A 57,671-nucleotide genomic window follows, 5' to 3' on the forward strand; every position below is an offset into this window, starting at 1 on the left:
GCCGAAAGTTCTTCGGGCGCAATGCGACTCAGTTCGGATTCGGGGAATCGCGCGTCGAGGGCGTCGACGACGTCGCGCCACCGCTCTTCGAGCAGCGCCAGGGTGTCCAGTGCCAGCGCGTCAAGGAAGCCGCCGCCGGTCTCGGCGTCGTCGGCAAGCACGCGAATCGCATCGCCCTGGCCGGTCGGTGGCACCGGGACACCCAGCACGTCACCCAGCGAATGGGCCTGGTCGGTGGACACCACCAGCACGCGCTGACCATCGCCGGCGTCGCGAACGGCGGTCGCACACGCCAGGGTGGATTTTCCTACCCCACCCTTACCTACGAACAGACTGATCCGGGCCGGGGCAGGCGCCGCGGAATCACTCAGCCCTCGACTCGTTTCTTCAGATCCTTCAATGCGCCATCGATCAGCCGCCGTTCGGCCTTGCGCTTGAGCATCCCGATCATGGGGACGGCCAGGTCGACCGCCAGCTCGTAGGTGACCTCGGTCCCAGATCCCTTGGGCGCCAGGATGTAGGTGCCTTCCAGGGACTTCAGCAGCGAGCTCGATTCCAGGGTCCAGCTCAGCGACTTGCGGTCGGCGGGCCACTGGTAATTCATGATCAAGGTGTCTTTGAAGATGGTCGCGTCCATCAACATGCGCGCCTTTTTGGGGTAGCCCTCGTCGTCGGCCTCGAGGACTTCGACTTCCTTGTACTCGTTGATCCAGTCCGGATAGGACTCGATGTCGGCGATCGCCCGCATCACCTCGGCGGGATCGGCATCGATATAGATCGTCTGAGTCGTCTTGTCCGCCACTTGGCTGCATCCCTTTCCCGGTTCAACTCCGGTCAGTTGTGGGAGCGCCCCCGTCTCCCTGCAGGAACGCTACTCTTTTGCACCGCTCCTGACGCCTATCTTGACCCGGTTAAATTACCGGAGAAACGCCGACCGGACGTGCGGCTTCCAAGGTCGTTTTCACCTCGAAGGCCATTTTCTTGCCCGCCACCCGCCGGCGGTGTGTCAGCTTGGGCAGGTTGAGCTTGGCCAGCTCCGATCCGGACACTCCGGTCGGTTCCGCGTGCAGGAAATAGTGCAGCACCACGCCGTCCATCGACGGTTCCAGCCAGATTTCCATGGTGCCGGTCAGCGCCCCGGCGACCGTCCACCTCATGCCCTTCTCGGCGCGATCCTCGGTCACCGTCAGCCGGAGATCGGGCCACCACCGGCGCCACTTGGCCTGATCGGCGATCGCGGCCCCGACCAGCGCGCCGTCGGCGGCGATATATGTTTCGTCGGCGATCTGGATGCTGTTCATTGCCTCAGCTTCACATATCGGACCTTTCGGCCATCCAGGCGAGGCCCGGACCGGGGGTCTCCATGCTGCGGGAATGACCGGATTAGGCTGGTGACAGCAACCGCGGCGAGAAGCGCCACCCTAGGTCAAGCGAGGTAACTCCAAGTGCGTCAGTACAGTGTCCCCGCCCGCTTTACCGTCGACGAGCACGACAATGTCGCGGCGGTCGTGTACCAGCACGAACGCGACGACCCGGACTACGTGATCTACAAGCGGCGGGTCGACGGCGCTTGGACCGACGTGACGTGCGCCCAGGCGGCCGAGCAGATCCGGTCCGCCGCCCTGGGTTTGATCGGCCTGGGGGTTGAGGCGGGCGATCGGGTCTCGATTTTCTCGGCGACCTGCTACGAATGGGCGATCCTGGACCTGGCGATCCTGTCGATCGGCGCGGTTACCGTCCCGATCTACGAGACGTCATCGGCTGAGCAGGTGCGCTGGGTGCTGCAGGACTCGGAGGCGGTGGTCGCCTTCGCGGAAACCGACGCGCATGCCGCGATGGTCACCGAGTTGACCGGCGAGCTGCCCGCCCTGCGCCGGGTGCTGCACATCAACGGCTCCGGGCCCAAGGCGTTGGACCAGTTGGCGGAAGCCGCTGCATCGGTCGACGCGGCCGAGCTCACCGCGCGCCAAGAAGCACTGCGCGCCGAGCACGCGGCGACGCTGATCTACACCTCGGGCACCACGGGCCGGCCCAAAGGCTGCCAGCTGACCCACTCGAACCTGCTACACGAGATCCGCGGCGTGCAGGAATGCCTGCCGACGCTGTTGCGCAAGGGCGAGCGACTGCTGGTCTTTTTGCCGCTGGCGCACGTGCTGGCCCGTGCGCTGACCCTGTCGGCGTTCACCAGCCAAGTCACCGTGGGCTTCACCAGTGACATCAAAAACCTGCTGCCGCTGTTCGCGGAATTCAAGCCCACTGTGGTGGTTTCGGTTCCGCGTGTGTTCGAAAAGGTGTACAACACCGCCGAGCAGAATGCGTCTAATGACGGCAAAGGGCCGATCTTCAAGGCGGCCGCGGACACCGCGGTGGCGTGGAGCCGGGCCCACGACGACGGGAAACCGGGTTTGGTGCTGCGCGCCAAGCACGCGGTGTTCGACCGGCTGGTCTACCACAAGCTGCGCACAGCGCTCGGCGGCGAATGTCATGCCGCGGTGTCTGGTGGCGCGCCGCTCGGCGCTCGGCTCGGCCACTTCTACCGCGGTGTCGGATTGACGATCTACGAGGGCTACGGCCTGACCGAGACCAGCGCGGCCATCACCGTCAACCAGATCAACGGCCTCAAGATCGGGACCGTCGGCAAGCTGGTGCCGGGCAACAGCCTCAAGATCGCAGAGGACAAAGAGCTGTTGGTGCGGGGCGGGGTGGTGTTCGGCGGTTACTGGCGTAACGAGCAGGCCACCGAAGACGCGTTCACCGATGGGTGGTTCCGCACCGGCGACCTCGGCTCGATCGACGAGGACGGCTTCCTGACCATCACCGGACGCAAAAAGGAACTGATCGTCACCGCGGGCGGCAAGAACGTGGCGCCGGCGGTGCTCGAGGACCAGCTGCGGTCGCATCCGCTGATCAGCCAGGCGATGGTGGTCGGCGACAACAAGCCGTTCATCGGCGCATTGATCACCATCGACCCGGAGTCGTTCGGCGGGTGGAAGCAGCGCAACAGCAAAGCCGAGGGCGCCTCGGTCGGTGACCTGGCCACCGACCCCGACCTGGTCGCCGAGGTGGACACCGCCGTCAAGAAGGCCAATCAGCAGGTGTCCAACGCCGAGTCGATCCGCAAGTTCCGCATCCTGCCGGTCGACTTCACCGAGGACACCGGTGAGTTGACCCCGACGATGAAGGTCAAGCGCAACGTGGTCGCGGAGAAGTTCGCCTCCGAGATCGAGGCGATCTACGAAAAGGACTAGCGAGCCGGGGCCCCCTCGCGACCCCTCGCGAATTCCTCGCGAACCCCTCGCGAGCAGACGCAAACGCCCCACTCTGCCCGGCGTGTCGGGGGCTTTAGCGTCTACTCGGCACGCTTAGCCGAGCAAATCCGCGAGCCGGGCGGCCAGCGTGTCCCAGCGCCAGTCCTTGCGCACCCAGTCGCGGCCCGCGGCGCCCATCGCGGCCGCCCGGTCCCGGTCGGCCAGCAGCCCGCTGACCGCATCGGCGATCTGGTCCACCGAGTTCCCGTCGACCACCAGGCCGGTCTTGTCGTGCTGCACCGCTTCCGGCGCCCCTCCCGAGCGGCCGGCTACCACCGGAACCCCCGCCGCGGACGCTTCCAGGAAGACGATGCCCAGGCCCTCGACGTCCAACCCGGCGCCACGGGTGCGACACGGCATCGCGAACACGTCGCCCATCGCATGGTGGGCGGGCAACTCATCGCCCGGAACGCCGCCGGTGAACGTCACCTGATCGGCCACCCCTGCCTCGCGCGCCAACTTGCGCAAGCTGTCCAGGTAGGGGCCTCCCCCGACGATCACCAGGGCGGCCCCGTCGACCCGCTGCCGGATCGTGGGCAGCGCCTTGATCAGCATGTCCTGGCCCTTGCGCGGCACCAGCCGGGATACACACACCACGGTCGGCCGCTCACCCAACCCGTAGCGCTCGCGCAACTCCGCGCGCGCGGCGGGGTCGGGGCGGAACCGGTCGCTGTCCACCCCAGGTGGCAGGTACTCCATAGCGGCGGCAGGCCCGAACGCCGGTGCGAAGCGCGATCGGGTGTACCGGCTGACGAAGGTCACGACGTCGGTGTCGTCACCGATGCGCCGCAACACCGAACGCGCCACCGGAAGCATCGACCAGCCCACCTCGTGGCCGTGGGTGCTGGCCAACACCCGGCGCGCCCCGGCCTGCCGGGCCCGCGTCGCCAGCAGGGCCAGCGGTGCCGCCGCGCCGAACCACACCGTGTCGATGTCGTGGTCGGCGATCAACCGGCGCATCCGGCCGTCCACGGCCGGGACGGGCAGCATCAGCGTGGTGGGATGGCGCACCACCCGGTAACCCGCGTCGGCGGCCGCTTCGTCAAAAGCCTCCGCGCCCTTCCATTTCGGCGCGTACACCGTCACGGTGTGCTTGCCGGCCTTGACCACCCGGCCGACGAATTCGCCGAGGTACGACTGGATGCCGCCGCGCCGCGGCGGAAAGTCGTTGGTTACCAGCAGGACCCGGCTCACGTCGACACGTTAGCGTGGGCGGCGCCGACGAGCGTGCCCGGAATGCCGGCCGGCGCGGCGTGTCGCTGTACCTGAGCGCACGTTCGCGGGCACATCAGCATCAGCCCGACCCGGCGACCCACTCCTGCCAGCGCGCCAGCAGGGCGGTCGCATCGAGCCCCAGCACCCGCTCGGCGGCGGTGGGTACATCGGGGTGCCCCGGCCCGCACGCCGCCAGATAGAGTTCGCGCAGCTTGGCTGGTCCATAGCTGTCTGCGACGAAGCGGGTGAACCACCAGGTGCGATCGTAGGCGCGGGTGCGCGACGGTCCCGGAGTGTCCAGCTCCTGGTCCGACGGCAACGACGCCGCCGCGGACGCCGCGTCAGCGGGCAGCGGCGCGGGCGGGCGGGCAACGTAGTCGGCCACGCCCTCGGTCAGCCACCGCGGCGCGTCCAGCGCGGTGTCCGCGCGGGCCGCGTAGTGAAAAAGCTCGTGCGCCAACACAATTCGCAGTGCACCCACACTCGTCCCGGCCGCACCGGGTGCGAACACGATGCGCTGGCCGGTCACCGACCTGCTGGCCGGGTCGACGTGCTCGGCCACCGTCACCGCGGCGATGTCGGCCCACTGCGCCGCGGGCCCGCCGCCGGCGGCGACTCGGAACTGCTCGTCCGTTCCGGTGGCCAACACGGAGATTTCGCGTGGCCAGTCCCGGCCCCAGAACCCCACGACCGCGTCCACGGCGCCGCCCATTTCGGAAGCCACCCGCGCCAATAGCTGCTCAGAGCCGCCGCTGCTGGTCAGCCGGACGACGCGATCGCCCACCGGAGTCAGCGTCTCGACGCTGGTGGTAGGAGGGGGCGCCGGTTGAACCGGCAGGACGGCCGCGGTCACCAGCTCGATCAGCAACACACAGCCCAGCAGCAGCGTCAGCCGACGGCGCGGCGGCACCGCGCCGGGGCCGTCAGTAGCGGCGGGCGTCGTAGATCGGACCGGACGACTCCATCGGCACCACTCGAACCGGCTGGCCATAGGTGGAGGAGTGGACCATCATGCCGTCGCCCACATAGATGCCGGTGTGCGAGGCGTCGGAATAGAACGTCAGCACGTCACCGGGCTGCAGGTCCGACAGGGCCACCGGCTGGCCGCCGTGCGCCAGCGCCTGGCTGGAGTGCGGCAGCGAGATGCCGGCCTGCTGGAACGCCCACATCACCAGGCCCGAGCAGTCGAAGCCGCCGGGTGCGGCACCGCCCCACACATACGGCGAGCCGATCTGGGTGAGCGCGGCCTGCACGACTACGGCGCGGTCGCCGGTCGCACCTTCACCGGGCCCGGTGTAGGGCACCGACACTCCGCCGGGTGCGGGCGCCTGACCGGGGGCCGGCGCACCGTCCGGACCGGGCGGCAGGGCCTCGGGTGCCGGCGCTCCCGGAGCTCCGTCCGGAATGCGCTCCGGAACCGGACCCGGATTGGCCATGGCGGTGCGCTGTTCGGGGGTCAACGCCATGTACTGCGACTTGACCACGGCGATCTGCACCTGCAGTTGGCTCTGCTTGTGCTGCAGGTTGGCCCGTACGGCGGCGGCCTGCTCGGCGGCCGACTTGGCCTCGGCGGCCGACCGGGCGGATGCCTGCTCGGCCTTTACGGCGTCCTCGCCGGCGGCCTTGAAACTGGCCATCTGAGAAGACATTTGACGCGCCATCACGCGCTGCACGGCGAGCCCGTCGATCAGCAGCTGCGGTGACTCGGCGGTCAGGATCGCGTCCAGCCCGTCGGTGCGCCCGCCCATGTACGTCGCGGCGGCAACCTTGTTCACCGCCGTCTGGAACGTGGCGAGGCGCTCTTTCGCGGTGGCCAGGGCGGCCTGGGCGTCAGCGAGTTTGCGCTCGGCGGCCTGTTGCGCGGCCAGCTTCTCGTTCAAGTCCAGTTGCGCGCTGTGCATGGCCTCGGTGGTCTGCTCGGCCTGCCGAGACAGTTCGTTCAGTTTGGCCAGCGCGTCCTCGGCAGGATCGGCCAGCACAGTGGCGGCCGAAACCCCCGCGAGAACAACGAAGCTGGCTAACGAACCGATGGCGGACCGCTTGACTACACGCGCGATCGAATGCCTATCGAGCCTCAAGATTTGCTTCCTTAAACTGCCATCGACGTAAATCCGTCGAGCTGGTTTAGGTCTCAAACAGGTTACGAAACGATATCGACGTTTGTCCAAAGGGGGGAGTTAAGAAATTGGGAAGATTTATGTCATTTCTATGTGAAAGGTCTGCAGCGCCGTCGACGACCCTACACGACTTCTAGGCCACGCCCGACGCACGGCCGCGCCGCACCGGAACCAATCGCAATCGCGGCGCCATTCCCACCTCGGCCAACGCCTCCAGCGCGACTTGCTCGTCGTACGAAAGGGTTTCGGGCACGCCTAGTAACACGCTGACCACGCAGTCCTGGCAACCCGGCCCGCGCACCGCGCAATCGTCGCAGTCGATCACCACCGGCTCCCCCGCTGCCTCGCCCGCTCTTTCAGCCCCGCTGCTGTGCCCCATTGCGTCGGTCCTTCCCTTAATCATCAACTCCCGAGTTCCTACTCATCCGCACGGTAACGGTGGGCACCGACAACCGTGCCCGGCGTGGGAACAGACCGCTGTCGGTACGGATGCTTAACGTCACAGCCATGGGCGCGACCGGTGGGACTCAACTGAGTTTCGCCGACGTCGCCGACGCTGCCGGATCCCCCGGCTGGCAGGCGCCCGACGAGCTGTCGTTGCGGGAGACCACCTTCGTGGTCGTCGACCTGGAGACCACCGGTGGACGCGCCCAGGGCACCGAAGCGGCCACCCCGGACGCGATCACCGAGATCGGCGCCGTCAAGGTGTGCGGCGGCGCCGTCCTGGGCGAATTCGCCACTCTGGTCGACCCACAGCGCAGCATCCCGCCGCAAATCGTTCAGCTGACCGGGATCACGACGGCGATGGTCCGCGACGCCCCGACCATCGACGCCGTGCTGCCGATGTTCCTGGAATTCGCCGGTGACGCCGTGCTGGTCGCGCACAATGCCGGATTCGACATCGGCTTCCTGCGCGCGGCCGCCGAGCGGTGCCAGATCGCCTGGCCACGGCCCAGGGTGTTGTGCACGGTTCGATTGGCCAGGCGGATCCTGAGCCGGGAGGAAGCCCCCAGCGTGCGGCTGGCCGAGTTGGCGCGATTGTTCGCCGTGGCGACCCGACCCACCCACCGCGCCCTGGACGACGCCCGCGCCACGGTCGAGGTGCTGCACGCGCTGATCGAACGGGTCGGCAACCAGGGCATCCACACCTATGCGGACCTGCGGTCCTATCTGCCCAATGTGACTCCGGCCCAGCGCCGCAAGCGGGTGCTGGCCGAGGGCCTGCCACACCGCCCCGGGGTCTATCTGTTCCGCGGCCCGTCCGATGAGGTGCTCTACGTCGGCACCGCGGTCGACCTGCGGCGCCGGGTGAGTCAGTACTTCAACGGCACCGATCCGCGCACCCGGATGAAAGAGATGGTCGTGCTCGCCGAGACGGTCGATCACGTCGAATGCGCGCACGCTCTGGAAGCCGGGGTGCGCGAGTTACGGTTGCTGGCCGGGCACGCTCCGCCGTACAACCGCCGGTCGAAATTCCCGCACCGCTGGTGGTGGGTGGTGCTTACCGACGAGGCGTTTCCGCGGTTCTCGGTGGTCCGCAAACCGCGGCACGACCGGACGGTCGGCCCGTTTCGGTCCCGCGCCGACGCCGCCGATACCGCCGCACTGCTCGCCCGGTTCACCGGAGTGCGCACCTGCACCAAGCGGCTGGCACGATCGGCGCGGCACGGTCCGGCCTGCCCGGAACTCGAGGTTTCACCCTGCCCCGGCGCCCGCGACGCGACGCCACAGCAGTATGCGGCGGCGACGCGGCGGGCGTCGGCGTTGATCGACGGGGTGGACAACTTGGCGCTGGCGGCGGCCGTCGAGCAGGTCGCCGCCCTGGCCGAACGCCGGCATTACGAGAGCGCGGCGCGGCTGCGCGACCACGTCGCCACTGCCGTCGAAGCGCTCTGGCGCGGGCAGCGCCTGCGGGCACTGACGGCGCTTCCCGAGCTGGTCGCGGCCGCGCCCGACGGGCAGGGCGGCTACCACCTGGCGGTCATCCGCCACGGGCAGCTCGCAGCCGCGGGCACCGCCCGGCGCGGGGTGCCGCCGATGCCCGTGATCGACGCCATCCAGGCCGGCGCGCAGGCGATCCTGCCGGCCCCGGCTCCACTCGGCGGGGCGATGGTCGAGGAGACCGCGCTGATCGCGCGCTGGCTCGCGGCGCCGGGGGTGCGCATCGTGCGGGTGACCGGCGCGTGCGACACCCAGGACCAGGGCTGGGCCAGCCCGATCGGGTCGGCCGGCGCGTGGGCGGCGTGGGCGGCCACCGCACGATCGGCACGACTGGCCGGCCGCCAGGCCTCAGACTTCGTGACTGAACCGCACCCAACGCGCGAGGAGCTGTTCGGCCGCCCCGCTGTCGATCGCGTCGCCGGCCCGGCGCAGCCCGTCCTCCCACGCCGGCAGCCATTCAGCGCGGCTGGATAAGCCGGCGTGTGCCACCAGCGCGCCCGCGGCGTTGAGCACCACCGCGTCGCGCACCGGCCCCTTGGCGCCGGCCAGCACGGCCCGGACCTCGGCGGCGTTGGCCTCGGCGTCGCCGCCCCGCAGTTCCTCGATCTCCGCACGCGCGAAGCCGAATCCCGCGGGGTCGAACTTCAGCTTGTCCACGGTGCCGGCCTGCACCCGCCAGATGGTGCTGGTCGTGGTGGTGGTCAATTCGTCCAGGCCGTCGTCACCGTGCACCACCAGCACGCTAGAGCGGCGGGCAGCAAACACCCCGGCCATCACCTCGGCGAGGTCGGCGAACGCGCAACCGATCAGTCCTGCCCGCGGCTTGGCTGGATTGGTAAGCGGCCCAAGCAGATTGAACACGGTAGGAACCCCGATTTGACGTCGTATCGCCGCGGCGTGCCGATACGACGGGTGGAACTGCGGCGCGAAGCAAAACCCGATGCCCAGCTCGGCGAGGCTGCGCACGACCTGCTCGGGCCCCAGATCGATGCGCACCCCGAGGGCCTCCAGCGTGTCGGCGCCGCCGGACAACGACGACGCCGCCCGATTGCCGTGCTTGACCACCGGCACCCCGGCCGCGGCCACCACGATCGAGGCCATGGTGGACAGATTGACCGTGTTGACCCCGTCGCCGCCGGTGCCGACCACGTCCACCGCGTCCTGGTCGACGGGTACCGGGACGGCATGGTCGAGCATCACGGCGGCCAGGGCGCTCACTTCGTCGGAGGTCGGGCCCTTCATCTTCAGCGCCACAGCGAACGCGGCGATCTGGGCGGGCTCCGCGTCGCCGGTCATGATCTGGTCCATCGCCCAGGCGGCCTGAGCGCGCGTCAGGTGCTGCCGGTCGGTCAGCCGCCCGAGCACCTGCGGCCAGGACGACCCGGACGACACAGCCTCAGACGACGCAGCCACGCCGCCGATGGTCCCACGAGAGACAGCGGCTCCCAAGCGGTGTCCCAGGCCGGTCTCAGACACGCAACGAACGAATTCCTGCCCCGGGTAGAGTTCGACAACTACAAAGCGTCATACTTGCGGATGTGACGAGTGCTGTAGGGACCTCGGGTACTGCGATTACGTCGCGCGTGCATTCGCTGAATCGCCCCAACATGGTCAGTGTTGGCACCATTGTGTGGCTTTCCAGCGAACTCATGTTCTTTGCTGGCCTGTTCGCGTTCTATTTCACGGCGCGATCGCAGGCCGGCGGGAACTGGCCGCCGCCGCCGACGGAGCTGAATCTGTATCAGGCCGTGCCGGTGACGGTGGTGTTGATCGCCTCGTCGTTCACCTGCCAGATGGGCGTGTTCGCGGCCGAGCGCGGCGACGTGTTCGGGCTGCGCCGCTGGTATGTGATCACGTTCCTGATGGGGCTGTTCTTCATCCTGGGTCAGGCCTACGAGTACTTCCACCTGGTCACCCACGGCACCACCATCCCCGGCAGCGCCTATGGGAGCGTGTTCTACCTGGCGACCGGCTTCCACGGGTTGCACGTCACCGGTGGTCTGATCGCATTCATCTTCCTGCTGGCACGCACGACGATGAGCAAGTTCACTCCCGCCCAGGCCACCGCCAGCATCGTCGTCTCGTACTACTGGCACTTCGTGGACATCGTGTGGATCGCGCTCTTCACCGTGATTTATTTCATCCGATGAGCCCGCGGCTCCGAATACAGAAATGAAAAGGAGTGCTCGGTTGAAGAAAATGGGGTCCACCCGATCAGACGCGGGCCGCGGTGCCCGGTCTCGGCGGCGGCTGCACCGCCGGTTGTCCGGCGGACTTTTGCTGCTGATCGCCCTGACCATCGCGGGCGGGTTGGCGGCCGTACTCACGCCGACCCCGCAGGTAGCCGTCGCCGACGAGTCCGGCTCGGCGCTGCTGCGCAACGGCAAGCAGCTCTTCGACACCTCGTGCGTGTCCTGCCACGGCGCCAACCTGCAGGGTGTGCCCGACCACGGGCCCAGCCTGATCGGCGTCGGAGAGGCGGCGGTGTACTTCCAGGTCTCGACCGGCCGGATGCCGGCGATGCGCGGGGAGGCCCAGGCCCCCCGCAAGGACCCGATCTTCGACGAGGCGCAGATCGACGCGATCGGCGCCTACGTGCAGGCCAATGGCGGCGGCCCGACCGTGGTGCGCGAGCCCGACGGCAGCATCGCGACCCGCTCGCTGCGGGGCACCGACCTGGGCCGCGGTGGCGACCTGTTCCGGCTCAACTGCGCGTCCTGCCACAACTTCACCGGCAAGGGCGGCGCGCTGTCGTCCGGCAAGTACGCCCCGGACCTCGGCCCCGCCAACGAACAGCAGATCCTCACCGCGATGCTGACCGGCCCGCAGAACATGCCGAAGTTCTCCGACCGGCAGCTGTCGTTCGAGTCGAAGAAGGACATCATCGCCTACGTGCGGACCGCCGCTGAGGAGCGTTCGCCCGGCGGTTACGGGCTGGGTGGATTCGGACCCGCGCCCGAGGGCATGGCGGCTTGGATCATCGGCATGGTCGCGGCCATCGGGCTGGCACTGTGGATTGGGGCACGGACATGAGTGGCGGATCTGACGTGACGGGCGGCGCCGGCAACCAGGGCAGCTCCGACACCGACACCAGCACCCACATGGGCGCCACGGAGCCGGACGACGCGGCGCTGTCCCGGATGTCCCGGCAGGAACTGCTGGACCTGGGCAGCAAGATCGACGGCGTCCAGATCGCCTACAAGGAATCGCGCTGGCCCGTCGAAGGCACCAAGGCGGAGAAGCGCGCCGAACGTTCGGTGGCGCGTTGGCTGCTGCTGGGCGGCCTGTTCGGGCTCGCGCTGCTGCTGGTCTTCCTGTTCTGGCCCTGGGAGTACAAGGCCAGGGAGGCCAGCGGCAGCCTGTGGTACTCGCTGGCCACGCCGCTGTACGGCCTGACGTTCGGGGCCTCCATCCTGTGCATCGCCATCGGCGCGGTGCTGTTCCAGAAGCGCTTCATCCCCGAAGAGATCACGATCCAGGACCGCCACGACGGCGCCTCGCGGGAGATCGACCGCAAGACGGTGGTAGCGAACCTGGCCGACGCCTACGAGGGCTCGACCGTGGGCCGTCGCAAGCTGATCGGCCTGTCCTTCGGAATCGGTTTGGGCGCTTTCGGTTTGGGCACGCTGGTCGCGTTCGCCGGCGGTTTGATCAAGAACCCGTGGAAGCCCGTCGTGAACACCGCCGAGGGCAAGAAGGCGGTGCTGTGGACGTCGGGGTGGACCCCGCGGGTCAAGGGCGAGACGATCTACCTGGCGCGTGCCACCGGCGCCCACGACGGGCCGCCGTTCACCAAGATCCGGCCCGAGGACATCGACGCCGGCGGTATGGAGACGGTGTTCCCGTGGCGGGAGTCCGACGGCGACGGCACCACCATGGAGTCCCACGAACGGCTTTCGGCGATCTCGATGGGCATCCGCAACCCTGTCATGCTGATCCGCATCAAGCCCAGCGACGTGGACCGGGTCGTCAAGCGCAAGGGTCAAGAAAGCTTCAACTTCGGCGAGTTCTTCGCCTACACGAAGGTCTGCTCGCACCTGGGCTGCCCGGCCTCGCTCTACGAGCAGCAGTCCTACCGGATTCTGTGCCCGTGTCACCAGTCGCAGTTCGACGCCCTGCATTTCGCCAAGCCGATCTTCGGTCCGGCGGCGCGTGCGTTGGCGCAACTGCCGATCACAATCGACTCCGAGGGGTATCTCGTCGCCAACGGTGACTTCATCGAGCCCGTCGGACCGGCATTCTGGGAGCGCACGACATCATGAGTCCTAAATTGAAACCCCCGAAAATCGGTGACGTCCTCGCCGGCCAGGGCGAGGCTGTAGACAGCCGCTACCACCCGTCGGCAGCGGTGCGCCGCCAGCTCAACAAGGTGTTCCCCACCCACTGGTCGTTCCTGCTCGGCGAGATCGCGCTGTACAGCTTCATCGTGTTGCTGATCACCGGCGTGTACCTGACGCTGTTCTTCGACCCGTCGATGGCCGAGGTCACCTACAACGGCGTCTACCAACCGCTGCGCGGCGTGGAGATGTCCCGGGCTTACGAGTCGGCGCTGAACATCTCCTTCGAAGTCCGGGGCGGGTTGTTCGTCCGGCAGATCCACCACTGGGCCGCTCTGATTTTCGCCGCGGCGATCATGGTGCACCTGGCGCGCATCTTCTTCACCGGGGCTTTCCGGCGGCCGCGCGAGGCGAACTGGGTGATCGGTTCGCTGCTGCTGATCCTGGCTATGTTCGAGGGTTACTTCGGTTACTCGCTGCCCGATGACCTGCTGTCCGGCATCGGGCTGCGCGCCGCGCTGTCCTCGATCACGTTGGGCATGCCGGTGATCGGCACCTGGCTGCACTGGGCGCTGTTCGGCGGCGACTTCCCCGGCACCATCCTGATCCCGCGGCTCTACGCGCTGCACATCCTGCTGCTGCCCGGCATCATCCTGGCGCTGATCGGTGTGCACATGGCGCTGGTGTGGTTCCAGAAGCACACCCAGTTCCCCGGCCCGGGCCGCACCGAGCACAACGTGGTCGGCGTGCGAGTGATGCCGGTATTCGCGGTCAAGTCGGGGGCCTTCTTCGCGGCCATCGTCGGCGTGCTGGGCCTGATGGGCGGTCTGTTGACGATCAACCCGATCTGGAACCTGGGGCCCTACAAGCCATCTCAGGTTTCGGCCGGTTCGCAGCCGGACTTCTACATGATGTGGACGGAGGGCCTCGCCCGCATCTGGCCGCCATGGGAGTTCTACTTCTGGCACCACACCATCCCGGCCTCGGTCTGGGTCGCGCTCATCATGGGCCTGGTCTTCGTGCTGCTGATCGTCTACCCCTTCCTGGAGAAGCGGTTCACCGGTGACTACGCGCACCACAACCTGCTGGTGCGCCCGCGGGACGCCCCGGTGCGCACCGCGGTCGGCTCGATGGCGATCGCGTTCTACATGGTGCTGACGCTGGCGGCGATGAACGACATCATCGCGCTGAAGTTCCACATCTCGCTCAACGCGACGACGTGGATCGGGCGTATCGGCATGGTGGTGCTGCCGCCGCTGGTGTACTTCATCGCCTACCGCTGGGCGGTCGGGCTGCAGCGCAGCGACCGCGGAGTGCTCGAGCACGGTGTGGAGACCGGCATCATCAAGCGGTTGCCGCACGGCGCCTACATCGAGCTGCACCAGCCGCTGGGACCGGTGGACGACCACGGCCACCCGATCCCGCTGGAGTACCAGGGTGCGCCGCTGCCCAAGCGGATGAACAAGCTGGGCTCGGCCGGCACGCCGGGTAGCGGCAGTCTCATGTTCGCCGACCCAGCCTCGGAGGACGCCGCCCTGCGGGAGGCGAGCCACCGGGCCGAGCATCGGGCGCTCACGGTGCTGCGGGAGCACCAGGAGACCATCGCGGGCTCAAACGGGCACGGCTCCAACGGGCACGGCTCCAACGGGCACGGCGCGCCGACCGGCGAGCACGACGCTCCCCCGGGCGCCAGCAAGCGGTAACCGGCACTAAGAGACGGAGCGGACGGGTGGCCCAGCGGCTGCCCGTCCGCTCCGTTCTTGTCTGGGCCCGGCTTTGGTTGGTGCGTCTATGTGCGTCTAGGTGTGTCTAGTCGCGTCTAGTCGCGGCGCAGCTGCCGGACGTAGAGAAACTCGATCGCGGGCAGTCCCAATGCAATAGCCCCGGCGAAGCCGTAGCTGACCCACGCCCCGGCCTCGTGCCCGGCGGCCAGCAGATAGGTGCCGACCGCGACGGCGGTCAGCGAAGCCCCGATCGCAGTCGTCAGGGCGAGTGTGCCGCGTAACCAGATACGATCCACCGCTTCGCCGGACCACTCATTCAGTGCCCCATAGGCTTTGACCGGCTCCCGGCGCGCCGGCTCGGCGAGGCCCCGCGCCCCAGCACGCGCGGCCGGTCGCGTGGACGGCCGAACCGCGCCGCCCTGCAGCGCACGGGAGCGCACCACCGGCTCGGACTGCGTCGCGCGCCGGGCGCGCAGCAGGACCGGGATGGCGCCCGCGATGATCAGGGCGGAGACGATGATGACGGCGTACAGCACCCAGGTGGTGTGCGGGGTCCGTGCCGCCTTATGGAAGCCGCGGCCGAGGTCCGCCAGGGTGACGGCGGCCGCCACGCTCACGCCGACCAGGATCAACCAGACCGCGGCGCAGGCCCCGATCATGATGCGGTCGATGAGGTCCGGGTTGACGACGGGATCGGGTCCGCGGCGATAGGACGAGTACCGGCCGACCATCAGCAGCTCGTCTGCGGGGAGTCGGTGCTGTTGGACGACAGCACCGTCCCGTCGCTGGTGATGATCGAGCAGTTGAGCCTGCTCACCCGGAACAGGCTCGACGCCTCCACCGAGCCCACGTCGGACGTGGAGATCGGCGTGACGGTCATCGTCCACGGGATGTAGACGTTGTGCTGGGTGCGGCGGCGGCCCGAGGCATCCACGTAGGTCACTGAGATGATGTCGCCCGGCGCCTTGGTGCCGGTCACCGAGTAGGTGACCTGCCGGGGGCCGGCCAGTGTCGTGGTGGGCGGCGGCGGTGGCGCCGGCGGTGCGGCTACGGCCGGGCTGCTCGCCGGCGGGGCCACGGTGGTCGACGGCGGTGCCGGCGGGGGCGGCGGTGGAGGCGTCACGGTAACTGTCTGGGTCTCCGTTGCGGTGGGGGGAGGTTCGGACGGTGCTTCAGAGGGGCGTGGCGGCTCGGACGTCGGCGGTGGCACCTCCGACGTCGGGGGCGGCGGCTTGGTGGTGGTGATCTGGTCCTGGACCGGCGGCACCGAGGACGTCGTCGTCGCGGGGTTGGCGAGCTGACTGGTACCGGTGCGTGTCACCAGCAGCGACACCGACACCACCAACGCGATCGCCGCCACGATCGCCGCGACCCCGACCACCCAGGGCCAGCGCGGCGACCGGTCCTCGTCGCGGTCGAAATCGTCATAGCTGTCGTAGTCGTAGAGCGCCAGATCGGCCGGCATGTACGGACTGCTGGTGAAGAACTCCGACTCCGGCGCCGAATAGGCCCGCGAATACGCGTCGGTCTCCGAGCCGTGATCGGGATCGTCCAGCGGCTGCAAATCGCCCGCGTCGTCGAGATCCTCGCCGTCGGCCAGCAGCTCCAGGTCGGCCGGCTCATCGGCAGGGTCGGGCCGGTCAGGTTCTCGTCCCGGCGGATTCGGCCCGCTCATGTCTGCCTACCCTGTCCAACTGCCTCACAAGCGCGCGGCGACCCGCGGCTGCATCCGTGCGCGCGCACTCGGTGAATTCTCATGGTGCCCCGGAAACCCTACCGAACCCACCCGGACAGCGGCCCTTCGGCAAACTGGCCACCGAAAAACTGATGCCCAGATTGTGACCTTTGAACTCCGATCAGTGTTTCTCGGGCCCGACGTAGTACTCGAAAACCAGTCCGGCCGCCGACGCCAGGATGAACACGACGCCCGCGACGATCAGCCACGGCAGCCAAAGCGCGATCCCGACCGCCGCCACTGAACCGGACAGCGCCACCATGATCGGCCACCAGCTGTGCGGGCTGAAGAAACCCAGTTCCCCTGCGCCGTCGCTGATCTCGGCGCCTTCGTAGTCCTCGGGCCGGGTGTCGAGGCGGCGGGCCACGAACCGGAAGAAGGTCGCGACGATCAGCGCCAGGCCGGTGGTCAGAACCAGACCGGTTTCACCGGCCCACTCGGTGCCGCCGGTGGCGAACAGCGCCGTCAGCACGCCATACAGCACGGCACACAGCGCGAAGAACGCGGCGATGAACTCGAACAGCCTGGCTTCGATATGCATGGGTGTCCTAACCTCTTGGGCTCGGGGCCAATTCGCCGCGGCGGGTGTCGAAGGGTTCGGTGGTGGTCGCCAGCGGCGCCTGGTTGATCGCCTGCAGCGCCTCGGCGTTCGTCTTGCCGGCGATCCGCTGCTGCAGGAACGCCACGAAGTCGTTGGGCTCAACCACCCGCACCTCGAAGTTCATCATCGAGTGGTAGGTGCCGCAGAATTCCGCGCAGTGCCCGACGAACGCTCCGGTCCGGGTGATTTCGGACACCTGGAAGACGTTGATCGAGTTGTTCTCCTTCGGGTGCGGCATCACGTCGCGTTTGAACAGGAACTCCGGCACCCACCAGGTGTGGACCACGTCGGCCGAGGCGATCTGGAATTCGATCCGCTTGCCCTTGGGCAGCACCAGCACCGGAATCTCGGTGGGAGTGCCCAGGATCTCGACCTTGTCGTAGTTGAGGTAGCTGCGGTCTTCGATGTTGATGCCATGTACGGGGCCGACGCGCTCTTCACCGTGCTCGTCCTTGCCCTCCGGCTTGGACACCATTGCCTGCTTACGAGCTTGGTCGGCGCCCTCGAAGTTGAACGTGCGGTCTTTGAACGCCACCCGCTGGTAGCCGAACTTCCAGTTCCACTGGAAAGCGGTGATGTCGACCACCACCTCCGGGTCCTTCTCCAGGTGCTGCAGCTTCTCCTGCACGACCACCGTGAAGTAGAACAGCACCGAGATGATCAGGAAGGGAACAACGGTCAGCACCAGTTCGAGCGGCATGTTGTAGCCGAACTGCCGGGGAAAATCGACGTCGCTCTTCTTTTTCCGGTGGAACGCCGACGTCCAGAAGATCAGGCCGTAGACAATCGCGCCGACGGCCAGGGCCGCGATCACCGAGCCGATCCACAGTTGCCGGTTGGCGTGGGCCTGCGGCGTGATTCCCTCCGGCCAGCCGAAGCCCAGCACGTCCTGCCAGCCGCATCCGCTGAGGGTGACCGCCAACACGCCCAGCGTCGCCGCCAGCGCCACCTGGCGAAGACGGCGGGACCGGCCCCGCACCCCCGTCGAGTGCTGCCCAGACCTGCTCTGCGACAAGCTTTGCGAACGATCCTGCCCGCGAGGTGTCACGTTGGCGCCTCCTGTACCGCAAGCTGTGCCGACTGGCCTCGGGCCAACTCGGGTCTAACTCGGTTTAACTCGGATTCGAATACTACGCAGCGTAGACCACGCCGCATACCCGGGCGACTGCCTGGTCACCAGACCCGCCGGGAGCGTCAAGAGCACGCCCCGCCCGAGTGCGGCATACTGGGGCGCCGTGTGTGGACTGCTGGCCTATTTGAGCGCTTCGGCCGCCCCTGAGGGCCCGGCCGGGGCCGAGGCGGCGGCGGCCCACGCCGCGCACGCCGACGGCGCGATCGCCCGCGCGTCGCACCTGATGCGCCATCGGGGACCCGACGAACCGGGCACCTGGGCCGATCCGGACGCCGACGGCTCGGTGGTGTTCGGGTTCAATCGGCTCTGCATCATCGACATCGCGCACTCGCACCAGCCGCTGCGCTGGGGACCGCCGGAGGCGCCCGACCGGTACGTGCTGGTCTTCAACGGCGAGATCTACAACTACCTGGAACTAAGGGACGAACTGCGCGACGAGCACGGCGCTACGTTCGCCACCGACGGCGACGGCGAGGCCATCGTCGCCGGCTACCACTACTGGGGCGCCGACGTGCTCAAGCGGCTGCGCGGCATGTTCGCGTTCGCGCTGTGGGACACCGTCACGCGCGAACTGTTCTGCGCCCGCGACCCGTTCGGCATCAAGCCGCTGTTCATGGCCACCGGCACCGGCGGCACCGCGGTGGCCAGCGAGAAGAAGTGCCTGCTGGACCTGGCGGATCTGGTCGGATTCGACGCCAGCGGCTCGGGGATCGACGAGCGCGCGGTGCAGCATTACACCGTCCTGCAGTACGTCCCGGAGCCCGAGACACTGCACCGCGGCGTGCGTCGCCTCGAATCCGGCTGCTACGCCCGCATCCGGGCGGGCGCCGACCCGGTGGTGACCCGCTACTTCGTGCCCCGCTTCACGGCGGTGCCGTTCACTCCCGACACCGAGCAGGCCCGCTACGACGAGATCACCGCGGTGCTGGAGGACTCGGTCGCCAAGCACATGCGCGCCGACGTCACCGTCGGCTCGTTCCTGTCCGGCGGCATCGACTCCACGGCCATCGCCGCGCTGGCCATTCGGCACAACCCGAAGCTGATCACCTTCACCACCGGCTTCGAGCGCGAAGGTTTCTCCGAGCTGGATGTGGCGGTGGCCTCGGCCGAGGCGATCGGCGCCCGCCATATCGCCAAGGTGGTCAGCGCCGACGAGTTCGTGACCGCGTTGCCCGAGATCGTCTGGTATCTCGACGAGCCGGTCGCCGACCCGGCCCTGGTGCCGCTGTTCTTCGTGGCGCGGGAAGCCCGCAAGCACGTCAAGGTGGTGTTGTCGGGTGAGGGTGCCGACGAGTTGTTCGGCGGTTACACCATCTACCGGGAACCGCTGTCGCTGAAGCCCTTCGACTACCTGCCCCGGCCGCTGCGACGGTCGATGGGCAGGGTGTCCAGGCCGCTGCCGGAAGGCATGCGCGGCAAAAGCCTGCTGCACCGGGGATCGCTGACGCTCGAAGAGCGCTACTACGGCAACGCTCGCAGCTTCTCCGACGCCCAGCTGCGCGACGTGCTGCCCGCGTTCCGGGAGGACTGGACGCACACCGATGTGACGGCGCAGGTGTACGCCGAGTCGGCCGGCTGGGATCCGGTGGCCCGCATGCAGCACATCGACCTGTTCACCTGGCTGCGCGGCGACATCCTGGTCAAGGCCGACAAGATGACGATGGCCAACTCGCTGGAACTGCGGGTGCCGTTCCTGGACCCGGAGGTGTTCGCGGTGGCGTCGCGGCTGCCGTACCAGGCCAAGATCACCCGGACCACCACCAAGTACGCGCTGCGGCGGGCGCTCGAGCCGATCGTGCCGGCCCACGTGCTCAACCGCCCCAAGCTGGGCTTCCCGGTGCCGATCCGGCATTGGTTGCGCGCCGGTGAGCTACAGGAATGGGCCTATGAGATGGTCGGGTCCTCGGCGGCCGGTCACCTGGTCGACCTGGCCGCCGTACGCCGCATGCTCGACGAGCACCGGGTCGGCACCAGCGATCACAGTCGTCGGCTGTGGACGGTGTTGATTTTCATGCTCTGGCACGCGATCTTCATCGAGCACAGCGTGGTGCCGCAGATCAGCGAGCCGGTGTACCCGGTCGAGTTGTAGTGCCGAAAAGACGTGAAAGCCCCCGCACGCTCCGCGTGTCGGGGGCTTTCACGTCTGCTCGCGGGGGTTACGCGAGCACCGCGGCGATCTCGGCGGCCGCCTCGTCCCCATACGCCCCGGCCAGCCGGGACTTCGCGACCGAACTGTCCCACTCCCACTGCTGAGTGCCGGTCGACTCCAGCACCAGCACGGCCACCAGAGAGCCCAGCTGGGCGGAACGCTCCAGGCTCAGGCCGGCGCTGCGCCCGGTCAGGAACCCGGCCCGGAACGCGTCGCCGACACCGGTGGGGTCGGTCTGACTGTTCTCCGGCACCACCCCGACGTGCACCGTGGCCCCGTCGCGCTCGACGATGTCCACGCCCTTGGCGCCCAGAGTGGTCACCCGCAGCTCGATCTGACTCATCACGTCGGCCTCCGACCAGCCGGTCTTGGACAGCAGCAGATCCCACTCGTAGTCGTTGGTGAACAGGATGGCCGCCCCGTCGATGAGCTGCTTGATCTCGTCACCGGAGAGCCGGGCCAGCTGTTGGGAAGGGTCGGCGGCGAACGGGAGCCCCAGCTTGCGGCACTCCTCGGTGTGCACCACCATCGCGGCCGGGTCGTTGGCACCGATGATCACCAGCTCGGGTGTGCCGATGTTCTTGACCACGTCGGCCAGCGAGATGTCGCGCGCCTCCGACATGGCGCCGGGGTAGAACGACGCGATCTGAGCCATCTCCGTGTCGGTGGTGCACACGAAGCGCGCCGTGTGGGCGGTCTTGGAGATCAGCACGTTGTCGGTGTTCACCCCGTGCTTCTGCAGCCATGCTGCGTAGTCGGCGAAGTCGTCGCCGGCAGCGGCCACCAGAGCGGCGTCACCGCCGAGCACACCGATGGCGTAGGCAATGTTTCCGGCCACTCCCCCTCGATGCACGACAAGATCGTCGACCAGGAAGCTCAACGACACCTTGTGCAGGTGCTCCGGCAGCAGCTGCTCAGAGAACTTGCCCGGGAAACGCATCAAATGGTCGGTTGCGATAGAACCTGTCACCGCGATCGTCACTAAATTTCCGCCCTTCGTCTGCTACGGCCGTAAAGCCTCTCATGAATGTCGGCCAGGCCGCTTGTAGCCGTTGCGCTAGCCTGCCTAGAGAACTCACCTGGTTGCCGCAGCCCCGATGCTCGGTCGGCAACCGCTCGTCGCTCATCCCCCAGCCTAGGAGAACAACGATGGCCGGTCCGCACCCGCCGAACCCCGCTGTCGGCGCCGAGGGACCTCAGCAGGGGCAGCCGTACCCGCAGACCGGCCCGAACCAGCCCGAGACGGTCGACTTCCCGCACCATCTGGGCGGGCCCGAACCGGCCAACTACCCCGGTCCGGGCGGTCCGGGCGGTCCCGCCGGCCCGGGCGGTCCGGGCGGCCCGGGGGGTCCGGGCGGTCCGGGCGGGCCGGTCCCCTACCCCAAAAAGCGCACCAAGCGGCTGCTGATCACAACCCTGCTGGCCATCGCGCTGGTGAGCGCGCTGACGACCGCGATTGTCTACGGTGTGCGCACCAACGGGGCCAACACGGGCAGCACCTTCTCCGAGAGCGCGGCCAAGACGGCGATCCAGAACTACCTCAACGCCCTGGCGCATCGCGACATCGACACCGTCGTCCGCAACACCCTGTGCGGCATCTACGACGGGGTCAAGGACAAGCGCTCCGACCAGGCCCTGGCCAAACTCAGCAGCGACGCGTTCCGCAAGCAGTTCAGCGAGGTCGAGGTCACCACGATCGACAAGATCGTCTATCTCTCGCAGTACCAGGCGCAGGTGCTGTTCAGCATGAACGCCAAGCCCGCGGCGGGCGGGCCGCCGCGAAGTCAGGTGCAGGGCATCGCCCAGCTGCTTTTCCAGCGCGGCCAGATCATGGTGTGCTCGTACGTTTTGCGCACCGCCGGCCAATACTGAGCCGAATCTGACCGGCTATCTGGTCAGTTGAACGAGTCTCCGCAGGCGCAGGACCCGGTGGCGTTGGGGTTGTCGATGGTGAAGCCCTGCTTCTCAATGGTGTCGACGAAGTCGATGGATGCGCCCTCGACGTACGGCGCGCTCATCCGGTCCACAGTCAGCGCGACGCCGCCGAATTCCACGGTGAGGTCGCCGTCCAGCGTCCGGTCGTCGAAAAACAGGTTGTAACGCAGCCCCGCGCAGCCGCCGGGCTGGACCGCGATCCGCAGCGCCAGATCGTCGCGTCCCTCCTGATCCAGCAGTGCCTTCGCCTTGGTGGCCGCGGCGTCGGTCAGGATCACGCCGTGGGTCTTGGCGGTCGACTCGTTCTGCACCGTCATTGCTTCTCCTACATGCCTCATTGTCCGGGTGGGCCCGCCCAGCACTTCGTCCATACAGTGTGGGGCCTGCTCAGGGAAAAACCCACTAAGTCAACGGTACCCCGGCGGGCCGCTATTCCCGAGTCGCGCCGCCGTCTCGGACGCCAATCCCATCAGCTGATTGGCCGCGTCAGCCAGCGCCAACCGCACCGAACCAGCGTATTCGGACATCGCCAGCGCGGACATGATGCCTGACACACGGGTGGTGGATTTGTCCACCGACACCTGCCCGGCCAACACAATCACCGGGATTCCCAACTCGCGGGCGGCGGCCGCGATCTCACCGACCACCTTGCCGTGCAGGGACTGCTCATCGAAGTGGCCCTCGCCGGTGACGATCATGTCGGCGTCCTCGAGATCGTCGGCGAAATTGGTGAGCTCAGCGAAGATGGCCGCCCCCGACTCACACCGGCCGCCCAGGGCCAGCAGCGCCGCCCCTATCCCCCCGGCCGCCCCGGCGCCCGGCTCGGCGCTCACGTCGCGTCCGGCAACCGTGTCGAGCACCAGCGCCCACTGTTCGAGGCGGGCCTCGAGCTCCGCGACGGTGGCCGCGTCCGCCCCCTTCTGCGGCGCGAACACCCGGGCCGCCCCCCAGGGACCCAGCAGCGGGTATTCGACGTCCGACGCGGCGATCAGGTCAATCCCGGCCAACCACTGGCGGGCGGTGTCCAGGCCGCCGAGCTCGTCGACCATGCCCCTGCCGCCGTCGGTACACGCACTGCCGCCCAGCCCGACCACGATCCGCGCGGCGCCGGCCTGCAGCGCCGCCCCGATCAGCTGACCGACACCCCTGCTGTGGGCGGCCACCGCGGTCTCAGGGGTCGGCGGCCCGCCCAGTAACGCCAAGCCGCAGGCCTGCGCGCATTCCAGGTAAGCGGTCGCGGTGCGCGCGTCGAACACCCAGTGCGCGTCCACCTCGAAATCCAGCGGGCCCCACACCCGCCGCGTCTGCGACCCGCCGATCCGGCTCGCCAGCACCTCGACGAAACCCGGCCCGCCATCGGACTGGGGCGCGACGATGAACGAATCCCCGGGACGTGACCGGGTCCACCCGGTGGCAATGGCGGCGGCGGCCTCGACCGCGGACAAGCTGTCGCCGTAGCAGTCGGGAGCAACCAGCACCCGCATGGCGGGTAGCTGAAGTCTGCCGGGCCCGAAACCACCGGCAGCGTCATCCGAGGCTTGCGAGCCGTTCATTAGTGGCCAGAGTAGGTGCAACGGGCCTGCTGCCGCAGGGATTGCTGGCGCAATTCAAATAGCGGGTGCCGGCGAAGTAACCTGGCGACTGTGAAACTGCTGGGCCGCAACAAGGGCGACGGAAAGAACGGGACCGAAGGACAGGACCCGCCGGTTGTGGTGGAACAGGCTGCCGCCGCGACCGACACCGCGTCACGCGGGTCGCGCAAAACGGGTCCCAAGGGGCGGCCAACCCCCAAGCGCAGCGAAGCGCAAGGCAGGAAGGGTCCGGTGGCGCCGGCGCCGATGACGGCCGCGGAGGCACGCGCCCGGCGCAAGGCGATGCGCACGAAGATGAGCCGCGAGGAACGCCGCGCCGAACGCACCGCCAGCCGCGCCCGGATGACCGAGAGCCGGGAACGCATGATGGCCGGTGACGAGGCCTATCTGCTGCCCCGCGACAGAGGGCCGGTCCGCCGCTACGTCCGCGATATCGTCGACGCCCGCCGCAATGTGCTGGGCCTGTTCATGCCGTCGGCGCTGTTCCTACTCGCCGCCATGTTCGCCGTCCCGCAACTACAGTTCTACATGTCTCCGGCGATGCTGGTGCTGATGATGTTGATGACGATCGACGGCTTCGTGCTGGGCCGCAAGGTGGGCAAGCGGGTGGACGAGAAATTCCCGAAGAACACCGAAAGTCATTGGAAGCTCGGTCTTTACGCGGCCGGCCGGGCCTCACAGATGCGCCGGATGCGCGCGCCCCGGCCGCAAGTCGAGCGCGGCGCCAGTGTCAGCTGACCGCCACGCGGAAGCCGTCTGAACACACGTGCGCACGCTGGTACTGGGCGGTATCCGGTCGGGCAAGTCCAGGTGGGCGGAGGACACGATCACACAGGCACTGCAATCCGATCAGCCGGTCCGCTACCTGGCCCCCGGACCGCCGGGCGAGGCCGACCCAGAGTGGCTACAGCGGATCAGCCGCCACCGCAGCCGCCGCCCTGCACACTGGACAACGGTCGAAACCGATGATGTCGCCGCCGAATTGCGCCGGTCCCACGACGCTGCGGTGCTCGTCGACGATCTCGGCACCTGGCTCACCAGCACGCTGGACCGCCAGGGCTGGCAGGACGGCTCGGTGACCGAACCCGTCGCGGATTTGGCGTCGGCGGTCAGTGCGTTCGGGTCGACGCTGGTGCTGGTCAGCCCCGAGGTCGGGCTGACGGTGGTGCCCGCGACTGCCGCCGGACGCCGCTTCGCCGACGAACTGGGCAACCTCAACCAGCGCATGGCCGCGCTGTGTGAGCGGGTGGTGCTGGTGGTCGCCGGACAGGCTCTGACGATCAAGGCGCCGGCATGATCGGGTTCGCGCCGGTGTCGCCGCCGGACCCCGGCGTCGAAGCCGCGGCCCGCGAGCGGCAGGACAGCCTGACCAAACCGCGCGGCGCGCTGGGCCGGCTGGAGGATCTCTCGGTGTGGGCCGCGGCCTGCCAGGGTCATTGCCCGCCAAAGCAATTCGAACGAGCCCGCATCGTGGTGTTTGCCGGCGACCACGGCGTCGCCCGATCCGGGGTATCGGCGTACCCGCCGGAGGTGACCGCCCAGATGGTCACCAACATCGAGCGCGGCGGCGCGGCGATCAACGCGCTGGCCGACATCGCCGGTGCCACGGTACGGGTCGTGGACCTGGCCGTGGACTGCGAGCAGCCGTTACTGGGGCCGTCGGAGCGGTTCAGCGACAAGGTACGGCGCGGCAGCGGCGACATCGCCGTCGAAGACGCCCTGACCGACGACGAGACCGCCCGCGCGATAGCGTCCGGCCAGCAGATCGCCGACGAGGAGGTCGACGCCGGCGCCGACCTGCTGATCGCCGGAGACATGGGCATCGGCAACACCACCCCGGCCGCGGTGCTGGTGGCGGCACTGACCGGCACCGAACCCGTCGCCGTCGTCGGCTTGGGCACCGGGATCGACGACGCCGCCTGGGTACGCAAGACGGCGGCGGTGCGCGACGCCCTGTTCCGCGCACACCCCATCAAGGAGAACCCGGTCGCCCTGCTGCGCACCTGCGGCGGTGCGGACTTCGCGGCGATGGCCGGCTTCTGTGCGCAGGCCGCGATTCGGCGTACCCCGCTGCTGCTGGACGGCATGGCTGTGACGGCCGCCGCGCTGGTGGCCGAGCGACTGGCGCCGGGGGCCCGGCAGTGGTGGCAGGCCGGTCACCGGTCCACCGAGCCGGGTCATTCGCTGGCGCTGACGGCGTTGGAGCTGGAGCCGATTCTCGAGCTGCGGATGCGGTTGGGTGAAGGCACCGGCGCCGCGGTGGCGCTGCCGGTACTGCGCGCCGCTGTGGCGGCACTGTCCTCGATGGCGACGTTCACCGAGGCGGGAGTCACCGGACCGTCGACGTGATTCGTTCGCTCGCAACGGCTTTCGCGTTCGGCACGGTGCTGCCCGTGCCAAGCTCGCGGTCCGGCCCGATGGGCCGCGGTGCGATGACGGCGCTCCCGGTGGTCGGCGCCGCCCTGGGTGCGCTGGCCGCTGCCGTGACGTGGGCCGCGGGGCTGGCGTTCGGCCCGGGGAACGCGCTGTCGGGCGTGCTGGCCGTGGCGGTGCTGCTGCTGGCGACCCGCGGCCTACACATCGACGGGCTCGCCGACACCGCCGATGGTCTGGGTTGTTACGGGCCGCCGCAGCGTGCCCTGGCGGTGATGCGCGAGGGGTCGGCCGGGCCGTTCGGGGTGGCGGCCGTGGTCGTGGTGATCGTGCTGCAGGGCCTGGCGTTTTCGGCGTTGAACAGCACGGCGATCGTGGTCTCCGTGGCTACCGGTCGGGTCGGTGCGGTGCTGGCCTGCCGGCGTTCGGTGCCCGCGGCCGAGGGCAGCGCGTTGGGCGCCCAGGTGGCCGGCACCCAGCCGGTTGCGGTGGCGCTGGGCTGGCTGGCGGTATTGCTGGCCGGCGCGGCGCTGGCCGGTCCGCGGCCGTGGCAGGGCCCGGTCGCGGTGCTGGTGGCGATGGTGTGCGCGACGGTGTTGGTCGCGCATTGTGTGCGCCGGTTCGGCGGCATCACCGGTGACGTGCTGGGCGCGGTGATCGAGTTGACGACGACGGTGACCGCGGTCGCCTTAGTTGGGTGAGCAGACGCAAAAGCACCCGCACGCCCGGCGTGTCGGGTGCTTTTGCGTCTGCTCGCGCAACCTAACCGAGCCGGGACATCCAGCCGTGGGTGTCGGCGAAGGTGCCGCGCTGGATGCCGGTCAGCGTGTCCCGCAGCGCCATGGTCACCTCACCGGGTTTGCCGTCGGCGATGGCGAACTCGTCCTGGCCGTACTTGACCCGCGCGACCGGGGTGATCACGGCGGCGGTACCGCAGGCGAACACCTCGGTGATCTCCCCCGAGGCCGCCTTCTTCTCCCACTCCTCGATGTCGATCTTGCGTTCCTCGACGCTGAATCCCGCATCAATCGCCAACTGCAGCAACGAGTCTCGGGTGATCCCCGGCAACAGCGAACCGGACAGCTCCGGTGTCACCAAACGGGCCGAGCCGCCGCTGCCGAGCACGAAGAACAGGTTCATCCCGCCCATCTCCTCGACGAAGCGACGTTCCACCCCGTCCAGCCACACCACCTGGTCGCAGCCGTTCTCGGCGGCCTCGGCCTGGGCCAGCAGCGATGCGGCGTAGTTGCCACCGAACTTGGCCGCCCCGGTGCCGCCCGGGCTGGCCCGGACATATTCGGTGGAGATCCAGACCGTCACCGGGCTGATGCCGCCCTTGAAGTACGCGCCGGCGGGCGAGCCGATCAGCAGGTAGCGGTACTCCTTGGCCGGGCGCACACCTAGGCCCGGCTCGGTGGCGATGATGAACGGTCGCAGATACAGCGCCTCTTCACCGCCCGCCTTGGGCACCCACGCCTTGTCGACGGCGATCAACTGCCGCAGGGATTCGATGAACACCTCGTCGGGAAGCTCCGGGATCGCCAGCCGCCGCGCCGACGAACGCAACCGGGCCGCGTTGGCGTCGGCGCGGAAGGACACGATCGAACCGTCGGTCCAGCGGTAGGCCTTGAGGCCCTCGAACACTTCCTGGGCGTAGTGCAACACGATCGCCGACGGGTCCAACTCGATCGGCCCATAGCCGATGACCCGCGCGTTGTGCCAGCCCCGACCCTCCACATAGTCGATCGACACCATGTGGTCGGTGTGGTACTTCCCGAATCCGGGGTCGGCAAGGATCGCTACCCGCTCGGCCTCGGTAGCGGGGTCGGCCGCAGGCGAAACCGTGAACTCGAGGGGGCCGCTGGTCATGGCGCCGATTCTATAACCGGCTGGCAATGGGTTTTTGCCTGCGCGGGCGTCGATCAGCGGGTTTTCACGTCGACGAAAGGCGGGCGGACCACTTCGCAGTCGACAACGCGGCCCCGCACATCGACGGTGATTTGCTGGCCATCCTGGATCCCGGCGTCGGTGTCGATCAGCGCCAGCGCGATCCCGAGCTGTAACGTCGGCGAAAACGTGCCCGACGTGGTGATCCCGATGCTGCGCTCACCGTCGCGCACGCTCAGGCCCGGGCGCAGCACTCCGCGCCCGATCATGCGCAGCCCCCGCAGCAGCCGACGCGGCCCGGCTTCCTTCTCGGCCAGCAGCGCGTCGCGCCCGAAGAACGCGTCCTTCTTCCAGCCGATCGCCCAGCCGCACCGGGCCTGCAGGGGCGAGATGTCCAGGGACAGCTCGTGTCCGTGCAGCGGGTAGCCCATCTCGGTCCGCAGCGTGTCGCGCGCGCCCAGACCGGCCGGCTGACCGCCGGCGTCGGCGACCGCGCCCACCAGCGCGTCGAACACGACCCCCGCCGAGTCCCACGGCGCCAGCAGCTCGTAACCGTGCTCGCCGGTGTACCCGGTGCGGCAAACCCGCACCGGCACACCAGAATAGGTGGCGTCGGCGTAACCCATGTAGTCCATGCCGGTGGGCAGGCCGAGCGCGGTCAGGACCGCGGTTGAGCGCGGCCCCTGCACGGCCAGGACCGCGTAGTCGCGATGCAGGTTGGTGATGGTGAGCTCGGCCCCCAAACCGGCATGAGCGGACTCTTGCAAGGCCTGCACGACGGCGGCGGTGTTGGCGGCGTTGGGCACCAGGAAGATTTCGTCGTCGCTGACGTAGTAGGCGATCAGGTCGTCGATGACGCCGCCGGATTCGGTGCAGCACAACGTGTATTGCGCCTTGCCCGGACCGATCCGGTTCAGGTCGTTGGTGAGCGCGGAGTTGATGAACTGCGCGGCCCCGGGGCCACGGACCAGCGCCTTGCCCAGGTGGCTGACGTCGAACAGCCCGACGGCGTTGCGGGTGGCGTTGTGTTCGCTGACGGTTCCGGCGTAGGACACCGGCATCAGCCAGCCGCCGAATTCGGCGAAGCTTGCGCCCAACTCCCGATGGCGCTCTTCCAACGGTCCGGTCAACGGCTCTGGCGCGGTCACGGCGTCCCACCCTAATCCAGCGTTGCTGGCACACTTGACCAGGTGTCCGACTCGCTGGACTATGACGCGCTGGAGGCGGCGGGAATCGCCGATCCGCGCGGCCGGGCCGACCTGATCAAATACCTCGCCGACCTCGGGTTCACCGTCGAGGACATGGTCGAAGCCGAGCAGCGGGGCCGGCTGTTCGGGCTGGCCGGCGACGTGTTGCAGTGGTCGGGACGGCCGATCTACACCCTGGCCGGGGCGGCCGAGCAGGTCGGGGTGTCGGCCGACGAGATCGCCCATGCCTGGGCGCTGCTGGGCCTGACGGTCGCCGGCTCCGACGTTGCGGCGCTGAGCCAGGCCGACGTCGACGCGCTCAAGACCTGGGTCGCCTTGAAGGGCGTGGTGGGCGAGGACGGCGCCTTCGGGCTGTTGCGGGTGCTCGGCGCCACCATGGCCCGGCTGGCCGAGGCCGAGTCGACGATGATCCGCGCGGGCACTCCCGACATCCAGATGACCTACACCCACGACGAACTGGCCACCGCGCAGGCCTACCGGGCGGTCGCGGAGTTCGTGCCGCGCATCGGCGCCCTGATCGACATCGTGCACCGCCACCACCTGACCAGCGCCCGCACCCACTTCGAGGGCGTCATCCGCGACACCTCGGCAAGTGTGGTGTGCGGCATCGGTTTTGCCGACCTGTCCAGCTTCACGGTGTTGACGCAGACCCTGACTCCCAACGAGCTGCAGGAACTGCTGAACGAGTTCGGCGCCACCGTGTCCGACGTGGTGCACGCCAACGGCGGCCGGGTGGTGAAGTTCATCGGCGACGCGGTGATGTGGGTGAGTTCCTCGGCCGAGCGGCTCGCGCAGGCCGCGGTCGATCTCGTCGAGCACCCCCGGGCCCGCCAGGAGGGCCTGCACGTGCGGGCCGGCCTCGCGCACGGCACCGCGCTGGCCATCAACGGGGACTACTTCGGCAACCCGGTCAACCTGGCCGCCCGGTTGGTGGCGGTCGCCGGGCCGGCGCAGATCCTGGCCGATTCGGCGCTGCGCGAGCGGTTGCCGGACTGGCCGGCGGTGCCGTACGGCCCGTTGACGCTCAAGGGTTTTGACTCCCCGGTGGCTGCCTTCGAACTGCGTGCCCGCGCAGCGGACGAAACGCCGTCCGGCTGACCCGACTAGGGTTACTGCACGTGAGTGCCTACAACGCCCCCGCCGTCTCGGTCGCTTCAGCGCTGCCCAAGCGCGGTGTGTCTTCGTCGGTCCTGCTGGTGCCGGTCGTCTCGGCTGGTGACAACGACGAGTCCGCCGCCACGGTTGCCGCGGCCGAGGCCTTCCTGCCCGCCGATGCGGTCGCCGAGATCGAGGCCGGCCTGCGCGCCCTGGATGCCAAGGGCGGCGGCGAACAGGTGCACCGGCTGGTGGTGTCGTCACTGCCGGTGGCCAGCGTGCTGACGGTCGGGCTGGGCAAATCCCGGTACGAGTGGCCGGCCGACGTGGTGCGTCGCGCCGCCGGGGTCGCGGCCCGTTCGCTGGGCAGCACCGAGGCGGTGATCACCACGCTGGGAGAGTTGACCGGCGAGGGAATAGTCGAGGCGGTCGTGGAAGGGCTGGTGCTGGGCAGCTACCGGTTCACCGCGTTCCGCAGCGGCAAGACCGCGCCGAAAGACGCCGGACTGCGCAAGGTCACCGTGCTGTCGACCGCAAAGGACGCCAAGAAACAGGCCGCGCACGGCGCGGCCGTGGCCACCGCCGTGGCCACCGCGCGCGACTTCGTCAACACCCCGCCAAGCCACCTGTTTCCCGACGAATTCGCCAAGCGCGCACGGAAACTGGGCGAATCGGTAGGCCTCGAGGTGGAGGTGCTCGACGATAAGGCGCTCAAGAAGGCCGGCTACGGCGGTGTGATCGGGGTGGGCCAGGGTTCGTCGCGACCGCCGCGGCTGGTCCGGTTGATCCATCGCGGCTCCCGGCTGGCCCGAAACGCCAAACAGGCGAAGAAGGTCGCCCTGGTGGGCAAGGGTGTCACCTTCGACACCGGCGGCATCTCGATCAAGCCGGCCGCCGGAATGCACCACATGACCTCCGACATGGGTGGCGCGGCCGCGGTGATTGCCACCGTGGCCCTGGCCGCTCAGCTCGAGCTGCCGATCGACGTGGTCGCGACCGTGCCGATGGCCGAGAATATGCCGTCGTCGACGGCGCAGCGGCCCGGCGACGTGCTGACCCAATACGGCGGCATCACCGTCGAGGTGCAGAACACCGACGCCGAGGGCCGGCTCATCCTCGCCGACGCCATCGTGCGGGCCTGCGAGGACAACCCGGACTACCTGATCGAGACGTCCACCCTGACCGGCGCCCAGACGGTGGCGCTGGGCGCCCGCATCCCCGGTGTGATGGGCAGCGACGAGTTCCGTGATCGCGTCGCCGCGATCTCGCAGCGGGTGGGCGAAAACGGCTGGCCAATGCCGTTGCCCGACGAGCTCAAGGACGACCTGAAGTCCACGGTGGCCGACCTGTCCAACATCAGCGGCCAGCGTTTCGCGGGCATGCTGGTGGCCGGGGTTTTCCTGCGGGAATTCGTCGCTGATTCGGTCGAGTGGGCGCACATCGATGTCGCGGGCCCGGCCTACAACACGGGCAGCCCGTGGGGCGCGACGCCCAAGGGCGCCACCGGCGTGCCCACCCGCACCATGATCGCGGTGCTCGAAGACATCGTCGCCAACGGCTGACGCGGAATCACCTCGCCGAGCGTCACGCCTCACCTCGCCGAGCGTCACGCCAGCGTGGCGTTCGGCGGGGCTACAGCGGGGCGAGCCAACGACGCGTCACTTGGTCAGAAGCGAAAACACCGCACGGCTGAGCTTGCGCCGCGGCCAACCGGTCACCCCGTCGGCGGCCAGCGCGGCTTTGGCCGCGTTGCGGCCGCAGGCGCCGTTGACCGACCCGCCCGGTGACGCCGACGCGCTGCCCAGGTAGAGCCGCTCGATCGGCGTCTCGGCACGTCCCATCCCGGGCGCCGGCCGAAAGATCAGCATCTGCTGCAGTTGCGACGTCCCACCGTTGACCGCGCCGCGGTGCAGATTCGCGTCGCTGGCCTCCAGATCCGAGGGCCGTTGCACGTTGCGGTAGATCACTGCGGCACGAAACCCCGGGGCGTGTTCCTCGATCACATCGTCCATCGCCGACGCCAGTTTCTCCGCCGCGGCGTCATCGGCGATCTCGCGCGGCAGATGCGTGTAGGCCCAAACACTTTCGGTGCCCTCGGGTGATCTTGTCGGATCCGCGGTGGTGGTCTGGCCCAGCAGCATGAACGGGCGCTCGGGCACCACTCGGGTGTTCAGGTCGGCCATCCACCGCACCAGCCCGTCGCCGTCGGCCCCGAGGTGAACGGTGCCGACGCTGCGCAGGTTCTGCGCACGCCAGGGCACCCGACGGTCCAGGGCATAGTTGACCTTGACCACCGGCGGGTCCCATTCGAAGTGCTCGAGGTCATCGCGCAAGCTCCTCGGCAGCGTGTCCGCGGGCAGCATCTGGCAAAACAGTTGCGGCGCAGTGACATCGGCGACAACCGCCCGCCGCGCCCGAACGGTGCGCCCGGCCACCGTCGTGACCCCGACCGCCCGGCCACCCTGCACCTGGATGCGGGCGACTTCCTGGTTGCATTCGATTCGGGCGCCGGCCGAGCACGCGCGCTTGACCAGGGCGGCCGTCAGCTGGCCTGAGCCGCCGACCGGCACCGGCCAGCCCACGTCCTGGCCGAGCATGGTCATCAGGAAACCCATGACGCCGCTGCCGGGCGCATCAGGTGGAATATCGGCGTGCATTGCGTTGCCCAGCAGCATGATTCGCGGAGCCTCACCGTCGAACATCCGCTGTGCCATCGAGTTGGCCGGCTGCACAAGGAGATTGGCCAGCCGGATGGCTTCGGCAGTGCCGAGCTTGTGCAGCAGCTGCAGCAAGGCTCCGGTCGGCGGAAAGGGTGACAACATCGCGTCCAACAGCGGCGTCTTGATCTTGTCCCACAGTTCCACGACGCGCAGCCAGTTGTCGGCATCAGCAGGCTCACGACGCCCGAACTCGGCGGCGGTGTGGGCCGGGTCATGGTAGAGAACGGGCGGGTCGTCGTCATCAGCGCGGCGCGGATGACCGACGACCGCCGGGGCATGTGACCAGCGCAGTCCGTGGTCCTCCAACCCCAATTCCGTCATCGCCGGCGACGCCACCGTCATCGGGTAGTAGGAACTGAACAGGTCGGTGATGTAGCCCGGGGTCAGTTCGGCGCTGCGCACCGCCCCTCCCGACTCGGCCTGGGCCTCGAGCACCAGCACGTCCCAGCCCGCGTCCGCCAGCATCGCTGCGGCTACCAACCCGTGGTGGCCGGCTCCGATCACGACGGCGTCGGCCGCCTCCATGCGCTAGTCGACCTCGTCCGGCTTGAGCCGCTCGGCCAGCGCGCCCAGCCGCCACAGGCACTCCCGATTGCGGGGATAGACGGCCAGCAGCGACAAGCGATCGGGCATCAGGCCGCCCGGTCCACTGACCGGCACCTCGTGCATCTCGATCCGGCACCCCTGCGGAATATCGTGCAGCCGGATCGTTATTCGCGCCGCACCCAGCAGTCCGACGCGGGCGTGCAACACGATTTCCTCACCGGGCGTGCAGCTTTCGACGACGGTCTTGTCGTTGATCACCAACGGCCACACTCCGACCGAATGCCGGATCGTCGACCCTGGCTCGGGCCAGTTCGAGTCGACGGCGCGGGTGCGGCTGTTGCCCACCACCCACTGCGTGTAGGTCCACCCGTTGGCTATCACGTCCCAGACCTCCTGGCGGGACGCTTGGACGTCTCGGACTGTCGCCAAATCTTTGGTCAACGTCATCGCGAATCCTTTCGGCGTGAGATCTTCGGAGTCCGAGTACCCCACCCGCGCCGATTTAGTGCCAAGTACCCGAGAGCGGGGCCGCGGCCGGCCTGCCGGCGTTTAGCGGAGTGCTCCGACGGCTAAACCATGAACCGTCGGGAAGCACTTCTCTGAAAGGCCGGAATGATGTCTGTGCGACGGTTGATTCTTGCAGTAGGCGCCGTACTTCTGCTGGCCGGCGTGATCGGGCTGCTGGTGCCCGTGAAGGTGGCGAACAGCAACGGCGGATCCATTAGCTGCGGCAACGGGATCGTCAGTGATTATGCGGGCGCCAGGGCGGCCAACAATGGCAGCGTGGCCAACATTCCGATCCTCAACGACATCGTCCCGCACACCGACTATGTCGCCGCGTGCGAGTCCTCGCTGTCGAGCCGGCGCGCCTGGACGATCCCGTTGACGGTGATCGGCTTGCTTGCGGTCGCCGGCCCGCTGCTGGTGCGCCGCTCGCGAGGCGCTCCGGCGGGCGTCTAAGCAACGCGGAACGTCAGATCACCCGCGCACGGGCGGTACTGCGCAGCGCCTGAGGCAGCACCCGGGAAACGCCGTACAGCGCGTAGGCCTCGAACGTCACGGGCCGGATCGGCTTGTTCTTCTTGACCGCCGAGACGATCGCGGTGGCCACCTTGTCCGGCCCGTAGCGGCGCAGCGCGAACATCTTGCCCAGTTGCCCGCGCCGGTCGTCGACCTTCTCGAGCTCGACCCGGGTGTCGAAGCGGGTGTTGTTGATGATGTTGGTGTTGATGACGCCCGGGCAGATCGTGGTCAGCGCGACGTCTGCGGCGTCGAGTTCGGCGCGCAGGCAGTCCGAGAACATGAACGTCGCCGCCTTGGACGTGCAGTAGGCGTTCAGCGACTGCAACGGGGCGTAGGCGGCCATCGATGACACGTTGACGATGTGTCCGCCGGTGCCGCGCTCGACCAGCCGTCGACCGAATGCCCGGCAGCCGTTGACGACGCCGCCGAGGTTGACGTCCAGCACGCGGTCGAACTGCTCGGCCGGGGTGTCCAGGAAGCCGCCCGCCTGACCGATGCCGGCGTTGTTGACGACGATGTCCGGGAGCCCGTGTTCGGCGCTGACCCGTTCGGCGAACGCCTCCACGGCGTCAGTGTCGGACACGTCCAGCACATAGGGGTACGCGACGCCGCCTCGCGCGGTGATCTCGGCGGCCGTCTCCTTGACGGTGGCCTCGTCGATGTCGCTGACCACCACCTCGGCACCTTCCCGCGCGAACGCGAACGCGGTTTCGCGCCCGATTCCGCTGCCCGCGCCCGTGACCGCCACCAGCGTGTCGCCGAAGTAGTCGCGTGGGCGGCCCACCTGGGCGCGCAGCAGGGCGCGGCTCGGCGGCTTGTTCTCGGTCAGGTCGGCGAGCTCGTGGACGGCGGTGGCCATCACCTGCGGGTGTGACATCGGCGAGAAGTGACCGGCCCCGATGTCGCGCCGCCACAGTCGGGGCACCCATCGGCTCGTCTCGTCGTAGCCGGCCGTCCGCACGTACTTGTCCCGCGTGTTGACGATGAGCTGCACCGGCACATCCACGACGTGCACGCCCTGGCGGCGGAACTTGGCAGAGTAGGACCGCCAATAGTTGGCCGCGTACACCTTCACCGAGTTGGCGGCGTCGTTGGCGATGTTGGCGGAGTGGCGGATCTGGTCGGCCGGGATGTTGTCGACGACCGCGCGCCGCACGGCCGCGCTGCGGAACGCCAGCCGCAGCAGCAGCGGCGCCAGCACCGGGATGGAGAAGAAGGCCATGTAACTCAACCGCACCGCCTGGTCGAGCGCCCCGGTGAAGTGCCGCAGCCGCCAGGGTCGGCGCAGACCGCCGAAGATGAAGTCAACCAGTTGATCGTGGGCCGGCCCGGACACCGAGGTGAACGACGCAACCCGGTCGCTCGCGCCGGGCCGACTCAGGTACTCCCAGACCCCCACCGAGCCCCAGTCGTGGGCGAGCACGTGGACCGGTTGTCCCGGGCTCAACTCGCCGATGACGGCGGCGAAATCGTCGGCGAATCGGGCCATCGCATAGGCCGCGACCGGCTTGGGCGTGGACGACAGCCCGACGCCGCGGTTGTCGTAGCGGAGCACCCGAAACCGTTGTGCCAGCCGCGGAACCACCGAGTCCCATAGCACGTGGGAGTCCGGCCAGCCGTGCACCAGCACCACAGTGGGCCCCTCGCGGTTGCCCTCTTCGTACACCGCGATCCGATGGCCGTCGGCACTGTCGACGAACTGCTGGGGTGCGTGCTGCGTCGCCGCCATCAAACCTCCGCTACCAGGGCCTCTAACTGGGCCCGTTGTCGCTGCCAGTAGGCCACACCGTAGCAAGGGCTGAATGCAGGAGGCTGATGGCAGAGTGACAGGATAGTTTTGACATCTACGTGGGTTCCGCATCCGGTTCACGACTGTGTGGTAAGCCAGAGGTCGACCTGCGCCGACCGACGACCGTTCGAGGAGTCAACAAAGATGGCCTTCTCCGTCCAGATGCCGGCACTCGGCGAGAGCGTCACCGAGGGAACGGTCACTCGCTGGCTCAAGCAAGAGGGCGACACGGTCGAAGTCGACGAGCCACTCGTCGAGGTCTCCACCGACAAGGTTGACACCGAGATCCCGTCTCCGGCCGCCGGTGTGCTGACCAAGATCATCGCCCAGGAGGACGACACCGTCGAGGTGGGCGGCGACCTCGCCATCATCGGCGGTGAGGACGACGGTGACGGGGGCGGCTCTGCAGAGTCCAAGGAGGAGCCCGCTGCCGAGGCCGAGGAGCCGGCTCAAGAGGAAGCCGACGAGGAGCCCGAACCGGAGCCTGAACCGGAGCCGGAACCCACGCAGGAGAAGTCCAGCGACGGATCGGGTGGCGGCGACGCGACCCCGGTGACCATGCCCGAACTCGGTGAATCGGTCACCGAGGGCACGGTGACGCGATGGCTGAAGAAGGTCGGCGACTCGGTGCAGGTGGACGAGCCGCTGGTGGAGGTGTCTACCGACAAGGTCGATACCGAGATCCCGTCCCCGGTGGCCGGCGTCCTGGTCAGCATCACCGCCGAGGAAGACGACGTCGTCCAGGTAGGCGGCGAGCTGGCCAAGATCGGCAGCGCGGACTCGGCCGGGTCCGCGGAATCCAAGCCGGAACCCAAAGCCGAGGCCAAGCCCGAGCCCGAACCCGAGCCCGAACCGGAGCCGGAACCCGAGGCCGAGCCCGAACCGGAGGCCAAGGAAGAGCCCAAGCCCGAGCCGAAGCCGGAACCCAAGCCTGAGCCAAAGCCGGAACCCAAGCCCGAGCCCAAGAAGGAACCCGAGGCGGAATCCAAGTCCGAGTCCGACGGCGGGCCCTACGTGACGCCGCTGGTGCGAAAGCTGGCCGCCGAGCACAACATCGACCTCGCCGAGGTGACCGGCACCGGTGTAGGCGGTCGCATCCGCAAGCAGGACGTGCTCGCCGCGGCGGAAAAAAAGCAACAGCCCAAAGAGGAGCCCGCCAAGGCGCCGGCCGCCCCTGCTCCCGCGGCCGCCAAGGCGTCCGCCCCGGCCCCGTCCTCCGCACTGGCGCACCTGCGCGGCACCACCCAGAAGGCCAGCCGGATCCGTCAGATCACGGCGAAGAAGACCCGCGAATCGCTGCAGCTGACCGCGCAGTTGACCCAGACCCACGAGATCGACATGACCAAGATCGTGGCGCTGCGGGCACGGGCGAAGGCGGCCTTCGCCGAACGCGAGGGCGTGAATCTGACGTTCCTGCCGTTCATCGCGCGGGCGGTCATCGACGCCCTCAAGGCGCACCCGAACGTCAACGCCAGCTACAACGAGGAAAGCAAGGAAATCACCTACTACGACGCTGAGCACCTGGGCTTCGCCGTCGACACCGAACAGGGCCTGCTCTCCCCCGTCGTCCACAATGCCGGGGACCTGTCGCTGGCCGGTCTGGCCAGGGCGATCGCCGACATCGCCAACCGCGCCCGGACGAACAAGCTCAAGCCCGACGAGCTGTCCGGCGGCACCTTCACGATCACCAACATCGGCAGCCAGGGCGCCCTGTTCGACACCCCCATCCTGGTGCCGCCGCAGGCCGCCATGCTGGGCACCGGCGCCATCGTCAAGCGGCCCCGGGTGATCGTCGACGATGCCGGCAACGAGTCCATCGGCGTCCGCTCGATCAGCTACTTCCCGCTGACCTACGACCACCGGCTCATCGATGGCGCGGACGCGGGCCGGTTCCTGACCACCATCAAGCACCGCCTCGAAGAGGGAGCGTTCGAGGCCGACTTAGGCCTTTAGCAGGCCTGTAGCAGGGGGGACTCCGAACTGTGGCCAAAGCCGTTGTCGCCATAGCGGGTTCGTCCGGCCTGATCGGCTCGGCCCTGACGGCGGCGCTGCGTGCGGCTGACCACGACGTGCTGCGGATCGTGCGCCGAACCCCGGCGAATTCCGAAGAGCTGCACTGGAATCCCGAAAGCGGCGAGTTCGATCCCGACGCGCTCACCGACGTCGACGTGGTGGTCAACCTGTGCGGGGTGAACGTCGGCCAACGCCGGTGGTCGGGCGCGTTCAAGCAGCGCCTGCGGGACAGCCGGATCGCGCCGACCGAGGTGCTCGCCGCCGCCGTCGCCGACGCCGGCGTCGGCACCCTGATCAACGCCAGTGCGGTGGGCTACTACGGCGACACCAAGGACCGCGTGGTCGACGAAAGCGACCAGGCCGGAAGGGGTTTCCTGGCGCAGCTGTGCGTGGACTGGGAAGCCGCCGCCCTGCCGGCGCAGTACGACGGCACCCGGGTGGTGCTGGCCCGCACCGGCGTAGTGCTGGCGCCCGCGGGCGGCGCGTTACGGATGATGCGTCCGGTGTTCTCGCTGGGTCTGGGTGCCCGCCTGGGCAGTGGCCGCCAGTACATGTCCTGGATCAGTTTGGAGGACGAGGTCCGGGCGCTGCTGTTCGCGATATCCACCCCCGCGCTGTCGGGTCCGGTGAACATGACCGGCCCGGCCCCGGTCACCAACGCGGAGTTCACCACCGCTTTCGGCCGCGCGGTCAACCGCCCCACGCCGTTGGCGGTGCCTGGCTTCGCGGTGCGCGCGGCTCTCGGCGAATTCGCCGACGAGGGGCTGCTGACCGGGCAGCGCGCCATTCCAACCGCGTTGGAAAAGGCCGGTTTTCGCTTCCACCACAACACGATCGGCGAGGCGCTCGACTACGCCACCGCCCGCCACGACGGCGACTGAGAAGCAGGGCACGGATTAAGTAGGCCAATACTCCATCGCACGGGGTCGGCTGGTGCCACACTCAATTCGGGTAACTCGTCAATTTCGGCGACGAGGTGCACATTTTGAGTTAGGGGCAGAAATGTCACAGGTAAGCGTGATACCGGACAGCCTGGTGGCGGCCGCAGCAGATTTCGACAAGATTGCTTCCGGATTGGATCAGGCCCACAGATTAGCTGCGCCCGCAACCCTGGCGCTGAGCCCCGCGGCCGCGGATGAGGTGTCGGTAAGCATCGCACAACACCTGTCCGAGCACGCCCAGGACTATCAGACGGTGGTGCGCGAGGCCGCGGCGTTTCACGAGCAGTTCGTTGCCAACCTGACCGCGAGTGGGTCGGCATATGCCAGCGCCGAGGATCTGATCGCCGCGTTGTTGCAGTCGCCGAATTCGGTCCTGGACTATTACACGGTTGCCGGATACACCGTGGCGGAGACAATGGTCGGCTACGTTATGGCCACGGCGCTATTCGGTTTGGTGCCGTTTTTGTGGCCCTTGTTGCCCATCATTCAATTGCTGGCCATCGCCCGATTCATGACGCTTTTCTCCGAAATACTTACCTTTTCACCGATTTCATACCCGGCGTACATAGGGCCCTGACCCGCCGCGGGTACCCTCGCTGGGGTGACGGGTTCAATCCGGTCCGGCTCCGCCCCGATCGAGGTTCAACAGCTCGGAACGATCGACTACCGGCAAGCCTGGCAGCTGCAGCGCGAGCTGGCCGACGCACGCGTCGCGGGCGGCCCCGACACGCTGCTGCTGCTGGAGCACCCGGCCGTCTACACCGCCGGTCGTCGCACCGAACCGCAGGAAAGGCCGCTGGACGGCACCCCGGTCGTCGACACCGACCGCGGCGGCAAGATCACTTGGCACGGTCCCGGGCAACTGGTGGGCTATCCGATCATCGGGCTGGCCGAACCGCTGGACGTGGTCAATTACGTGCGCCGCATCGAAGAAGCCCTGATCAGGGTGTGCACCGAGCTGGGGCTGGACGCCGGCCGAGTCGACGGACGCTCCGGGGTATGGGTGCCGGGCAGGCCCGCGCGCAAGGTCGCCGCGATCGGCGTGCGGGTGGCGCGCTCGACGACATTGCACGGTTTCGCGCTGAACTGCGACTGCGACCTGGGTTCGTTCGACACGATCGTGCCGTGCGGGATCAGCGACGCCGGGGTGACGTCGTTGTCGGCGGAATTACGCCGCGCGGTGCCGGTCGCCGAGGTCCGGACCGCGGTCGCCGCCGCGGTTTGCGACGCTCTCGACGGGCTGCTGCCGGTACGGCAACATCTCGCCGCCCGCGTAGCATCGACGACGTGACTGTCGCACCCGAAGGCCGCAAGCTGCTGCGCCTGGAGGTGCGCAACGCGCAGACCCCGATCGAACGCAAACCGCCCTGGATCAAGACCCGTGCGCGGATGGGGCCGGAATACACCGAACTGAAGAGCCTGGTCCGTCGCGAGGGGCTGCATACCGTCTGCGAAGAGGCCGGCTGCCCCAACATCTTCGAATGCTGGGAAGACCGCGAAGCGACCTTCCTGATCGGCGGCGACCAATGCACCCGTCGGTGCGACTTCTGCCAGATCGACACCGGGAAACCCGCTGAGCTGGACCGCGACGAGCCGCGCCGCGTAGCCGAAAGCGTCCAGGCCATGAGCCTGCGCTACGCCACCGTCACCGGCGTCGCCCGCGACGACCTGCCCGACGGCGGCTCCTGGCTGTACGCGGAGACGGTCCGCGCCATCAAAAAACTCAACCCCGCCACGGGAGTCGAGCTGCTGATCCCCGACTTCCAGGGTGAGGACGCCCGGCTCGCCGAGGTCTTCGATTCCCGGCCAGAAGTGTTGGCGCACAACGTCGAAACCGTGCCGCGGATCTTCAAGCGGATCCGTCCGGCCTTCACCTACCAACGCAGCCTGGATGTGCTCACCGCCGCGCGCGCTGCCGGGCTGGTCAGCAAGAGCAACCTCATCCTCGGCCTGGGCGAAACCCCCGAGGAGGTGCGCACCGCGCTTGCCGATCTGCACGCCGCCGGCTGCGACATCGTCACCATCACCCAGTACCTGCGACCCTCGGCGCGCCATCACCCGGTGGAACGCTGGGTCACTCCCGACGAATTCGTCGAGTTCGCGCAGTACGCCGAGGGCCTGGGTTTCGCCGGGGTGCTGTCCGGGCCGCTGGTCCGCTCGTCGTACCGGGCCGGCCGCCTCTATGAGCAGGCCCGTGCCGCCCGCACCTCAGCGCCTGGGTAACCAGCACGTCCGTATCCTTTGACTATGGCGAAATCCCGATCAGCTGCTGAGAACAAGGCCGCCAAGGCCGAGGCGACGGCCGCCCGCAAGGCCGCGGCCAAGGAGCGTCGCAGCCAGCTGTGGCAGGCGTTCAACATGCAGCGCAAGCAGGACAAACGCCTGCTGCCCTACATGATCGGCGCGTTTGTGCTGATCGTCGCCGCCGCGCTGGGATTCGGCATCTGGGCCGGCGGGCTGACCATGATCATGATGATCCCGATCGGTCTGATGCTGGGCGCGCTGGTCGCGTTCATCATCTTCGGCCGACGGGCCCAGCGCAGCATCTACCGCCAGGCCGAGGGCCAGACCGGCGCCGCCGCATGGGTGTTGGACAACATGCGCGGCAAGTGGCGGGTTACCCCAGGGGTGGCCGCGACCGGCCACTTCGACGCGGTGCACCGGGTGATCGGGCGGCCGGGCGTCATCTTCGTCGGCGAGGGCTCGGCGGGGCGGGTCAAGCCGCTACTGGCCCAGGAGAAGAAGCGCACGGCGCGCATCGTCGGCGACGTGCCCATTTACGATGTGATCGTCGGCAACGGCGAAGGCGAGGTCGCACTGGCCAAGCTGGAACGTCACCTGACCCGCCTACCGGCCAACATCACCGTCAAGCAGATGGATGCGCTGGAGTCGCGGTTGGCGGCCCTGGGTACGCGCGCCGGCGCGGCCATGATGCCCAAGGGGCCGCTGCCCAACGCCGGCAAGATGCGCGGTGTGCAGCGCACCGTGCGCCGCAAGTAGCCCGCTACCTGCTTCTAACGGCGCAGCACCGCGGTGTTGGTGAGCCGGTCCTGCAGTCCGCGCCCGTCGGCGTCGGTGAACAGTGGCGGCACTACCAAGAAGATCAACAGGTTGCGGCCCAGTGCTCGTCCGATGCCGATCGGCAACCGGCCGTCGACCGCCGCCACCTGCAGGCCTAGCGCTATTTGACCCGCCGTCACGCCGAACAGGCGCACCGACAACGCGCCCAGCACCACCCAGATCAGCAGCTGCGCCGTCGACAACACGGTATCCGGGATGGCGCCGAACGCCAGGAGCAGCAGGGCCAGTCCCGCGGCGATCAGCCAGTCGATGAACAGGGCGCCGATCCGGCGTCCCATCCGCGCCAGCGAGCCCGACCCGGACTCCGGCAAGCCGAGCGCTTCACCCGGGTAACCGGAAGTTGATCCCTGCGTCATCAGACCCTTCCGACGCGGGCGCGGGACATGCCGTACCAAGATGACCGGACAACGGTTACGATCTTGCGGGCCATGACGTTCACAATAGGGCGCGGCCGTAGCCGAGCCTTGTTGCGGGAGTGTGGTGCGTAACCTCTGCGCAACACGGGGTTGACTGACGGGCAACAACTGCTCCCTAGCGTCGGCCGCGAATCACCAAGTAAAGGAGCCTTCTGTGACGGATAAGACGCCCGACGACGTCTTTAAACTTGCCAAAGATGAAAACGTCGAGTTTGTCGACGTCCGTTTCTGCGACCTGCCCGGAATCATGCAGCACTTCACGATTCCGATCTCGTTCTTCGACGAGAGCGTGTTCGACGACGGTTTGGCATTCGACGGCTCGTCCATCCGTGGTTTCCAGTCGATCCACGAGTCCGACATGCTGCTGCTGCCGGACCCGGCAACGGCGAAGATCGACCAGTTCCGGGAAGCCAAGACGCTGAACCTGAACTTCTTCGTGCACGACCCGTTCACCCTCGAGCCCTACTCGCGCGACCCTCGTAACGTCGCCCGCAAGGCCGAGAACTACTTGATCAGCACCGGCATCGCCGACACCGCGTACTTCGGCGCCGAGGCCGAGTTCTACATCTTTGACTCGGTCGCGTTCGACTCGCGCACCAACGGCTCGTTCTACGAGGTCGACGCGATCTCGGGCTGGTGGAACACGGGATCCCCCAACGAACTCGACGGCAGCCCCAACCGCGGCTACAAGGTCCGTCCCAAGGGCGGCTACTTCCCGGTGGCCCCGGTCGACCACTACGTCGACCTGCGCGACAAGATGCTCACCAACCTGATCAACGCCGGCTTCGTCCTGGAGAAGGGCCACCACGAGGTCGGTACCGGCGGCCAGGCCGAGATCAACTACAAGTTCAACACGCTGCTGCACGCCGCCGACGACATGCAGCTGTACAAGTACATCGTGAAGAACACCGCCTGGGCCAACGGCAAGACCGTCACGTTCATGCCCAAGCCGCTGTTCGGTGACAACGGGTCGGGTATGCACACCCACCAGTCGCTGTGGAAGGACGGCAACCCGTTGATGTACGACGAGACCGGTTACGCCGGCCTGTCGGACACCGCCCGCCACTACATCGGCGGCCTGCTGCACCACGCGCCGTCGCTGCTGGCATTCACCAACCCGACGGTGAACTCCTACAAGCGGCTGGTTCCGGGCTACGAGGCCCCGATCAACTTGGTGTACAGCCAGCGCAACCGTTCGGCGTGTGTGCGTATCCCGATCACGGGCAGCAACCCGAAGGCCAAGCGGCTGGAGTTCCGTTGCCCCGACTCGTCGGGCAACCCATACCTGGCGTTCTCGGCGATGTTGATGGCCGGCCTGGACGGCATCCGCAACAAGATCGAGCCGCAGGCGCCGGTCGACAAGGACCTCTACGAGTTGCCGCCGGAGGAGGCCGCGAACATCCCGCAGGCTCCCACGCAGCTGTCCGCGGTGATCGACCGCTTGGAGGCCGACCACGAATACCTCACCGAGGGCGGCGTTTTCACGCCGGACCTGATCGAGACGTGGATCGCCTACAAGCGCGAGAACGAGATCCTGCCGGTGCAGATCCGCCCGCACCCGTACGAGTTCGCGCTGTACTACGACGTCTAACCGTCGCGACCAGACGCAAAAGCACCCGCACGCCCGGCGTGCCGGGTGCTTTTGTGTCTGGTCAACCTAGTCCGTGGCTGGCATTCACCGGTTTGGGGGCGCCGTTTCCCGGCTATGTGAATGACAGCCGTTCACCTGCGCGAGCAGACGCAAAAGCCCCCGCACGCACGGCGTGCCGGGTGCTTTTGCGTCTGCTCGGCCCCAGCCCGAAACGAAGCGATGACCGCCAGCGAACCCATCCCGCCCGAGGCGGCGACGGCACACATTCCTTACCTCTGGACGGAACCGCGATCACCGAGCGGCGAAGCCAACCCACTGGTCGCCGGGGCCACCATCGCCAGCGGCCGGATCCGGCTGTTGCTGTTCTACGGCGAGGCGCCGCACCTGCAGTTCTGGCAGGCCGCCGACACGGTGACCGGTCAGCACCTGGCGATCACTGTGGTCGACCCGGAGAACAGGTTGCCCAAGGCGACCGTCGACGCGATCCTGTCCCGCACCGCGAGCCTGCGCGGCGTCAACTCGCGTCATCTCGCCACAGTGATCGACGTGGGTCGGGACTATTGCGGCGGAGTCGTTGTCTCGCAATGGATTCGCGGTGCCACCTTGAAAGAGGTGGCCGATACCGCTCCGTCACCCATCGGTGTCGCGGATGCGGTGTTGTCGCTGGCCGAGGCTGCCGAGGCGGCACACCGGGCGGGCGCGACGCTCTCGATCGACCATCCCGCCCGCATCCGGGTCAGCCTGGAGGGGCGCGCCGTCCTCGCGTTCCCAGCCACGATGCCCGAGGCCACGCCGCGCGACGACCTCCGCGGTATCGGCGCCGTCATGTATGCGCTGCTGGTCAACCGCTGGCCCCTCGACGATGAAGCCACGCGGCGGGATTGGCGCCCCGTCGAACTCGACGCGCAGGGCCGCATCCAGGACCCCGCGACGCTCAATCCGCAGGTCCCGTTCCTGGTGTCGACCACCGCCGCGGCCCTGGTGCGTGACGATGCAGGCATCCGCAGTGCGCAGACGATCACGACGCTGCTGCGCCAGGCCAGCGCGGACGCCAAAGCCGACCCGACCGCGACCCGGGAACTGATGCCGATACCGGCGCCCGGCCACTATGCCACCTTCGGAAACTTCGGGCCGGTTGAGCGTGCCGAACTCGCCCGCCGGCAACTGGTCAAGACGTGTCTGGGGGCCGCGGCGGTGATCGTGCTGGTCGTGCTGCTCACCTTTGCCAGCACCATCAGCCGGCTGGTCGGCGTCTTCGATACCGAGGTCGCGATGAGCGGGGACAAGCTCGGTTTGCAGACGACGGCGCCCGCCAAACCGCCGCCATCGCTGGTGGCGGCCGGTCCCGGGACAGTGCAACCGCTGAGAGCCTCAGTCTTCTCCCCCGGTGGAGCGCCGGACAGCCCCGGCAGCGCCGGCCTGGCGATCGACGGCAACCCCGCCACCGCGTGGTCGAGCGACACCTACTTCGACCCCGAGCCGTTCCCGAAGTTCAAGGATGGTGTCGGGCTGCTGCTGCAGCTCCCCGAGCCGACGACGCTCAGTGCCGTGACCGTCGACCTCGACAGCACCGGCAGTGTGCTGCAAATCCGGTCGTCACCGAACGCGACGCCCGGCAAGCTCGGCGACACCGCAGAGCTCAGCCCACCCACCGCCGCGCACCCGGGACACAACGTCATACCGGTAAATGTCTCGGCGCCAACAACTTTCGTGTTGGTGTGGATCAGCACGCTCGGCAACACCGGCGGCCGAAGCCACTCGGACATCTCTGAGATCGCACTGCAGACAGGGGTGCAGGTCCGGTAACACCCGTGACTCCCGCGAGCAGTCCCCCGCAAGCGGGAGGCTGCTCGCCCTAGCCCAAGGCGACCTTGAGCAACCGGCCGAGGTGTTCCAGCGCGGCGGCGTATTCGTGCTGAAACGGTGTCCCGTAGCCGACGACGATGCCCGCGGTCCGCGGACCTGCGCCGTGCCAGAAGGGCGCGAGTCCGGTCAGCGCGATGCCCTCTTGCCGCGCGCGGGACACCACCTCGGATTCCACCGCGTCGTCGGGCAGCGTCACCACGGCATGCAGCCCCGCGGCAATACCGTGCACCGACACCGACGGTGCGTGACGGTCCAGCATCTCGACAAGCGCATCGCGGCGATCACGGTAGCGACGCCGCATCCGGCGAACGTGCCGGTCCAAGCCACCCGACTCGATCAATTCCGCGAACGCCAGCTGTGCCAGCACATCGGTGCCGCGATCGGCGCGACGCTTGGCCTCCACCACCGCGTCGACCAGATCTGCGGGCAGCGCCAACCAGCCCAAGCGCAATCCCGGAGCCAGGCTCTTGCTGGCGCTGCCGGCGTAGATGACACACTCGGGCGCCAGGCCCTGCAGTGCACCAACGGGGTGGCGGTCGTAGCGGAATTCCCCGTCGTAGTCGTCCTCGATCAAATACCCGCCGCTTGCCGCGGCGACCCGAGTGAACTCGGTGCGCCGCTGCGCATCCAGCGTCGCGCCCAGCGGCGCCTGGTGGGCCGGAGTCAGGACCGCGCCCGCGACGGCAGCGGTCAACCCCTCCGGCCGGGCGCCGCTGCCGTCAACCTGCAGCGGTACGACGTCCAGTCCGCTCGCGACGGCGACCGCCCGGTGGTCGGGTAGGCAGGGATCCTCCAAGGCAACAGCGCGCGCCCCATACACGGCGAGCGCATCACAGGTCAGCCGCAATCCCTGCGTGAAGCCACCGCACATCACCAACTGCTCCGGGGTGGTGAGCACCCCGCGAACCCGGCCCAGGTAATTCGTCAGCACCGTGCGCAACCGCAGCGACCCGCGGGGATCGCCCGGGCCGAGTTCGGCGTGCGGAGTGACGTGCAGCGCTCGTCGTAGCGCCCGCAGCCATTCGGCGCGCGGAAACGTGCTCAGGTCCGGGCGGCCCAATCGGAAGTCGGCGATGATGCGGTTTGGCTGGCGCTCGGGGTTGACCGGCGCGGGCAGGTGCGGTCCTTGGGCAACCGTGGTGGCCGCGCCGGGCCGGGCCCGCAGGTATCCCTCGGCGGCCAGCTGCGCGTAGACCTCGACGACGGTTCCGCGGGCCAGTCCGAATTCGGCGGCCAGTGACCTAGAGGACGGCAATGACTCCCCCGCGGCCAGTCGGCCCTCCCGGATCGCCTGTCGCAGAGCAGTTTCCAGCGCCACCCGTCGGCCTCGGCCGGCCGGCAGGTCGAGATGCAGGTCGATCCCGCCGGTAGAACTGGTACACGAATTCGCCATCAAATTGGACCTTACTCGTGAACCGATCGCTTCGTAGCCTCGATTGCGTGACGATCTCCGCTGCCCCACGCCGGCGCCTCGACCGGACGGCGAGCCTGACCGCTCAGGCCAACGCCGCCCAACGCGCTGCAGAAACCTTGCGTCCGCCCAACCGTCGACTGGTCCACGACCCGCACTCCAGCAATTTCGTCGAGCACCCGGCGTTGCGGGCAATGCTGGCCCGCCCGCGCACCGCGGATGCCGTCCTGCGGGTGTTCGACTGGCTGTGGGGCGGGTTGCACGCACACATAGCGCTGCGGGTGCGCTACGCCGATGACGCCTGCCGGGCCGCCATTTCCGACGGCATCGACCAGATCGTGCTGCTCGGCGCCGGCTTCGACACCACCTGCCTGCGGCTCGCCGGAGCACCGGTGACCATTTTCGAGGTCGACGCGCCCGCCACCCAGGCGCGCAAACGCCCGATCACCGAACGGTTGCTGACGGTGAGTAACCGAACGGTCTGGGTGCCATGCGATTTCGAACGGGACGCGCTGCGCGAGCGCCTGCTCGACGCCGGTCTCGACCCGACGAAACCGAGCCTGGTCAGCTGGCTCGGCGTGACTCCGTATTTGACCCGCGGGGCCATGGCGGCGACGCTGAGCGACCTTGCCGACGTCTGTGCGCCGGGTAGCCGTTTGGTCGTGGACTACATTCGCGCCGGTGTGGTGGACGGAAGCACTCCATGGGGCGGCGCCCGCCGCATGACCCGCCTGGTGGCTCGGCGCGGCGAACCGTACCGCAGCGACTTCACCGAGTCGGGTCTCAACGCACTGCTCGGCGAGCACGGCTTCACACCGGACGAACACCTGACCGTTGCCGGGCTGCTGAACCGCTACGACCCGAAGGGCGACAGCGGCCTGGCCGCCGATGACTGGCTCGCCATTGCAAGCGCCCGCCGCTGACCCCCGCACCGCACCCCCGCGAGCAGACGCTTAAGCGCCCGCACGCCCGGCGTGTCGGGCGCTTAAGCGTCTGCTCGCGCAAAGCTCGGCCTAATTCAAGGCGAGGTCCTCGCGGAAACGGCGCAGGCCGTCGATCTTCTCCGCCAGCGTCGCATCCGGCCCGGCGTAGAACATCCACGGCATGGTGATGATCCCGGTGATACCCGCATCCTCGGCACGCTGATAGTCCGCGACCGTGAACGAGTCCGTCAATGGCGTCAGGATCGTGAAGCCGTCCATCGAAAGACCTTGCGCGGCACGCAATTCGCGTAGCTTGTTCACCCGTTCGATGGCTCGATCGGTGGTGATCAGGTCGCCGATCCAGCCGTCGTTGCGGGCGGCGCGGCGCAGCGCGATGTCGCTGAGCCCACCCACGTACACCGGGATCGGCGGCGGCGTCGGCTGCATTTCCAGCCGCGGCGCCGTATAGAACTCGCCGTCGAACTCGGTCCAGCCCGGCGACCACAATTCGCGCATCAGCGAGATCATCTCGTCGGTGCGCTTGCCGCGGGCCTCGAACCGCTCACCCATCAACTCGAATTCCTCGCGGCACCAGCCCACCCCGATGCCCAGCTCAATCCGGCCGGACGCCAGAAGTGCCGCGGTGCCAATGGCTTTGGCCGCCGAGTACGGGTTGCGCATCGCCGGAATGTAGACCGTCGTGACGAACTTCAGCCGCTTGGTGACCTGCGCCAGCGCCCCCGCCAGCACCCACGGGTCAGCCCAATCGGTGAAGGGCTGCCAACGGCGTTGCCCGTCTTTGGTGTACGGATACGGCGTCTGTAGCGTCTCCAGGTTGACGACGTGGTCAGGGATCCCGAGGCCGTCATAGCCGAGTTCGTCTGCTGCCTTGGCGATTTCGATGATGTCGGGAGTTTCCAGAAACGCGCTGCTGACGTAGAACTTCACCGCCCGTCCCGGCCGTCCTGCCCGTCCCGGCCGACCTGCCCGTCCCGCGCCCAGGACGGCTCGATGAACACACCGTCGGCCTCGACCGTGATGCCCGCCGCATCCGCGATGAACCCCCGAGCGAACACCTTGACACCCTCCCGTCGGTCCACCCAGGCCTCGGAACGTAGCCGGCCCAACGGGGTCCCGCGCAGATACTTCACCGTGATGGTCCCGGTGAACCGCGGCTTGGACAGTCCCTCGCTCGCGGCCTCACCCAGCATGTGATCGAGGATCAAAGCGCTCACCCCGCCATGCACCAGCGAGGGCGGACCCTCATAGGCCAAGCCCAGCACGAACTCGGCCCAGCAACGCCCGCCGCCCTCATGGTGCACCACGATCGGCGGCGCGATCGGATTGCACACGCCCACCGCCGCATTGCCCAATGGGAGTGGACGATCGCCCACGCGGTAGCTCACCCCGTCCGGCCGGGTCCGACGCCGCAGCGACTCGGTGACCGCCTTGATCGCCGCCTGCGCCTCGACGACGACGTCGTCGTCGGCCTCGGTGCGGATGGTCACGTCGATCAACTCCCGGACCGCGTCGGCCAGCGGCGCATACAGGGCCGTCACCCGGTCGGCCTCCGACGCACTCAGCACTTCGAACATGGCGCTCAGCGCGCCGGCATCCCGACTCAACTTCCAAACACCTTGCGCACCACCGCTTTTGCTCGTCGCGTCACTCGTAGATAGTTGTCCAGGAACTCCCCGCCGTCGTCGCTGTGCCAGCCGGCGGCCACCGCAACCGCGTTGAGCTGCCGTCCCGGTCCGGGCAGCTGGTCGGTCGGCTTGCCGCGAACCAGCACCAGCGCGTTGCGCGCGCGGGTCGCCGTCAGCCAGGCCTGCTTGAGCAGGTCGACCTCGTCCGCCGGAACCAGGCCGGCCTCGGCAATCACATCCAGCGATTGCAGGGTCGAGGTGTTGTGCAGCGCCTCGATTTCGTGGGCGTGCCGCAGCTGCAAAAGTTGCACGGTCCACTCGATGTCGGCCAACCCGCCGCGGCCCAGCTTCGTGTGGGTGTTGGGGTCCGCGCCACGCGGCAGCCGCTCCGACTCCACCCGGGCCTTGATCCGCCGGATCTCGTGCACCGCCTCGGCCGACACCCCGTTCGGCGGATACCGCGTCTGGTCGACCGTCAGCAGGAACCTCTGCCCGAGGTCCGGGTCGCCGGCCACCGCGTGCGCGCGCAGCAGCGCCTGAATCTCCCACGGCTGCGCCCACTGCGTGTAGTACGCCTCGTAGGACGCCAGGGTGCGGACCAGTGGGCCGTTGCGACCCTCCGGCCGCAGGTTGGCGTCGACCTCCAGGGGCGGATCCACGCTGGGCGTGCCCAATTGCGCCCGGACCTGCTCGGCGATCGTCGTCGCCCACTTGACCGCCTGCGCGTCCTCGACCCCGCCGGCCGGCTCGCAGACGAACATCACGTCGGCGTCCGAGCCGTAGCCCAGCTCCGCCCCACCGAGCCGGCCCATGCCGATGACCGCGATGGACGCGGGCGCCCGGCCGTCCTCCGGCAGATGCGCGCGGATCGTCGCGTCCAGGGCGGCCTGCAACACGGCCACCCAGATCGACGTCAACGCTTCACACACCTCGGTGACCTGAAGCATGCCCAGCAGATCCGCCGAGCCGATGCGAGCCAGCTCGCGGCGGCGCACGCTGCGGGCGGCCGCGATGGCGCGCGCCGGGTCGGAGTAGCGGCCGGCCGATGCAACCAGGGCCCGGGCCACTGCCGCCGGCTCGGTTTCGAGCAGTTTGGGTCCCGACGGCCGGTCCCCATAGTCCTGAATCACTTCGGGTACGCGCATCAGCAGGTCCGGCACGAACGTCGAGGTGCCCAGCACGTGCATGAGCCGCCGCGCAACCGTCGGTTTGTCGCGCAAGGTCGACAGGTACCAGGTGTGGGTGGCCGAAGCCTCACTGAGTCGCCGGTACGCCAAGAGTCCGCCGTCGGGATCCGGCGCGTAGGAGAGCCAGTCCAACAGCCGCGGCAGTAGCACCGCCTGCACCCGGCCGCGCCGGCCGCTCTGATTCACCAGCGCCGACATATGCTTCAACGCCGCCTGCGGCGCCTCGTAACCCAGTGCGGCCAGCTGCCGTTCGGCGGCCTCCGGGGTCATGCGGCCACCGACCAGTTCCAGTCCGGCCGGGCCGACCGATTCCAGCAGCGGTTGGTAGAACAACTTCGCGTGCAGCCGGGACACCCGCACGTTCTGGTGCTTCAGCTCCTCGCGCAGCACGCCGGCGGCGTCGTTGCGCCCGTCGGGACGGATGTGCGCCGCGCGCGCCAGCCACCGCATGGCTTCTTCGTCGTCCAGCTCGGGCAGCAGGTGGGTGCGCTTGAGCCGCTGCAGTTGCAACCGGTGCTCGAGTAGCCGCAGAAACTCATAGGAGGCGATCATGTTCGCGGCGTCCTCGCGCCCGATATAACCGCCGGTACCCAACGCCGTCAGCGCGTCCACCGTCGACGCGACATGCAGCGACTCGTCGCTGCGGCCGTGCACCAGTTGCAGTAATTGGGCGGCGAATTCGACGTCGCGCAGCCCGCCGCTGCCCAGCTTGAGTTCGCGACCGCGGATATCGGCGGGCACCAACTCCTCGACGCGGCGGCGCATGGCCTGCACCTCGGGCACGAAGTCTTCGCGCTCGCACGCCGTCCACACCATCGGCTGCAACGCCGCGAGGTAGCGCTCGGCCAGTTCGGCGTCACCGGCCGCGGCGCGGGCCTTCAACAGCGCCTGGAACTCCCAGGTTTTGGCCCACCGCTCGTAGTAGGCGACGTGCGATTCGACCGTGCGGACCAACTCCCCGCTGCGGCCCTCTGGGCGCAGTCCGGCATCGACCTCGAAGAAGGCCGACGAGGCGAGCCGCATCATTTCGCCGGCCACCCGCATGCTGACCGGATCGGCGTTCTCGGCGACGAAGATGACGTCGACATCGCTGACGTAATTCAGTTCGCGGGCACCGCATTTGCCCATCGCGATCACCGCCAGCCGCGGCGGTGTGCGATCGTCGCCGCACACCGTCTGCTCGGCCACCCGCAAAGCCGCGGCCAGTGCGGCGTCCGCGATGTCGGCCAGGTGAGCCGCCACCTTGGTGAACGGCAGCACCGGTTCGTCCTCGACCGTCGGGGCCACATCCAGGGAGGCCAGCACCAACAGCTGGTCGCGGTAGAGCACCCGCAGTTGGTGCACGATCGAACCCGGCGCTCCGGAGAAATCCTCGACGGCCTCGAGGAAAGTCCGCTGCAACCGCTCGCGGGTGGGCAGTTCGACCTTGCCGCGCAGCAGTTTCCACGACTGCGGGTTGGCGATCAGGTGGTCCGCCAGCGCCAGCGAGGAACCGAGCACGGCGAACAACCGCCCGCGCAGGGACCGCTCGTTGAGCAGCGCCGCGTTCAGTTCGTCCCATTCCAGGTCGGGGTTCTCCGACATCCGGATCAGCGCGCGCAACGCGGCATCGGCGTCCGGCGCCCGCGACAGCGACCACAGCAGATCCACATGAGCCTGGTCGTCGTGCTTATCCCAGCCCAGCTGGGTAAGTCGGGCGCCCGCCCCCTCGTCCATCAGTCCCAGCCGGCCGACGCTGGGCAGCTTGGGTCGCTGCGTCGCTGGCTTGGTCACATATCGACGTTAGCGCAACGCCTCCGGGCTACAGCGACAAGTAGGTCTTCAGCTCGAACGGGGTGACGTGGCTGCGGTAGTTGGCCCACTCGGAGCGCTTATTGCGCAGGAAGAAGTCAAATACGTGCTCCCCCAACGCCTCCGCCACCAGCTCGGAGGACTCCATGGCCCGCAGCGCGGTGTCGAAACTCGACGGCAGCTCGCGGTAGCCCATGGTGCGGCGTTCCTCGGGCGTCAGGTCCCAGACGTTGTCCTCGGCCTGCGGGCCCAACACATACCCCTTCTCCACGCCGCGCAGGCCGGCGGCCAGCAGCACAGCGAAGGTCAGGTAGGGGTTGCACGCCGAGTCCGGGCTGCGCACCTCCACCCGCCGCGAGGAGGTCTTGTGCGGCGTGTACATCGGCACCCGCACCAGCGCGGAGCGGTTGGCCGCTCCCCAGGAGGCCGCCGTCGGCGCCTCACCGCCGTGCACCAGGCGCTTGTAGGAGTTCACCCACTGATTGGTGACGGCGCTGATCTCTGAGGCGTGTTCGAGGATTCCTGCGATGAACGACTTGCCGACATCGGACAGCTTCAGCGGGTCGTCGTCGCTGTGGAAGGCATTGACATCACCCTCGAACAGGCTCATGTGGGTGTGCATCGCCGAGCCCGGGTGTTCCCCGAACGGCTTGGGCATGAAGGTCGCCCGCACGCCCTCGTTCAGCGCGACCTCCTTCATGATGTAGCGGAAGGTCATCACGTTGTCGGCCATCGACAGCGCGTCGGCGAACCGCAGGTCGATCTCCTGCTGGCCCGGCGCGCCCTCGTGGTGGCTGAACTCCACCGAGATGCCCATGAACTCCAGCGCCTCGATGGCGTGCCGGCGGAACTTCGACGCCGATTCGTGCACCGCCTGGTCGAAGTAGCCGGCGTTGTCGATGGGCACCGGCTCCGACCCGTCCTCGGGGCCGTTCTTGAGCAGGAAGAATTCGATTTCGGGATGCACGTAGCAGGAGAAGCCGAGGTCGTTGGCCTTTTGCAGCTGACGGCGCAGCACGTGGCGGGGGTCGGCCCAAGACGGTGAGCCGTCCGGCATGGTGATGTCACAGAACATGCGGGCCGAGTGGTGGTGACCGGACTTGTCGGCCCAGGGCAGTACCTGGAAGGTCGACGGGTCAGGGTGCGCGACGGTGTCGGATTCCGAGACCCGGGCGAAGCCCTCGATCGAGGAGCCGTCGAACCCGATCCCCTCTTCGAAGGCGCCCTCGAGTTCGGCCGGGGCGATCGCGACCGACTTCAGGAATCCGAGCACGTCGGTAAACCACAGCCGCACGAACCGGATGTCGCGCTCTTCCAGGGTGCGGAGGACGAACTCCTTCTGCCGATCCATACCCGCACACTAGGCACGGTCTGTTAAATCGATGTTACGGATGCCTCGCCAGACGCATTGCGGATGTTTATGGCTGGCAACGCAGATTGGGCTGCGGCAGGGTCAGATCCAGGAAGTAACGCGTCACGACGCTGTCCACGCACGGGTTGCCGTCGAACACCACGGTGTGCTGGGTGCCGTCGTAGGAGATCAACGGGGCGCCCAGTTGGCGGGCCAGGTCCACGCCGGCCTGGTACGGGGTGGCCGGGTCGTGGGTGGTCGAGACCACCACGGCTTTGCCGGCCGGGGCGGGTGTCGCGGCATGCGGCGTCGACGTAGCCGGCACCGGCCAAAGCGCGCAGATGTCGCGCGGCGCGGACCCGGTGAACTGGCCGTAGCTCAGGAACGGCGCCACCTCGCGGATCCGGCGGTCGGCGCTCACCCAGGACGCCGCGTCTGTCGGCGTCGGTGCGTCGACACAACGGATGGCGTTGAACGCGTCCTGGCCGTTGTCGTAATGACCCTGCCTATCCCGGCCGTTGTAGTCATCGGCCAGCACCAGCAGGTCGCCCGCGTCGCTACCGTGCTGCAGCCCGAGCAAGCCGCTGGTCAGATACTTCCAGTGCTGCGGGGTGTAGAGCGCGTTGATGGTGCCGGTGGTCGCGTCGGCATAACTCAAGCCACGCGGATCCGAAGTCTTGCCCGGCCGGGTGACCAACGGATCGATCAGCGCGTGGTAGCGGCTGATCCACTGCCCCGGGTCGGTGCCCAGCGGGCAGGCCGCCGAGCGGGCACAGTCCGCGGCGTAATCGTTGAAAGCGGTCTGGAATCCCGCCATCTGGTTGACCGTCTGGTCGATCGGGCCGATCGTCGGATCGATGGCTCCGTCGAGCACCATCGCCCGGACATGCGGGGCGAACCGCTCGATGTAGGCCGTGCCGAGCTCGGTGCCGTAGCTGTAACCGAGGTAGTTGATCTGCTCTTCGCCCAGGGCCTGCCGGACCATGTCCATGTCGCGGGCCGCCGAGGCGGTGCCGATGTTGGCCAGGAACGACTGGCCCATCCGGTCGGCACAATGCTGGGCCAGCTCGCGGTACATCCCCTCGATGTGGGCTACCCCGGCCGGGCTGTAGTCCACCATCGGGTCCCGCCGGAAGGCATCGAACTCGGCGTCCGAGCGGCACCGCAGGCTCGGTGTCGAGTGACCCACCCCTCGTGGGTCGAAACCGACCAGGTCGAAGTGGCGGCTGATGTCGGTGCTGCGCAGATCGGGCGCCATCCCGGCCACCATGTCGACCGCCGACGCCCCCGGCCCGCCCGGGTTGACCAACAGCGATCCGATCCGCTGCCCGGTCGCGGGAACCCGGATCACCGCCAACTTCGCTTGTGCCCCAGTGGGTTTGTCGTAGTCGACCGGCACCGCGACAGTGGTGCACTGGGCGGTGGGTATGTCGGCGACACTGACGAAATCGCTGCACGAACCCCAACTCTGCTGCGGCGTCGCGGCGGGTGCCAAAGGGACCTGTGTCTGCCCGCTGTCGGGTTCGGGAGTCGCGGCGGCAAGCGGTAGTGCCGCCGACTGCCCGGTGACCACGAGTCCAAACGACAACAGCGCCGAGCTCACCGTTCTCAGGCGCAACATGGCCGAAATCGTCTCATTTAGAAATCCACCGCAGGACGCGAAACGGTTACGCCTTGGTCTCTTATCGGTACACCCCGGCGAGTCCGGTGCGCTAGCAGGTCGCGCCGGCCGGTGGCGTCGTTCCGTTGATCAGATACGCCGTGATGTAGTCGTCAATGCAGTTGTCCCCCTGGAAGACAACCGTGTGCTGGGTTCCGTTGAACGTGATCAACGAGCCCTTGAGCTGATTGGCCAGGTCGACGCCCGCCTGGTACGGCGTGGCCGGGTCGTGCGTGGTCGACACCACAATGGTCGGCGGCAGACCCGGCGCGGAGACGGTGTGCGGTCGGCTGGTCGGCGGCACCGGCCAGAACGCACAGGTACCCAGCGGGGCGTGGCCGGTGAACTTGCCGTAACTCATGAACGGCGCCAGCTCACGTGACCGGCGATCCTCGTCGACGACCTTGGCGCGGTCGGTAATCGGCGGCTGGTCAACACAATTGATCGCCACCCGCGCATCGGTCGAGTTGTTGTAGTGGCCGTGCGAATCGCGCCGCATGTACATGTCGGCCAGCGCCAGCATGGTGTCGCCGCGGTGCTCGTCGGCGAGTTCCTTGAGGCCATCGGTCAAGTGGTGCCACAGGTTTGGCGAGTACAGCGCCATGATCGTGCCGACGATGGCGTCGCTGTAGCTCAGCCCGCGCGAGTCTTTCGTCTTCGCCGGTCGGCTCACCTGGAGATTGTTCGGGTCGACCAGCGGGTCGATCAGGTTGTGGTAGGCCTCAACGGCTTTGGTTGGGTCGTTGCCCAGCGGACAGCTCGAATCCTTCGCGCAGTCGGCGGCGTAGTCGTTGAAGGCGTCCTGGAATCCCTTGGCCTGCCGCAGATCCGCTTCGATCGGGTCGGCGTTGGGGTCGACGGCGCCGTCTAAGATCATCGAGCGCACGTTCTGCGGGAAGGCTTCGGCATAGGCCGAGCCGATCCGGGTGCCGTAGGAGTAGCCGAGGTAGGTCAGCTTCGCATCACCGAGGGCTTTGCGGATGGCGTCCAGATCCTTGGCGACGCTGACCGTTCCTACATTCGCCAAAAAGTTCTTGCCCATCTTGTCGACGCAGCGCTGCACGAACTGCTTGGTTTCGCCCTCCATGTGCTGCACGCCCGCAGGGCTGTAGTCAACCTGCGGTTCGGCGCGCAGCCGGTCGTTGTCTGCATCGGAGTTGCACCAGATGGCCGGCCGCGAGCTGGAAACCCCGCGTGGATCGAAACCCACCAGGTCGAACCGCTCGTGCACCCGCTTGGGCAGGGTCTGGAAGATGCCCAGTGCGGCTTCGATGCCTGATTCACCGGGGCCGCCGGGGTTGATCACCAGCGAACCGATCTTGTCCCCGCTCGCCGGGAACCGGATCAACGCCAGCGAAGCCACATCGCCGCCGGGGTTGTTGTAGTCGACCGGGACGGCCAGCTTCCCGCACATCGCATGGCCGGGG

The 57,671-nt window shown here is 68.2% G+C and carries 51 protein-coding genes and 1 pseudogene (2 of these 52 cut by a window edge); 24 read left to right on the forward strand and 28 right to left on the reverse strand.

The window, feature by feature from the left end:
- From A5645_RS25125 to A5645_RS25135, 3 genes are all read right to left on the reverse strand, one after another.
- Positions 1-371, reverse strand: partial view of an ArsA family ATPase gene (locus tag A5645_RS25125; protein ID WP_081288566.1) — the 5' end (the start) only. The gene continues 892 nt to the left of window position 1, outside the view; the window shows 371 of its 1,263 coding nt (coding positions 1-371); the start codon lies at positions 369-371; its stop codon lies off the left edge, out of view.
- On the reverse strand, positions 368-802 hold the full coding sequence (locus tag A5645_RS25130) for an SRPBCC family protein (protein WP_036359453.1): 435 nt from the start codon (positions 800-802) through the stop codon (positions 368-370). Before A5645_RS25130 ends, A5645_RS25125 begins: the two co-directional genes overlap by 4 nt.
- 109 nt (positions 803-911) lie before the next feature.
- Positions 912-1,301, reverse strand: a complete 390-nt coding sequence (locus A5645_RS25135; RefSeq protein WP_065037932.1) for a polyketide cyclase / dehydrase and lipid transport — start codon at positions 1,299-1,301, stop codon at positions 912-914.
- Between the two features lie 144 nt (positions 1,302-1,445).
- On the opposite strand from A5645_RS25135, the gene A5645_RS25140 reads away from it, so the two are divergent.
- Positions 1,446-3,248, forward strand: coding sequence for an AMP-dependent synthetase/ligase (locus A5645_RS25140; protein WP_065131443.1), 1,803 nt, complete (start codon positions 1,446-1,448; stop codon positions 3,246-3,248).
- Between the two features lie 114 nt (positions 3,249-3,362).
- Here the strand turns inward: A5645_RS25140 and pimB are convergent, their stop codons facing one another.
- The 4 genes from pimB to A5645_RS25160 form a co-directional block, all read right to left on the reverse strand.
- Positions 3,363-4,502 (reverse strand): GDP-mannose-dependent alpha-(1-6)-phosphatidylinositol monomannoside mannosyltransferase, encoded by a 1,140-nt coding sequence (pimB, locus tag A5645_RS25145; protein WP_065131444.1) that lies wholly within the window; start codon positions 4,500-4,502, stop codon positions 3,363-3,365.
- A gap of 100 nt (positions 4,503-4,602) precedes the next feature.
- Positions 4,603-5,406 (reverse strand): hypothetical protein, encoded by an 804-nt coding sequence (locus A5645_RS25150; protein ID WP_065131518.1) that lies wholly within the window; start codon positions 5,404-5,406, stop codon positions 4,603-4,605.
- Between the two features lie 40 nt (positions 5,407-5,446).
- Positions 5,447-6,601, reverse strand: coding sequence for a peptidoglycan hydrolase RipC (gene ripC, locus A5645_RS25155; RefSeq protein WP_065037935.1), 1,155 nt, complete (start codon positions 6,599-6,601; stop codon positions 5,447-5,449).
- A gap of 172 nt (positions 6,602-6,773) precedes the next feature.
- Positions 6,774-7,019 carry a hypothetical protein gene (locus tag A5645_RS25160; protein ID WP_065131445.1) on the reverse strand — a complete coding sequence of 82 codons (246 nt, stop codon included), beginning with the start codon at positions 7,017-7,019 and terminating at the stop codon, positions 6,774-6,776.
- A gap of 128 nt (positions 7,020-7,147) precedes the next feature.
- Here A5645_RS25160 and A5645_RS25165 point away from each other — a divergent pair.
- Positions 7,148-8,992, forward strand: a pseudogene (locus tag A5645_RS25165) (DEDD exonuclease domain-containing protein); the annotation flags it as partial.
- On the opposite strand, the gene trpD reads toward A5645_RS25165, so the two are convergent.
- On the reverse strand, positions 8,930-10,003 hold the full coding sequence (trpD, locus tag A5645_RS27420; protein ID WP_436405531.1) for an anthranilate phosphoribosyltransferase: 1,074 nt from the start codon (positions 10,001-10,003) through the stop codon (positions 8,930-8,932). The pseudogene A5645_RS25165 and the gene trpD overlap by 63 nt on opposite strands.
- Before the next feature lie 116 nt (positions 10,004-10,119).
- Between trpD and ctaE the strand changes: the two genes are divergently transcribed.
- Genes ctaE through qcrB form a run of 4 tightly spaced genes read left to right on the forward strand, consistent with a single transcriptional unit; the run spans position 10,120 to position 14,561 of the window.
- Positions 10,120-10,731, forward strand: coding sequence for an aa3-type cytochrome oxidase subunit III (gene ctaE, locus A5645_RS25170; protein ID WP_065037937.1), 612 nt, complete (start codon positions 10,120-10,122; stop codon positions 10,729-10,731).
- Between the two features lie 40 nt (positions 10,732-10,771).
- Positions 10,772-11,614, forward strand: a complete 843-nt coding sequence (qcrC, locus tag A5645_RS25175; RefSeq protein ID WP_436405527.1) for a cytochrome bc1 complex diheme cytochrome c subunit — start codon at positions 10,772-10,774, stop codon at positions 11,612-11,614.
- Complete coding sequence (gene qcrA / locus A5645_RS25180) at positions 11,611-12,843, forward strand: cytochrome bc1 complex Rieske iron-sulfur subunit (RefSeq protein WP_065038003.1); 1,233 nt, start codon at positions 11,611-11,613, stop codon at positions 12,841-12,843. The genes qcrC and qcrA overlap by 4 nt, the downstream gene beginning before the upstream one ends.
- Entirely contained in the window at positions 12,840-14,561 is a 1,722-nt protein-coding gene (gene qcrB / locus A5645_RS25185) for a cytochrome bc1 complex cytochrome b subunit (RefSeq protein ID WP_081288556.1), read from the forward strand. The genes qcrA and qcrB overlap by 4 nt, the downstream gene beginning before the upstream one ends.
- A gap of 116 nt (positions 14,562-14,677) precedes the next feature.
- Here qcrB and A5645_RS25190 read toward each other — a convergent pair whose 3' ends face one another.
- The 4 genes from A5645_RS25190 to ctaC all read right to left on the reverse strand — a co-directional run bounded on the left by A5645_RS25190 (position 14,678) and on the right by ctaC (position 17,966).
- Positions 14,678-15,313, reverse strand: coding sequence for a DUF2561 family protein (locus A5645_RS25190; RefSeq protein ID WP_065131448.1), 636 nt, complete (start codon positions 15,311-15,313; stop codon positions 14,678-14,680).
- Positions 15,313-16,257 (reverse strand): MmpS family transport accessory protein, encoded by a 945-nt coding sequence (locus A5645_RS25195; RefSeq protein WP_065131449.1) that lies wholly within the window; start codon positions 16,255-16,257, stop codon positions 15,313-15,315. Before A5645_RS25195 ends, A5645_RS25190 begins: the two co-directional genes overlap by 1 nt.
- A gap of 181 nt (positions 16,258-16,438) precedes the next feature.
- Positions 16,439-16,858, reverse strand: a complete 420-nt coding sequence (locus tag A5645_RS25200) for a cytochrome c oxidase subunit 4 (RefSeq protein ID WP_065037941.1) — start codon at positions 16,856-16,858, stop codon at positions 16,439-16,441.
- A 7-nt stretch (positions 16,859-16,865) separates the two neighbouring features.
- On the reverse strand, positions 16,866-17,966 hold the full coding sequence (gene ctaC / locus A5645_RS25205) for an aa3-type cytochrome oxidase subunit II (protein ID WP_081288557.1): 1,101 nt from the start codon (positions 17,964-17,966) through the stop codon (positions 16,866-16,868).
- A gap of 187 nt (positions 17,967-18,153) precedes the next feature.
- On the opposite strand from ctaC, the gene asnB reads away from it, so the two are divergent.
- Positions 18,154-20,139 carry an asparagine synthase (glutamine-hydrolyzing) gene (gene asnB / locus A5645_RS25210; RefSeq protein ID WP_065131450.1) on the forward strand — a complete coding sequence of 662 codons (1,986 nt, stop codon included), beginning with the start codon at positions 18,154-18,156 and terminating at the stop codon, positions 20,137-20,139.
- A gap of 67 nt (positions 20,140-20,206) precedes the next feature.
- On the opposite strand, the gene A5645_RS25215 is transcribed toward asnB, so the two are convergent.
- Positions 20,207-21,181, reverse strand: coding sequence for a carbohydrate kinase family protein (locus A5645_RS25215; protein WP_065037944.1), 975 nt, complete (start codon positions 21,179-21,181; stop codon positions 20,207-20,209).
- A 167-nt stretch (positions 21,182-21,348) separates the two neighbouring features.
- Between A5645_RS25215 and A5645_RS25220 the strand changes: the two genes are divergently transcribed.
- A complete protein-coding gene (locus A5645_RS25220) occupies positions 21,349-22,071 on the forward strand; it encodes an Rv0361 family membrane protein (RefSeq protein WP_065037945.1) in 723 nt (240 codons plus the stop codon).
- Positions 22,072-22,094: 23 nt separating this feature from the next.
- On the opposite strand, the gene A5645_RS25225 is transcribed toward A5645_RS25220, so the two are convergent.
- Both A5645_RS25225 and A5645_RS25230 read right to left on the reverse strand, forming a co-directional pair.
- Positions 22,095-22,451, reverse strand: coding sequence for an iron-sulfur cluster assembly accessory protein (locus A5645_RS25225; protein WP_065131451.1), 357 nt, complete (start codon positions 22,449-22,451; stop codon positions 22,095-22,097).
- Between the two features lie 90 nt (positions 22,452-22,541).
- A complete protein-coding gene (locus A5645_RS25230) occupies positions 22,542-23,618 on the reverse strand; it encodes a glycerate kinase family protein (RefSeq protein ID WP_172830611.1) in 1,077 nt (358 codons plus the stop codon).
- Between the two features lie 225 nt (positions 23,619-23,843).
- Here A5645_RS25230 and A5645_RS25235 point away from each other — a divergent pair, with 225 nt between their 5' ends.
- The 4 genes from A5645_RS25235 to A5645_RS25250 are packed head-to-tail and all read left to right on the forward strand — an operon-like array spanning position 23,844 to position 26,800.
- Positions 23,844-24,464 carry a DUF3043 domain-containing protein gene (locus A5645_RS25235; protein WP_231123329.1) on the forward strand — a complete coding sequence of 207 codons (621 nt, stop codon included), beginning with the start codon at positions 23,844-23,846 and terminating at the stop codon, positions 24,462-24,464.
- 28 nt (positions 24,465-24,492) lie between these two features.
- Positions 24,493-25,023, forward strand: coding sequence for a bifunctional adenosylcobinamide kinase/adenosylcobinamide-phosphate guanylyltransferase (locus A5645_RS25240; RefSeq protein WP_065131452.1), 531 nt, complete (start codon positions 24,493-24,495; stop codon positions 25,021-25,023).
- Positions 25,020-26,075 (forward strand): nicotinate-nucleotide--dimethylbenzimidazole phosphoribosyltransferase, encoded by a 1,056-nt coding sequence (gene cobT, locus A5645_RS25245; RefSeq protein WP_065131453.1) that lies wholly within the window; start codon positions 25,020-25,022, stop codon positions 26,073-26,075. Before A5645_RS25240 ends, cobT begins: the two co-directional genes overlap by 4 nt.
- Positions 26,072-26,800, forward strand: coding sequence for an adenosylcobinamide-GDP ribazoletransferase (locus A5645_RS25250; RefSeq protein WP_065037950.1), 729 nt, complete (start codon positions 26,072-26,074; stop codon positions 26,798-26,800). The genes cobT and A5645_RS25250 overlap by 4 nt, the downstream gene beginning before the upstream one ends.
- Before the next feature lie 61 nt (positions 26,801-26,861).
- On the opposite strand, the gene A5645_RS25255 is transcribed toward A5645_RS25250, so the two are convergent.
- Both A5645_RS25255 and gcvT read right to left on the reverse strand, forming a co-directional pair.
- Positions 26,862-27,968, reverse strand: coding sequence for a branched-chain amino acid aminotransferase (locus A5645_RS25255; RefSeq protein WP_065131454.1), 1,107 nt, complete (start codon positions 27,966-27,968; stop codon positions 26,862-26,864).
- A gap of 53 nt (positions 27,969-28,021) precedes the next feature.
- Positions 28,022-29,134 (reverse strand): glycine cleavage system aminomethyltransferase GcvT, encoded by a 1,113-nt coding sequence (gene gcvT / locus A5645_RS25260; RefSeq protein WP_065131455.1) that lies wholly within the window; start codon positions 29,132-29,134, stop codon positions 28,022-28,024.
- Between the two features lie 42 nt (positions 29,135-29,176).
- Between gcvT and A5645_RS25265 the strand changes: the two genes are divergently transcribed.
- Entirely contained in the window at positions 29,177-30,292 is a 1,116-nt protein-coding gene (locus A5645_RS25265) for an adenylate/guanylate cyclase domain-containing protein (protein ID WP_065037953.1), read from the forward strand.
- A gap of 20 nt (positions 30,293-30,312) precedes the next feature.
- The gene (locus A5645_RS25270) at positions 30,313-31,851 is read left to right on the forward strand and encodes a leucyl aminopeptidase (RefSeq protein ID WP_253867141.1); all 1,539 of its coding nucleotides are present in this window, start codon (positions 30,313-30,315) and stop codon (positions 31,849-31,851) included.
- Positions 31,852-31,947: 96 nt separating this feature from the next.
- Here A5645_RS25270 and A5645_RS25275 read toward each other — a convergent pair whose 3' ends face one another.
- Together A5645_RS25275 and A5645_RS25280 are read right to left on the reverse strand one after the other, a co-directional pair.
- Positions 31,948-33,534 carry a phytoene desaturase family protein gene (locus tag A5645_RS25275; RefSeq protein WP_065131457.1) on the reverse strand — a complete coding sequence of 529 codons (1,587 nt, stop codon included), beginning with the start codon at positions 33,532-33,534 and terminating at the stop codon, positions 31,948-31,950.
- 3 nt (positions 33,535-33,537) lie between these two features.
- On the reverse strand, positions 33,538-34,002 hold the full coding sequence (locus A5645_RS25280; RefSeq protein ID WP_065038004.1) for an SRPBCC family protein: 465 nt from the start codon (positions 34,000-34,002) through the stop codon (positions 33,538-33,540).
- Between the two features lie 168 nt (positions 34,003-34,170).
- Here A5645_RS25280 and A5645_RS25285 point away from each other — a divergent pair, with 168 nt between their 5' ends.
- Positions 34,171-34,515 carry an aminopeptidase gene (locus A5645_RS25285; protein WP_065038005.1) on the forward strand — a complete coding sequence of 115 codons (345 nt, stop codon included), beginning with the start codon at positions 34,171-34,173 and terminating at the stop codon, positions 34,513-34,515.
- 13 nt (positions 34,516-34,528) lie between these two features.
- Here A5645_RS25285 and A5645_RS25290 read toward each other — a convergent pair whose 3' ends face one another.
- Complete coding sequence (locus A5645_RS25290) at positions 34,529-36,307, reverse strand: SDR family oxidoreductase (protein ID WP_065037956.1); 1,779 nt, start codon at positions 36,305-36,307, stop codon at positions 34,529-34,531.
- A 204-nt stretch (positions 36,308-36,511) separates the two neighbouring features.
- On the opposite strand from A5645_RS25290, the gene sucB reads away from it, so the two are divergent.
- The 6 genes from sucB (at position 36,512) to A5645_RS25320 (ending at position 42,321) form a co-directional block, all read left to right on the forward strand.
- A complete protein-coding gene (gene sucB / locus A5645_RS25295) occupies positions 36,512-38,320 on the forward strand; it encodes a 2-oxoglutarate dehydrogenase, E2 component, dihydrolipoamide succinyltransferase (RefSeq protein ID WP_065131458.1) in 1,809 nt (602 codons plus the stop codon).
- Positions 38,321-38,349: 29 nt separating this feature from the next.
- Positions 38,350-39,261 (forward strand): TIGR01777 family oxidoreductase, encoded by a 912-nt coding sequence (locus tag A5645_RS25300; protein WP_065037958.1) that lies wholly within the window; start codon positions 38,350-38,352, stop codon positions 39,259-39,261.
- A 121-nt stretch (positions 39,262-39,382) separates the two neighbouring features.
- Positions 39,383-39,898: a PE family protein gene (locus A5645_RS25305; RefSeq protein ID WP_065131459.1), complete on the forward strand. Its 516-nt coding sequence runs from the start codon at positions 39,383-39,385 to the stop codon at positions 39,896-39,898.
- Positions 39,899-39,922: 24 nt separating this feature from the next.
- Complete coding sequence (gene lipB / locus A5645_RS25310; protein WP_065131460.1) at positions 39,923-40,612, forward strand: lipoyl(octanoyl) transferase LipB; 690 nt, start codon at positions 39,923-39,925, stop codon at positions 40,610-40,612.
- On the forward strand, positions 40,609-41,544 hold the full coding sequence (lipA, locus tag A5645_RS25315) for a lipoyl synthase (RefSeq protein ID WP_065131461.1): 936 nt from the start codon (positions 40,609-40,611) through the stop codon (positions 41,542-41,544). The genes lipB and lipA overlap by 4 nt, the downstream gene beginning before the upstream one ends.
- Positions 41,545-41,568: 24 nt before the next feature.
- Positions 41,569-42,321, forward strand: coding sequence for a DUF4191 domain-containing protein (locus A5645_RS25320; RefSeq protein ID WP_065131462.1), 753 nt, complete (start codon positions 41,569-41,571; stop codon positions 42,319-42,321).
- 14 nt (positions 42,322-42,335) lie between these two features.
- On the opposite strand, the gene A5645_RS25325 is transcribed toward A5645_RS25320, so the two are convergent.
- Positions 42,336-42,758 (reverse strand): RDD family protein, encoded by a 423-nt coding sequence (locus A5645_RS25325; protein ID WP_065131463.1) that lies wholly within the window; start codon positions 42,756-42,758, stop codon positions 42,336-42,338.
- A 214-nt stretch (positions 42,759-42,972) separates the two neighbouring features.
- Between A5645_RS25325 and glnA (A5645_RS25330) the strand changes: the two genes are divergently transcribed.
- Positions 42,973-44,409 (forward strand): type I glutamate--ammonia ligase, encoded by a 1,437-nt coding sequence (glnA, locus tag A5645_RS25330; protein ID WP_036359358.1) that lies wholly within the window; start codon positions 42,973-42,975, stop codon positions 44,407-44,409.
- A gap of 219 nt (positions 44,410-44,628) precedes the next feature.
- Entirely contained in the window at positions 44,629-46,215 is a 1,587-nt protein-coding gene (locus A5645_RS25335; RefSeq protein WP_065131464.1) for a protein kinase family protein, read from the forward strand.
- A gap of 49 nt (positions 46,216-46,264) precedes the next feature.
- Here the strand turns inward: A5645_RS25335 and pdxR are convergent, their stop codons facing one another.
- The gene (gene pdxR, locus A5645_RS25340) at positions 46,265-47,635 is read right to left on the reverse strand and encodes a MocR-like pyridoxine biosynthesis transcription factor PdxR (protein WP_065131519.1); all 1,371 of its coding nucleotides are present in this window, start codon (positions 47,633-47,635) and stop codon (positions 46,265-46,267) included.
- Between the two features lie 80 nt (positions 47,636-47,715).
- Between pdxR and A5645_RS25345 the strand changes: the two genes are divergently transcribed.
- Entirely contained in the window at positions 47,716-48,609 is an 894-nt protein-coding gene (locus tag A5645_RS25345; RefSeq protein WP_253867142.1) for a class I SAM-dependent methyltransferase, read from the forward strand.
- A 90-nt stretch (positions 48,610-48,699) separates the two neighbouring features.
- Here A5645_RS25345 and A5645_RS25350 read toward each other — a convergent pair whose 3' ends face one another.
- The 6 genes from A5645_RS25350 to A5645_RS25375 all read right to left on the reverse strand — a co-directional run.
- Entirely contained in the window at positions 48,700-49,557 is an 858-nt protein-coding gene (locus A5645_RS25350; protein WP_065131465.1) for a TIGR03619 family F420-dependent LLM class oxidoreductase, read from the reverse strand.
- The gene (locus A5645_RS25355) at positions 49,554-50,234 is read right to left on the reverse strand and encodes a PaaI family thioesterase (RefSeq protein ID WP_065131466.1); all 681 of its coding nucleotides are present in this window, start codon (positions 50,232-50,234) and stop codon (positions 49,554-49,556) included. Before A5645_RS25355 ends, A5645_RS25350 begins: the two co-directional genes overlap by 4 nt.
- Positions 50,231-53,158, reverse strand: a complete 2,928-nt coding sequence (locus tag A5645_RS25360; protein WP_231123331.1) for a bifunctional [glutamine synthetase] adenylyltransferase/[glutamine synthetase]-adenylyl-L-tyrosine phosphorylase — start codon at positions 53,156-53,158, stop codon at positions 50,231-50,233. Before A5645_RS25360 ends, A5645_RS25355 begins: the two co-directional genes overlap by 4 nt.
- An 85-nt stretch (positions 53,159-53,243) precedes the next feature.
- The gene (glnA, locus tag A5645_RS25365) at positions 53,244-54,584 is read right to left on the reverse strand and encodes a type I glutamate--ammonia ligase (RefSeq protein WP_065037968.1); all 1,341 of its coding nucleotides are present in this window, start codon (positions 54,582-54,584) and stop codon (positions 53,244-53,246) included.
- Positions 54,585-54,651: 67 nt separating this feature from the next.
- Positions 54,652-56,214 (reverse strand): alpha/beta hydrolase, encoded by a 1,563-nt coding sequence (locus tag A5645_RS25370; protein WP_155768158.1) that lies wholly within the window; start codon positions 56,212-56,214, stop codon positions 54,652-54,654.
- Positions 56,215-56,296: 82 nt separating this feature from the next.
- Positions 56,297-57,671 carry the 3' portion of an alpha/beta hydrolase gene (locus tag A5645_RS25375; RefSeq protein ID WP_065037970.1) on the reverse strand. 185 nt of this gene lie beyond the right edge of the window, so 1,375 of the gene's 1,560 nt are visible here — the last part of the coding sequence; its start codon lies off the right edge, out of view — the gene reads right to left on this strand; the stop codon is at positions 56,297-56,299.

This window comes from Mycobacterium asiaticum (genome assembly GCF_001673635.1).
Taxonomy (GTDB): domain Bacteria; phylum Actinomycetota; class Actinomycetes; order Mycobacteriales; family Mycobacteriaceae; genus Mycobacterium; species Mycobacterium asiaticum_C.

Coding starts and splice junctions, on each gene's coding strand:
- A5645_RS25135 (WP_065037932.1), bottom strand. CDS start 1,301: ATGAACAGCATCCAGATCGCCGACGAAACATATATCGCCGCCGACGGC.
- A5645_RS25160 (WP_065131445.1), bottom strand. CDS start 7,019: ATGGGGCACAGCAGCGGGGCTGAAAGAGCGGGCGAGGCAGCGGGGGAG.
- qcrA (WP_065038003.1), top strand. CDS start 11,611: ATGAGTGGCGGATCTGACGTGACGGGCGGCGCCGGCAACCAGGGCAGC.
- qcrB (WP_081288556.1), top strand. CDS start 12,840: ATGAGTCCTAAATTGAAACCCCCGAAAATCGGTGACGTCCTCGCCGGC.
- A5645_RS25190 (WP_065131448.1), bottom strand. CDS start 15,313: ATGGTCGGCCGGTACTCGTCCTATCGCCGCGGACCCGATCCCGTCGTC.
- A5645_RS25195 (WP_065131449.1), bottom strand. CDS start 16,257: ATGAGCGGGCCGAATCCGCCGGGACGAGAACCTGACCGGCCCGACCCT.
- A5645_RS25200 (WP_065037941.1), bottom strand. CDS start 16,858: ATGCATATCGAAGCCAGGCTGTTCGAGTTCATCGCCGCGTTCTTCGCG.
- A5645_RS25220 (WP_065037945.1), top strand. CDS start 21,349: ATGGCCGGTCCGCACCCGCCGAACCCCGCTGTCGGCGCCGAGGGACCT.
- A5645_RS25225 (WP_065131451.1), bottom strand. CDS start 22,451: ATGACGGTGCAGAACGAGTCGACCGCCAAGACCCACGGCGTGATCCTG.
- A5645_RS25230 (WP_172830611.1), bottom strand. CDS start 23,618: ATGCGGGTGCTGGTTGCTCCCGACTGCTACGGCGACAGCTTGTCCGCG.
- cobT (WP_065131453.1), top strand. CDS start 25,020: ATGATCGGGTTCGCGCCGGTGTCGCCGCCGGACCCCGGCGTCGAAGCC.
- A5645_RS25255 (WP_065131454.1), bottom strand. CDS start 27,968: ATGACCAGCGGCCCCCTCGAGTTCACGGTTTCGCCTGCGGCCGACCCC.
- A5645_RS25275 (WP_065131457.1), bottom strand. CDS start 33,534: ATGGAGGCGGCCGACGCCGTCGTGATCGGAGCCGGCCACCACGGGTTG.
- A5645_RS25280 (WP_065038004.1), bottom strand. CDS start 34,002: ATGACGTTGACCAAAGATTTGGCGACAGTCCGAGACGTCCAAGCGTCC.
- A5645_RS25285 (WP_065038005.1), top strand. CDS start 34,171: ATGTCTGTGCGACGGTTGATTCTTGCAGTAGGCGCCGTACTTCTGCTG.
- A5645_RS25290 (WP_065037956.1), bottom strand. CDS start 36,307: ATGGCGGCGACGCAGCACGCACCCCAGCAGTTCGTCGACAGTGCCGAC.
- sucB (WP_065131458.1), top strand. CDS start 36,512: ATGGCCTTCTCCGTCCAGATGCCGGCACTCGGCGAGAGCGTCACCGAG.
- A5645_RS25305 (WP_065131459.1), top strand. CDS start 39,383: ATGTCACAGGTAAGCGTGATACCGGACAGCCTGGTGGCGGCCGCAGCA.
- A5645_RS25320 (WP_065131462.1), top strand. CDS start 41,569: ATGGCGAAATCCCGATCAGCTGCTGAGAACAAGGCCGCCAAGGCCGAG.
- A5645_RS25325 (WP_065131463.1), bottom strand. CDS start 42,758: ATGACGCAGGGATCAACTTCCGGTTACCCGGGTGAAGCGCTCGGCTTG.
- A5645_RS25335 (WP_065131464.1), top strand. CDS start 44,629: ATGACCGCCAGCGAACCCATCCCGCCCGAGGCGGCGACGGCACACATT.
- A5645_RS25360 (WP_231123331.1), bottom strand. CDS start 53,158: ATGGACGAGGGGGCGGGCGCCCGACTTACCCAGCTGGGCTGGGATAAG.
- glnA (WP_065037968.1), bottom strand. CDS start 54,584: ATGGATCGGCAGAAGGAGTTCGTCCTCCGCACCCTGGAAGAGCGCGAC.